The following is a 56103-nucleotide window of genomic DNA, read 5'->3' as shown; positions in this document are numbered from 1 at the left end:
CGCCTGGCGCGTGCGGCGCAAGCAGCACCCGCCCGCACTTCCGGCGGCCACCAACCGGGACGTCAACCTCGACATCGGCAGCCACGTGACCGTCACGCAATGGAACAGCGACCGCACCGCGCGCGTGCCCTACCGGGGTGCGACCTGGACGGTGCGCTATGCCGGCGCCGACGAGCCGCAACCCGGTGAATACGTCATCCGCGCCGTCGAAGGCAACTTCCTGATCATCGAACGTCATACCCACTGAAAACGCCCCATAGGAGAGGCTCATGGAAATCGTCGCGCTCGTCCTGCTCGTCATCGCCATCATATTCATCGTCCGCTCGCTCAAGGTCGTGCCGCAGCAGCACGCCCTCGTGGTCGAGCGCCTGGGCCGCTACCACGGCACGCTTACGCCGGGGCTCAACATCCTGGTGCCCTTCGTCGACCGGGTCGCCTACAAGCACTCGCTGAAGGAAATCCCGCTCGACGTGCCGAGCCAGGTCTGCATCACGAAGGACAACACCCAGCTCACGGTCGACGGCATCCTGTACTTCCAGGTCACCGACCCGATGCGCGCCAGCTACGGCTCGTCGAACTACATCGTCGCCATCACGCAGCTGGCGCAGACCACGCTGCGCTCGGTGATCGGCAAGATGGAGCTCGACAAGACCTTCGAGGAGCGCGATGCGATCAACGCCGCCGTCGTCAACGCCCTCGACGAGGCCGCGCTGAACTGGGGCGTGAAGGTGTTGCGCTACGAGATCAAGGACCTGACCCCGCCGAACGAAATCCTGCGCGCGATGCAGCAGCAGATCACGGCCGAGCGCGAGAAGCGCGCACTGATCGCCGCCTCGGAAGGCCGCAAGCAGGAGCAGATCAACATCGCCACCGGCGAGCGCGAGTCGTTCATCGCCAAGTCCGAAGGCGAGAAGCAGGCCGACATCAACCGTGCCCAGGGCGAAGCCGCCGCCATCATGGCCGTGGCCACTGCATCGGCCGAGGCCATCCGCCGCATCGCGGCGGCGATCCGCGAGCCGGGCGGCGCCGACGCCGTCAACCTGAAGGTGGCCGAGAAGGCGGTCGAAGCCTATTCGCAGCTGGCGCAGAAGAACAACACGATGATCGTGCCGGGCAACATGACGGAAGTGTCCGCACTGATCGGTACTGCGATGACGCTGATGAAGAGCACGCCGCCCGTCTCGCCGCGCTGAATTGTTGTTAGAATGTGCGGCTTCGCTGCGCCGGCCTGCCATGGGCTGGCGCCGCCCCCGGATACCGGAATTCCGGAGAGATGGATGAGTGGTTTAAGTCGCACGCCTGGAAAGCGTGTGTGGGTTAATAGCCCACCGCGGGTTCGAATCCCGCTCTCTCCGCCAGATGCCGATTCAGTGGGATCCCGGGAAATTCACTTTCCTCTGCAAGCTCCGCCAGACGGGGCTTTTTTTGTCTCCGCTCGTCTTTTGCGTTCCGGCTGAAGCCGATCCCGAGTTGACACTTTCCGGGGGGCCTTGTCGCACAGGAAAAGACGCGGTCCCCAGAGGCCTCGAACCAATTTCCGTGCACAGGCCGCCTGCCCGCCAGCCTGGGCGTCTGCTCCGGGTTCTTGTATGTCGACGGCGCTATGCAAGATCTTGGCACGCTCGGTGCAGCCGCAGCGTCGTCAGGGCGATGAACGACAAAGCCGACATCATCGGCACATCGATGCGTGCGGACGGGACCTTCCGCACCTCTTTCTATAGCGATGGACAGATGATTGATTTGTTGGGACGCCTGCCGGCCGAATGGGTGGTGGACCGCGTGGCGGCCATCAACAACAGCAGATACATCGCCGCCGAAGGCTTCAGCCGGTTGACTGGCGAGCGCGGGGCATTGCTGTTGACGCCGGTCCCCGAACCGGAGACGGTCGCGTTGCTGGCCGTTGGTCTGGCGTTCATCGCGCTTCGCGCGAAGCGTCATCAGCGAAAGCAGGGATAGCGCACGCCGGGGCGGAGTCCCGCTTCCCGCATAGCCGTGCCTGCACTCGACCTCGAAGCCGCAACGCCTTGAACATGTCGCGTCGCCGTGATCTGCGATCCGGTGCTTTAGGTGCAATCAGTTGCGTGTCTTCGAACGGCAGGTCAGAACCACAGGATGCACGGCGGTGCAGGGCACGGCAGCCCGGCATTCGAGCTTTCGAAGCCCCTCCCGCTCAATGAAAATCCCGGCTCTCGGTGTTGAGCCTTCCCAGCAACGGCGTCAGGTCCTCCAGTCGTCCGGCAATCAGGTTGCGCACCTCCCCTTCGCTTTGCCAGGCGCCGTACACGGCGAGCAGTCGGGATTGCAATAGCGCCGCACGCTGCCGCTCGCGGATACGCTTCCAGCAGATGACCTGCACCGTGCCGGTTTCATCCTCGAGCGACACGAAGATCGTGCCGTTGGCTGTGTCCGGCTGCTGGCGCAGCGTGACGATGCCGCACGCACGCACCAGCCGCCCGTTGGGCAGGTCCTGCAGTTCCTGCGCGGACATCAACCGGCGCTGGCGCAACAGAGGTCGCAGCAGCGCCAGCGGATGCCTCCGCAAGGTCAGCCCGGTCGACGCATAGTCCCAGACGATCTCCTCGCCCTCGGGCGCCTGGGCCAGCTCCAAGGAGTCCTCGTTGACCGGCGCATCGCGCAACAGCTTCGGCGTCGAGCGCAGCGCCGTCGCCTCCCACACCTGCTGGCGCCGGTGCCCGGCGAGGCTCATCAGCGCATCGCCGCCGGCCAGCCGGGTCATCTCGTGCTGCTCCAACCCGGCGCGACGCGCCAGGTCCTCGGCGCTCTCAAACGGCGCCTTCCGCCTGGCGTCGACGATGCGCTGCGCCGCGTCCTGCCGCAAGCCGCTGATCTGGCGCAGGCCGAGCCGCACCGCCGGCGGATGCGGGAGCCCCTCCAAAGTGCAGTCCCAGTCACTTGCCATCACGTCGACCGGGCGCACCTCGACCCCATGTCGCTTGGCGTCTTGCACCAGCTGGCTGGGCGTGTAGAAGCCAAGCGGCTGGCTGTTGAGCATCGCCGCTAGAAACTCCGCCGGGTGGTGGCACTTGATCCAGCAAGACGCATAGACCAGCAGCGCAAAACTCGCCGCGTGGCTCTCGGGAAAGCCGTATTCCGAGAAGCCATGGATCTGCTGGAAGATCTGCTCGGCGAATTCCTTTGCGTAGCCGCGCGAGGTCATGCCGTCGACAATCTTGGTGTAGTACTTGTCCAGCCCGCCCTTGCGCTTCCACGCCGCCATTGAGCGCCGCAGGCCATCGGCCTCGCCAGGCGTGAAGCCGGCGGCCAGGATCGCGATCTGCATCACCTGCTCCTGGAACACCGGCACGCCCAGCGTGCGCCCCAGCGCTTCCTTGAGCGCTTCGCTCGGGTAGCTCACCGGCTCCCGACCCTGGCGCCGGTTCAGGTAGGGATGCACCATGCCGCCCTGGATGGGGCCCGGCCGCACGATGGCGACCTCGATGACCAAGTCATAGAAGCGGCGCGGCCGCATGCGCGGCAGCATGCCCTGCTGGGCGCGCGACTCGATCTGGAACACACCGACCGTGTCGGCCTTGCAAATCATGTCGTAGGTCGTGCGGTCCTCGGATGGGATGTCCTGCATCTCAAAGCGGTAGCCCTTGCGCCGGCCGACGAACTCCAGCGACTTGCGGATCGCGGTCAGCATGCCGAGCGCCAGCACGTCGACCTTCAGCAGGCCGAGCGCATCGAGATCATCCTTGTCCCACTCGATCACGGTGCGGTCTTCCATCGCCGCGTTCTCGATCGGCACCATGCGCTTCAGCGGCCCCTTGGTCAGCACGAACCCGCCGACATGCTGCGACAGGTGGCGCGGAAAACCGATCAGCTGGTCGGTGAGCCGCAGCAGCTGCTTCACCGCCAGGTCGTCGACCGACAAGCCCGCCTCCTGCAGCCGCTCGGGCATGACCTTGCGGCCATCGAACCACATATGGCCCTTCGCGAGCCGGTCGACCGTCTCCGCATCGAACCCGAGCGCCTTGCCGACATCGCGGATCGCGCTCTTCGGACGGTAGGAGATCACGGTCGCCGTCAGTGCCGCCCGGTCACGGCCGTACTTGTTGTACAGGTACTGGATCACCTCCTCACGCCGCTCGTGCTCGAAGTCGACGTCGATGTCCGGCGGCTCGTTGCGCTCCTTGCTGATGAAACGCTCGAACAGCACGCTCATGCGCGCCGGGTCAACCTCGGTCACGCCCAGGCAGTAGCAGACCACCGAGTTGGCCGCGCTGCCACGGCCCTGGCAGAGGATGTGCTGCGAGCGCGCGAAGTTGACGATGTCGGCCACGGTCAGGAAGTAGTGCTCGTAGTGCAGCTCGGCGATCAGGTCGAGTTCATGCTCGATCTGCACCTGCACCTTGGCCGGCATGCCGTCCGGCCAGCGCCGGCCGGCGCCTTCGTAGGTCAGCCGGCGCAGGTAGGACGACGGCGTCTCGCCATCGGGCACCACCTCGGACGGGTATTGGTAGCGCAGCTCGTCGAGGCTGAATTCGCACAGCCCGGCGATGCGCACCGTCTCGGCCAGCAGCTCGGCCGGATAGGTCATCGAAAGCCGCAGTCTCGTGCGCAGGTGCCGCTCGGCATTGCGTTGCAGGGCCAGCCCGCATTCTGTCAGCGGCTTGCCGATCCGCGTGGCGGTCATCACGTCCTGCAGGGCCTTGCGTGATCGCACGTGCATGTGCACGTCGCCGGTGGCGACCAGCGGGATGGCGGTGAGCTCGCTGACCTCGCGCAGCCGCGACAGCCAGATCTCGTCGTCGAGCTGGCGCAGCAGTTCGACTGCCAGCCAGCAGCGCCCGCTGTAGCCACTCAACATCCAGCGGGCCAACTTGACCAAGTGATCCAGCGGCGTGCCGCGGTGCGGCGCCACCAGGATCAGGCAGTCGTCGAGCTCCGGTGGGGTGATCTGGGCCAGGCTGAGGTGATACGCGCCCTTCTCCGAGGCACGCCGCAGCTTGGTGATGAACTCGCACAGGTTGCCGTAGCCGTTCAGGTTCCGGGCGATCGCGACCAGCGTGAACGGGGCGTCGTCGACGCGGAACTGCGAGCCGATCAGCAGCGGCAGTTGCTGCTCTTTGGCCGCGACATGGGCCCGCACGACGCCGGCCATCGAGCACTCGTCGGTGATCGCCAGCGCGGTGTAGCCGAGCTGCTTCGCGCGCTCGACCAGTTCCTCCGGGCGGCTGGCGCCCTTCAGGAAGGAGAAGTTGGTGACGCAGCGCAGCTCGGCGTACGTGGGCAGGACGGCCGACATGGTGCCTTCCTTACGCGAACACGCCGTGCAGGTACCACGCGGTGTGGTCGTTGGCCAGACGCTCCTGAAACACCCACAGCACCCCGGCGTGCTCGCTCAGCGCGACGAAGTAGTCGCGCTGCACATGGGCGGTGTCGGCGCCGTCGGCCGTGTCGATGCGATGCCACCAGCCGCCTTCGACCCGATGCGGACCGGCGATCAGGTGCAGTACGCCCTGGTACATCGGGCGGTGGTCTTGTGTCGCAAGCTTCAGCGGCTGCGGCAGCACCCAGGTGGGCTGGGGCATGCCGTCGCTCGCAGCACGCTCGCGCGGCGGCTTCCCGGACGCCGGCTGCCAGAACTGCATCCACTCCAGGCGATGGTCTTCGGTCAGCACCGGCCGCAGCACCCGCTCGGGTCCCAGGCGCGCGGCGATACGCTCCAACACCTCGCGCAACGATTCGCCCTGCTGCAATGTGTCGGGCAACAGCGAGGCGCTGGCGGGTTCGAGCGAGCGAACCTCGATGGCTTCGAGTTCGAGGTCGCCGACCGGCGCCAGCAACTCGGTCTTGGCAAGGTGCTCGTTGAGCAGCCGCGACAGGTGCTCGACGTTCCTCGTCGGCTCGCCGGTGCGGACGGTCAGCTCGCCGCCGTCACCGGCCGACCTGGCACGCATCGCATCGTGCGCCCACCGCAACGTGAAGGCGGACGCGCCGCAGTGGCGTGCCGCAAGCCAGCCGCACATCTGCAGCAGCAGGCGGCGGGCGCCGCACATCAGCGCCGGGGCCAACTCGACGCGCGACATGAGCTCGAGCCGGGTCTTGAAGGTTTCAGGCAGCACTTCCCATTGAAGGCCCTCGGGGCGCAGGCCATACGCCTGGTCCAGGGCCGTCAGCAGCTTTTTGTCGAAGCGCCGGCTGACACCGCCGCGCGGCAGCTTGCGGATGTCACCCAGCGTCTTGCAGCCAAGTCGCGCGAGCGTGTCACGGTGTGGCTCGACGGCGGAGAGCACTTCCATCGGCAGGCGGTCCAGGCCTTCCTGTAGCGGGCGCGCAAAACCGTTGTCGACGCCGGCGCGAGCGAAGGCCAACGCGGCCAGGCTGGTCGACGCCGAGCTCACCTGCCCCACCCCCAGTTCGGCGGCTTCGTCGCGCACGCGCTCGCGCAACGCGCGCTTGCCGCCGAACAGGCGCAGGCTGGCGTGAACTTCCATCACGACCGCCGCATCGACGATGGCAACACGGGGGGTGAATTGCAGGGCCCAGGTCGCCAGACCTCGCAGGGTCTCAGGAGTGGACGCGTCGTCGCACGGCGGGTCGGGGAGTAGTGCTGCCCAGTACAACATCAGCAGCCACCTCACGGTCACGGATCCATCGGCTCGGAGTTCTCATCCGAGAGGTCAGTACAGCGTCGAGTCCTCCGGGGATCGAGGGCAGACGGATCTCGCCTTCATGCCGCGCGCCCTTGCGCTTGAGCACCTGCACGGTGAGCTCCCAGTCGAGGTCATAGCCGAGCAGCAGGCGCAGCGGCGCGGGCGAGGCCTCGTGCTGCACGGTGTGTGGGCGGAACAGCACCACCGGGCCGTCGCACGCCTGGGCGCAGACTTGCAGCCGCCTCAGTTGCTCGGGCCGGGCTTGCGGCAGCCACGACAGCAGCGCGCCGCAGGCGTTGGACTTGACCAGTTGTTCGGTGCTCCACAGCCTGTGCGCAGGGCTGTCGGCCTGCACCCAGACCAGGTGACGGTCGTCGATGCCTTCGTGGCGCAAACCAGGAAGGTGGGGGTGCTTGGGCGGGCCGACGACCACGATGGTCTGGCCGGCGTCGACAATGCGCCGCAGCGCCGGACCGAGCAAGCGCCATTCGCAGACGGAAGGCTGCGGCTGCAGCACTTCGGTCAGCGAATGGCAGGGCCAGCCACCACCCGGCAGCTCGTGGTCGAGCGTGTCCCAGCCGGAGCGCACCACGACGCTGACCGGCGTTCCCAGCTCGCTGCCCCGCCACAGCGCTGCTGCCACGTTGCGCGGCAGTTCGCCGGGTGCGACGGGAGCGGCGGAGACAGGGCCTGGCGAGGAGGCGGGCTCCTCAGGCCATTCGGGAACGGGGTGCATGATCGGCTCAACACTGTATGAACATACAGTATCACGCCGTAGGTTCGGTGTCGAGCGGGGGCGGCAACCGCACCGGCGACGGTGCCACTTATTGCCGCTCGGCTCGCAGGAAATCGCTGCAACGACGATCCACGCACGCCTGCCCCGATGCGGGTGTTCCAAGGTGCCGACAACCACCGCCAGCGAGTCCGGACGGCTGTGCCGTCCGTGCAAGCGCCGGGATGGATGGTCAGCGCGGCCTCGGCGGTCGCGTCTGGGAAACGTCAGGGGTGGACGGCGTCGTTCCGGTCGCTACGCCGCTGGCAAGCAGGACAAATTTGCTCGAGCCGCGGCAACGAACCAGAGGGTCGAGGCGGCAGTTAAGTCAATAGGCCCGGAACGCGTCCGGCGATTCACTAGGCGCAGCTCGACAAGACCAAAGTTGGTAATCCTTCGGCCGTTTTAGAGGCAAACCCTGCGAAAGCCTGGGACGCAAAGCTTCCGGCCTAAGGTACAGCAGTACTACGGCAGCGGGGTTGCCGGGAAGGGTCCCGTCGACCCTGTACCGGCCTCCTTCCTTCACGAAGAGGCCGTCGTTGAAATCAATCCCGTCCATGGGCTCGCGTTCCCCTCTTTGAAGTCAAAGGAACGTGGCTTGCTTGAGTCGCGTTATTCCAGGCGGGCTGAGCAACGCCTCCCCGCCCCTTGGTGCACCAGCAGGCAGCTTCGCCTGCCCTCACCCTTCCTCGCTGGCGCTGCCGGTATGCCTGCCGACTGCCAATCAGCTCCGGGAGGGACTCGTCGTTCTCTTGCAGTGGAGTTGCGCATGGAGACTGATCCGGGGCCGGTTCCGTCCATCACGTCCGAAGCTCGCACCGCAATGCGCAGCTTGGTCGATGCCCTGCCGCGCATCGTGTGGTCATTCGATCGATACGGCGCCTGCACCCAGCTCAGCCATACTGCCCGCCGCTACTTCCCGTCGTTGCAGGACTTCTCGCTGGAACTGTGGCGGGAGTTTGTCCATCCCGACGACCTGCGCGAGGTGTTGCAGACGCTCGAACGTGCGACGAAGGCCCTGGAAGACTACCACCTGCGCTATCGAATGGTCAGGTCCGACGGAAGCGAGCGTTGGGTGGTGAGCGTCGGAGCCGCTTGCTTCGACCGAGAAGGCCGGTTTGCCAGCTACACCGGGACCGTCACCGACGTATCAGCAGCGGTGGCGTCCCACGCTTCGCTTGCGGCCAGCGAGGCTCAATACCGCCTGCTCGCGGAAAACGGCGGTGATTTGATCCTGCATGTCGATGCACAGGGACACTATGTCTACGTCTCGCCGGCGGTGACGCAGGTGCTAGGGTACGAACGGCACGAGCTGCTGGGGCAGAACGGCTTCCAGCTCATGCATCCCGAGGACCAGGCGATGATGCAAGCCGAGGCTGAGGCGATGGCGAAAGGAAGGTCGTACGCCAACCGCATGCAGTTCCGTTTCCTGCACAAGCAAGGCCACTACGTCTGGTTGTCCTCCACCGGCCAGGCTGTGCATGATTCTCTCACCGGCGACTTCACCGGACTTGTCGCGATCGCTCGCGACATTTCAGTGGAGAAGGAAAACCACCGCCAACTGCAGGAGCAGGAAGAACGCTATCGCACGCTGTTTTCCTTGCTGGCGGACGCCTATTGGGAATGCGACCAGCAGCTTCGGGTGGTCTTCGCCGGCGGCGGCGCCAACTGGCTCGGCGAGTCGGCCCAGCGATGGATCGGCCTGACAGCTTTGGATTTTGTCGCGGATCCCGTCGAGCCTGGGACACGGCGCTTCATCGAAGCCCTACAGGCGCGTCGCCCCTTTCGAGACCTCATCTGGACCGCCCGCCCCCCGTTCCTCGGTTCGCATCGCAAGATCTCATCGTCGGCCTTGCCCATGTACCGCAACGGAGAATTCGTGGGCTTTCGCGGCATGAGTCGGGACGTCACGGATGAGGAGACGTTGCAGGAGCGGCTGCGCCACCTTGCGGAGGAGAACAAGGACCTCGTCGACAACGCGTTCGACATTGTGTGCATGCTGGATCTCGAGGGCAGGTTTTTGAATGTGAATCCAGCGGCAACCGCTCTGTCCGGCTACAGCCAGGCCGAGTTGCTGAGCCGGTCCTTCTTCGAGCTCCTGCATCCGGAAGACCTGGAGGCCGCGCATGAGGCATTGGAGCGCAGTCGCAGTGAGCAAACGGGCGACAGACGCAATGTTCTGCGGCGCTGGGTGACAAAGCTTGGCGAAGTGCGGCATCTTTCATGGTCTTATCGCTGGGATGCGAAGAAGGGCGTGGTCTACGCAACCGGACGGGACGTGACACACGAGCATCAGATCCAGCAGGAACTGGCCCACGCCCACGCCCGCCTGGAAAGCCTGCTGTCGAGCATCGACGATGCCTTTTTCTCGTTCGACCGCGACTGGCGGTTCACGTTCGTCAACGACCATGCTGCTCAGTGGGTGCCCGAGCACGAAAGGCCCGACCTGCTGGGGCGGCGCTTCATTGCAGAGATCCTGCCCATACTGAAAGGCACCATCTTCGAAGCAAAGTACCAGCATGTCCTGGACACGGGCGAAGCGGTGCAGTTCGAAGGTTGCATTGACGGCCACTGGCTGTGGGTCCGCGCCTATCCGTCCTCGGAGGGCGGCGTATCGGTATTCTTCCATGACATCACGCAGCAGCGTGCAGAGCGCGAGGCCCTGGCGCAGAGCGAGGCCCGCTTCTCCAACCTCATCCACAGCACCTCCGAGGGCTATCTGCGGGTCTCGCATGAGCTGCGCATCGTAGAAGTGAATCCGGCCCTGTGCGCAATGTCCGGCTATGCGAAGGACGAACTTGTCGGGCGTGCCATTGACTTTCTCTTTCCTCGCTGCCCCATCGATTTCGAGCCGGTTCCAACGGAACGAAACGGGAGAACGAACATCAAGCTGGAAGACGTGGTCATCCGCCACCGTGACGGCTCCGACGTGCACATTCTCATGAGTGCCACGCTGGAACGGGACGACCACGGGCGATCGCTGTGGCTGACTGGATTTCTCAGCAACATCACCGAACGGAAGCTCGCCGAGCGCCAGCTCGAGCGGCTCGCCACGCACGACACGCTCACCGGCTTGCCGAACCGCACCATGCTGCAGCACCGGATTGACGCCTTGCTTGCTGAAGGGGCCGAGAAGGACGAGCCGATCGCAGTGATGTTCGTCGACCTTGATCGGTTCAAGGAAATCAACGACTCGATGGGACATGAGGCGGGGGATGAGTTGCTGCGAGTGGTGGCGAAACGCCTGCGTTCCCGCCTGCGCCCGATGGACGTCGTGGCCCGTGTCGGCGGTGATGAGTTTGTGATTGTGTTGCCATGTGCACACGGCCGTGAATCCGCTGCCTTTGTGGCGCAAAAGCTCATCCGAGACGTCTCCGCGCCCGTCCAACTGGCCGGGCAGGAGGTGTTTGTCGGCGCTTCGATCGGCATCAGCATGTACCCGCACGACGGGACGGACAAGAAGCTGCTGTTCCAGAACGCTGACATCGCGATGTACCGAGCGAAAGCTGCCGGGCGCAATGACTACCGCTTCTTCTCGCAGGAGATGCATGACGAGGTACGCGCCAAGCTGGTGCTCGAAACCTCGCTGCGCCGCGCCCTTGAACGCAATGAATTCGAGGTGCACTACCAGCCGCGAGTGGACGTGCACAGTATGAGTGTCACCGGAATGGAAGCGCTCCTGCGATGGAACCACCCGCACATGGGGCGGGTATCTCCGGCACAGTTCATTCCGCTGGCAGAGGAAACGGGGCTCATCGTGCCGATCGGCGAATGGGTGTTGGAACAGGCATGCCGCCAGACACAGCAGTGGGTGCAGGCCCTGGGACAGGAGCTGAAGGTTTCGGTGAACCTGTCGCCACGGCAGCTCCACGATCGCCGGCTGGCGGACAAGGTCCGGCATGTCCTGGAGAAGACGGCATTGCCTCCAGCGTTGCTCGAACTCGAACTCACGGAAGGCGCAGTGATGCAGGATCCTGTTTCTGCTGGGCAGCGCCTGCATGAACTCAAGGCGCTAGGGCTGAGTCTTTCAGTCGATGACTTCGGGACCGGGAATTCTTCTCTCGCGTATTTGCGCCTCTTGCCCATCGACGTGGTCAAGCTCGATCGATCGTTCCTCAACGACACGTCCACAGGCGTGCGCCCGGGTACCGGCTTGGCTCAGGCCATCATCAACCTGGCTCATGCACTCGATCTGCGCGTGGTGGCGGAAGGCGTGGAGACGGAACAGATGCTGCACTTCCTTGGCAGCGCAGGCTGCGACGAGGCACAAGGCTATCTGCTATGTCGCCCCGTTCCTCCCGCTGATTTCGAGCGCTTCGTCCGCACCGACGCGGCGAAGTTGCACAACGCGCAGCCCCCACGATGACTGCGGCGTGACCAAAGAATGTCTTGATGCGGATATCGGCGTCGCCGAGGGCGTGGATTGCCATGGTCCGCGGACACCACCTGAGCTCACGGCACCGCCCGGTTCAAACGCCTCATGCACTGCCGTCCGTTGGAAGCGTCTGCGGCGGCCTCCCACCGCCGCAGACCGTACCCGGCTGGCGCTGCCGAGTTCACTGCTTGCTCGCGTGCGCCGGAAGTCGCCGCTTCAACCGCGCGCAGGCGCCCCCCCGAGGCGATCAAGGAAGGTCAGCATGGCCTTCGGCTCGATGGGCTTGACAAAATGATGGTCGAATCCCGCCTCTTTGGCGCGAACCCGGTCAATGGCCTGCCCATGTCCGGTCAACGCGATCAGTGCCGGGGAAGGCTGTAGCGGAGCGCCGCGCAGCATCCTGGCGAGTTCGTAGCCATTGATGTGCGGCATTCCGATGTCGACGATCACGGCGTCGGGCTGCAGAGCCACTGCCTGCTCCAGCGCCCGCCGCGGATCGGTCTCGGCATGTACGGTGTGACCATGGGTCATGAGCAGCATGGCAAGACTGTGCGCGGCATCTTCATTGTCGTCCACCACAAGCAGCGTCAGTCGACGGATAGCGCCGGCCGCCGCTGCTGCCGCTACACCGGGATCCACTTCGGCGTCGGCATCGGAGAGGCGGGGAAGCCTGACTGCAAACGTGCTTCCGGCCCCTGGACCTGCGCTGTGTACGGTGACCGTGCCGTTGTGCAGCAGGGTCAGCCTTTGCACCAACGCCAGGCCTATGCCCAATCCCCCGGACGCGGCACTCAGTCCTGGCTCGCATCGCAGGAACAAGTCGAAAACCTTCGGCAAGCTGTTCGCAGCGATTCCAATGCCGTTGTCGGTGACCGACACCTGCACGCCCTGATCCTCTGCCTCGATCTGAACGGAAATCTGCCCTCCATCGGGGGTGAACTTCGCGCTGTTGTTCAGCAGGTTGGCAAAGATCTGCGTGAGCCGTTTTCGATCAGCGAGAACCAGCGCAGCGCTGCTCGCGTGTGTCACCGTGAGCCGGTGATGCTTCGATTCAATCAACGCGCGGACTTGCTCGACAGCTTCGCTGACCGCCACGCCGATGGGGAGCGGCTCCAGCTCGAGAGTGATGACCCCCCGGGTGACCCGAGCAATGTCGAGCAAATCATCGATCAGGCCCGTCATGTGAGTCGCCTGGCGCCGGATCATCTCGACGGCCTTTCTCGCGCGCTCGTCGGTCAGGTTGAGAACATGCAAGACATGGGCAGCGTTGCGGATGGGCGCAAGCGGGTTTCGCAGCTCGTGGGCAAGGACCGCCAGGAACTCGTCCTTCTGGCGGCTGTGGCTTCTCAGCTCCTCCTCCAGCAGGTGTCGCTCCGTAATGTCGCGCATGATGACCGCTATACCGATCACATGCCCCTCGTCGTCCCCGATCCGGTCAAAGGCAGCGTCGACGTACTTTGCCTGCCTGTTGCTGCGCGATGCCAATTCGACGCGCGCCTCCCCTGTCAGGTACGCCGTGTGCAACTTGGCATCGAACGCCTCGGGGTCGTCGAACAGGCTACGAAGCGCCAGCCGTGCGGCCTGGGCTTGCCCGATGCCGAAAAGCCGTTCAGCGCCTGCATTCCAGGACACGACCAGCCCTGCAGGGTCAACTGACACGATCGCGTCGTGTGCACTCTGCAGCACACTGGCGAGGTAGCGATCCGAGGCCACAAGACGGCGGTATTCGGACGAGTCCGCTGGCGCGACCGAAGAAAGTCTCAGCCGCATGCGGTCCAGCGTAGTTCGCAACCGCGCTTGCTGCTCGCACAGTGCCAATGCTTGGCGCAGCTGTCGCTGGACCTCGTCATCCCTCGCCGGGGCCATGGACCAACGCCCGCCAGGGGGACCGGCGAATACCGCTTCGCCTCTGGCCTGCGGCTCCTTGACGGGGTCCACGGCAAAGACAAACCGAAGTTCGGGGTGATTGCGCGCAAGCCGTCGGGCTGCTGCAAATGGGCGCTCAACGTCTGGGTCCACAAGGACGACCAGGGCCTGCCCACCCTGTCTAGCGTTGGTGATCCCGGTCTCGACGCCCTCGACGTCGAAGGCATGCTCGGTGCGTGCGTCGCACTGCTGTGCCTGCGCAGCGGCGTGCTTGGCTGATTTGGACGCCGTGGCGTCGGGTCGGCCGCGCAGAACGATGATCAACCGTGTCAAAAGAGAGGTACCCCGAGCGCGCTACGGCCGATCCAGAGCGTCAGCATGTCGGTGGTCGGTGCCATCACATGCCCTGCACGCGCATCACGCAGCAGGCGCGCCAACATGCCGTTTTCTCCATAGGCAGCGCCGCCGCACAAAGTCATCGCCTCATTGGTTGCGGTCACCGCGGTGGTGGCTGCCTCGGCTTTGCTCGCCAAGAGGGCGATCATCGCTTGCGGGTCGCCGAGGTCGCCCAGACGGGCCGCGTGATAAAGCAGCAGACGACACTTCTCGACGGACATCCACAGCTGCCCCACCCGGTGCTGCAGGAGCTCGATGTCGGCAAGTGACTGTCCTGAGTGGACGTGCCGTCGGCCTTTCATGTGCTGCAGAGCCAGATCCAGCGCGGCTTGGGCGATCCCGAGGTAGGTTCCAGCCATTGCCGTAAGAAAGTACGGCGCGACGATCTCGAAGACGTACCACACTTGGTCGCCTTCGTCGCCCAGCAAACGGTCCGCAGGTACCACCGTCGATTCCAGATGCAAGGTCCGCGAGGCGTTGCCTCGCATCCCCAATCCATGCCAAGGGTGTCCCCAGTGCAGGTTAGGCGCGTCGCGGTCGATAACCAGGCAGCTGAACTCTCCCTGCTCCCGCGAACCGCTTGCCTGCGTCGAAATGACATACGAATCGGCGTAGCCTCCGCTCGTGACAAATTGCTTGTGTCCGTCAATGACGTAGTTTTCGCCCTGCCGCTCCAAGGAAGTTCGCGAAAGGAAGAAGCTCGCTCCAGTGCCGGCCTCCGACAGGGCCAGAGTCGTGAAATGTTTGCCCTGCGCGATCGGCGCCAGATAGGCCTGCTCTTGACGTTTTGTGGCTTTCGCGGCGAGAACCGCGGTTGCCACGCAATGCATGCCGAAGCACATAGACGTCGATGAGCACGCTTTCCCTATTGCCTCTGTGATGGCCGCGACCGCAAGCAACCCCTGGCCGTGCCCCCCGGCAGCGCGTGGGACCGTCAATGCTGTCAGCCGGCTCTCGGACAGCGCGGCGAGTGACTGCCGAGGCCACGAGGCGTCCCTGTCGACCTTCTCGGCGCTGGGGGCAATGACATCGACAGCGAGACTTTCGGCCTGCTCGACCAGGCGACGAAGTTCGCTCGAGAAGAATTCGTTCATTTACATAAGTGTCTGCCAAAGCACCCGGTATTTTTCCCGTGTCGCTCGTGCCCCATCCGGGCGCTAAGGTTTTCGCTCAAGTTCCCAGCGCAGTCACTCTGGCGGCGTCCCTAACGGTCGCCGCCGGGTCTTTAGGCTCGAAGGTGTCTACTGAACCTGGGGCGATTTGGCCCTGGCAAGCCGCTTGCTGCGGGACTGGCAGCAGCGTTTCAATGCAGGAACGATGCTGATGGGCGGCTCAGTCACTCCAACAAGGACAGAATCATGAAAGTTCGTACTTTCGCATTTGTTTATGGCGCGGTCTTCCTCATCGTCGCCATCGCCGGCTTTATCCCCGGCATGACGGCACCTCATACGCACCCCGACGTGACAGTGACCGCCGGCATGGGCCTTTTGTTAGGACTGTTCCCGGTCAACGTCCTGCACAACGTCTTCCACGCCGCATTCGGCCTCTGGGGCCTTGTCGCGGGGCGCGGCTTCGACGCCGCCCGGATCTATGCCAAAGCGGTTGGCATCGTCTACACGGCCCTGGCTCTGATGGGCCTGATCCCAGCCCTTCGGCTGCATACGACCTTTGGCCTCGTGCCTCTGTACGGGCACGATGTGTGGCTCCACATCGTGTTGGCTGCGGTCGCGTTGTATTTCGGCTTTCGCCGCGACGCGGACCGCTGAAGGAAGTTTCGGGTACATGGCGCACGCCGCAACGGATCTTGCTCACCGGAAACGAGCATGCTTATTCGTACCGCCGCGCTGAGGGCGGCTGCCGTGTTGATTGTCGCGTCGCAGGCAGATCGGCCGGTGCAAGCTCAAGCAAGCTGCAAACCGCGTTGATTGATCTGCGCTCATCTCCCCGTCGGAAGCAGAGGACACGGGGCCACCCGGCAAACGACGTCCATTCGAAATAAATAACATCGCGGACGCTATGCACTTGGCCAGCGCCGCGCTGCCACGCAACCTTCGCTATAGGTCTGAGCAGCGAGCGCCTGACGGCGACGCGAAAAGTCAGTCGCCAACGGGGCCCGGGCAGCGCCGCTCCCCAGCTGCAGCCGCCGCTCATTCAAGCCGCGGTCGGAATCCCCTGCTGCATCCACCTCACAGCGGCTTCTTCCGGTTCCAGTGCCCGCCACAGCGGGTCGTTGAACAATTCGCACGCGACCTCGTCCAAGTCGCCGATCGCGATCGTCTTCCACCGTTCGTGCAGTCGTTCCGCACACCGAGAAATCCAGTCGACCGGGTCCATCTCTCTGCTCCTTGCATGCCGTTCGATTGAATCCATCATACTGTATGTTTATACAGTATTTTAATCGTCAGTGCTCCAATGCCGTCTCTGGGCAGAATGGGTCTACGGTACCCGGTGGAGGAACGGTTCGATGCATGGAACGACGAAATGCTCAGGACCCAGGCAGTCGGCAACCCCTCTGCCTCTGGGCACACGCTCGGTGCACGCGGCCTAGCCTCTTTACAGAGCCCCGCCAGCCTGGGCTTTTCCGTCTGTCGTCGTCCTTGGCGACAGCAGCCGCACCAGGGCGTCCAGAACGCGCGGCACGTCGATCGGCTTGGTCCAGTAGTCCAGGAACCCGGCCGCCCGTGCCTCCTCGACCTGCTCCCGCATCGCATCGGCGGACACGGCAATGCAGCGCAGCTCGCACGTGTCCGGGTGGCGGCTCAGCCGCCGCAGCAGTTCGATGCCGTCGATGTCGCCAAGGTTCATGTCGATCAGCACCAGCTCCGGCGCCATCTCGCGTGCCAGGCGCTCGCCCTCGGCACCGTTGGACGCCATCAGCAGCGTCCAGCCGGGCAGTTGCCGGAACACGTCCTCCATCAGGATCATGTTGAGCGGCTCGTCCTCGACATAGAGGACTCGGTGCGAAGGCCACGAGGTCGAATCGAACGATGCAGCAGGCGCCACCGTCGCGTCGGCGGACGCCGCTTCCGCGCCCTCGGCGGCAGGCAGCTCGATCACGAAGGTGGACCCGCCACCTGGACGACTTTCGACGTGGAGCTGCCCTCCTATTGCCGCCAGCAGCCGCCGGCTGATCACGAGCCCGAGGCCGCTGCCTTCGACGCGGGTGCGCTCGGCACCGAGGCGATTGAACGGCTGGAAAAGTTGCGCCTGCTGCTGCTCGTCCAGCCCGGGGCCCTGGTCGCGCACGGCAATACGCACCGTGCCATGGCGGGCATCACGGCGAATCTCCAGCGTGACCCGACCGCCGCGCCGGTTGTACTTGATCGCGTTCGACAGCAGGTTCATCAGCACCTGCTCGAGCGCGCGAGGGTCCGCCACTGCCCAGACCGGCTCGCAGGCGACGGGCAACGACGGCAAGGCCACCTCGGCCTCGTCGGCCAGCGGCTGGACGAGGGCAAGACAGTCGGCCACCGCGCTCCACGCGTCGACCCCGATCGGCTGGACCGTGAAATCTTCCTGCTCGATTCGCGTCAGCTCGAGCATGTCGTTGATCAACCCGAGCAAGTGCCGCCCTGCCCGCCTCGCGTTGTCGAGCCGCTTGCGCTGGGCAGGCGACAGCGGCTCGGCCCGGTCGAGCAGCATCAGTTGCGTGAAACCGAGGATGGCGTTCAAGGGCGTGCGCAGTTCGTGGCTCACCCGCGACAAGAACTCGCTCTTGGCGTCATTGGCGCGCTCGGCCGCCTGCTTGTCGCGCTGCAACCGCTCGAACTCCCATTGAGACGTGACGTCCCGACAGGTGCCCACGAGGCCCACCGGCTGCCCTTGACGGTCGTACAGGCCGCGCGCGCCCACCTCCAGGACCACATCGGTGCCATCCGGGCGGCGCAGCCGGTAACGGGTTTCCACCGTGCGTCTGTCGTGCAGTGCGCTGAACAGCTCGTGGCGAGCCTGCTCGCGCTCGCTTGCGTCGACGGCCTGCAACCAATCCTGCAAGGTGTAGCCGACAAGCGGATAGCCGAGCCCGTGGTTGGCACAGGCGCGCCGGTCCATCGACATCAGTCCGGTGGCCAGATCGACTTCCGCGATGCCGATGCCCGCCGCATCGGCGGCCATGTCCCAGCGCTCCTCGGAGCGGCGCAGCGCCAGCTCGATCTCCTTGCGCTCGCTCACGTCGGCGATGAAACCGTGCCACAGGGTGCTGCCGTCGCTTTCTTGCTCCGGCATGGCCCGCACCTCGATCCAGGCGACGGTATCGCCGGCGATGACACGGCATTCGCACTGCCACGGTGTCAGCTCGAGGTAGGCACGAGCGAGACTGTCGACCACGGCCCGGCGGTCGTCCCGGTGGATCTGGCGATAGAGCCGGGCCGAACGGCGTGCATCGAACTCGCGGCGGCCCTCCAGGCGCAGCACCTGCGGCAAGCCGTCGCTCATGTAGGGAAAGTGAAAACGCCCGTTCCGCTCGATGCGCAGCTGAAAGATGACGCCGGGCACATGCGAGGACAACCGCTCGAGAAGATCCTCATGCTGCCGCGACCGCCGTGCGGATTCGACCTGGGCCGTGATGTCGCGCGCCGTGCCGCGATAGCCCAGGAAGCGGCCGCTGCCATCGAACACCGGGACCGCACTGCGCGATACATACAGCAGGCCGCGTGGCGTGCGCTTTTCCGACACCGCACCGCTGAACGCCTGACGACGGGCCAGCAACTGCAACAGGTTGCCTCGCCGTGCCCGGCTGCCGTCGAGGTGCACGAGCACCGCGTCCTCCACCGGCCGGCCGACGAGACCGGACGGCATCAAGCCGGTCACGGCGGAGATCTCGTCCGATACCCAGGTGTAGCGCAGCTGTTCGTCGGTTTCCCACATCCAGTCACCCGACGCGCGGCAGAAATCGCGCAGGCGGGCTTCCTCGGACGACGGCAGTGGTGCTCGCATGGCGTGTGGTCCAGGGCTGTTCACACTACGGAGGGCTGATGCGCTGGGTCCAGGCGACCTTGCGCAAGACGCAAAAGCGCCGCCGGGTGACCTACCCGGCGAGGCTTTGCAACGCCGCTCACGGCCCCTTGGGCCGCAACCCCTATGAGAGCACAGCCCTCGGTCGAGTGAGCGAGCCCCGGGCCATTCTCCGGCGCACCGCGTGGCCCCGGAAGTGCAATGTGTGCAATCCCACAGCGTCTTGCGTGCGTAGTTACCCGGGTTGTACGCACTGCACATCGGGCAGGCAGTTGCGAACGCCTTGGCCGCGCTCCGCGCTCGCCAGGCAGGCAGGCAGGCAGGCAGGCAGTGTCCGGGCAGGCGTACGTCGATGGGCGGCGCCTGCGTCTACCAGCATCTACCGTACCGGGGCTGCGCCCCGGAATGCAAGCCGTCAGAGGCCGAGCGCACTGAGCCCGGCATGATCGTCGGGTCGCCGGCCCGGCGGCCAGAAGAACAGCCGCTGCGAAACGCTGATCGGCATGTCGTTGATGCTGGCATGCCGCTGGGTCATCAGGCCCGTCGCATCGAATTGCCAGTTCTCGTTGCCATAGCTGCGAAACCACTGCCCGGCGTCATCGTGCCATTCGTACGCGAACCGCACCGCAATGCGATCCGGCCCATGGGCCCACAACTCCTTGATCAGCCGGTAGTCCAGTTCGCGCGTCCACTTGCGTTGCAGGAAGGCTTTCACCTGCTCTCGCCCGACTGGAAACTCGGCGCGATTGCGCCAGCGTGTGTCTGCGCTGTAGGCCAGCGCCACGCGCTCCGGATCGCGGGTGTTCCAGGCGTCCTCGGCCAGACGGACCTTGACTCTTGCCGTTTCGTCGGAGAACGGCGGTACCGGGGGGCGGGCTTCCATGCGGTGTCACTCCTTGCTTGATCGATGTAGACAGATCTGTCTACGTTCCTTCAGTCTACGGCATGTAGACAAACCTGTCTACAATGACGGGATGGACCGAGCACCCACCGCCGCCGCCCTCCTGCCCGCACGCGAGCGCATCCTCGCCACGGCACATGATCTCTTCTATCGCCATGGGGTGCGCGCGACCGGCATCGACCGGGTCATTGCAGAGGCCCGCGTCACCAAAGTGACCTTCTATCGCCACTTCCCCAGCAAGAACGACCTGGTGCTGGCCTACCTGGAAGCGCGGCACGAGCATTGGATGCAGTGGTTTCGCGCTGCGCTCGAGAGGCACCGCGCCGTCAGCCCGGGTGCTGCGGCACTGATACCGGCCCTCGGGGAATGGCTGCGCAGTCCTGGATACCGTGGTTGCGGCTTTCTCAACTCGGTGAGCGAGTTGGCCGAGGAGCTGCCGGCCGTCCTCGAGGTCACCCGGCGGCACAAGCGAGAGATGGCAGCCGCGGTCGAGACGCTATTGCCTGCCGGTGCCGGCCGCGCACGGCGCACGCGTGCGCTGTGCATCGCCCTGGACGGTGCCATCGTGCACGCACAATTCGGCGAACCAGTCGACGACGTACTGAGAGGCCTGCAGCTGCTCATGCAGGGCATGCTCACCGAGGGCGAGTGATCCCGTCCCGCTGGCAGGCCGCTGACAGACCCCTCTCGGCGCCCGGGCGCACAATTCGTACATGCTTGTTCCGCATCGTCTGCGCCAGTTGACGCTCGATCCCAGCGACCATCCTCGAGGTCAACCGCACCTCAGCTCGGCCAGCGGCCTTGCTCGCGTCGGCCGCAAGCTCTACATCGCGGCGGACGACGAACACCATCTGGTGCAACTCGATGCCGACGATCCCGTGGCATGCCCTTTGCGGATGGTGCAGTTCGCGCCGGGAGCGCTGCCCGACGATCATGCGCAGCGGAAGAAGGCCAAGCCGGATCTGGAGGTGCTGGTTCACGTTCCGCCCCTCACCGCGCAGCAGAACGGCCTGCTGGCCGCATTCGGCTCGGCCTCCACGCCACGGCGCCAGCGCGCGTTCGTGTTCCCGGTCGACAGACATGGCGAACTTGTCGGGCTGCCACGAACCGTCTCTCTCGAACAGCTTCACGCAGCGCTGCACGGGCGACTGGGGGAACCGAACTTCGAGGCCGCGTTCTTCGATGGTACGCACCTGCATCTCTTCCAGCGAGCACACCGGGGCCACCCTTACAACGCACACATCCGCTACCAAGGGGCGCCGGCCGCTCGTTGGCTTGCCGGCACAGGCACTGTGCCGCCGCCGCTCGACATCGCGACCGTCGATCTCGGGTCCATCGATGGCGTGCCGCTCGGCATCACGGACGCTGCCGCCTGGCCGGCCGGGGGTTGGGTCTTCTCGGCGGTTGCGGAAGACACCTCGAACCCCTACGACGACGGCGCCTGCGTCGGCTCGGTGATCGGATGGTGCGATGCCCGAAACCGCGTGGTGCGATGCGAGCGCTTGAAGGACGCCCCCAAGGTCGAAGGCGTGGTGCTGGCGGACGATGATCGACTCTGGCTGGTGACGGACGCGGATGATCCGGCACGACCTTCCGAGCTGCTGGAGCTGCGGCTGTCGGCTCTGAGCTGAGGCCCCGCTGGTCACGGCTCGCGCGCCAGGCCGGCCAGGGCACGGGCGCAATTCAGCGGGGCAGGCGCACGCGCTGGAACAGTTCCGGGTAGTCGATCACGATGCCGTCATCGTCGACCGGCAGTTCGGCACGGAAACCGCTGCCGTCGAGGTTCTCAAAAAGATAACGCCGCTCGCCCAGTCGCGTGTACGCCTGGGGCTGAACCTGCACCGTCAGGTCGGGCGCGAAGATCCATGCCATGCGGAACTCCCGCCGCTCGCCGAGGGCCATCGGCTCGCGCCGGATCGGAAAGCTGTTCGTGAAAGGCGTCGGCCAGATGTCGATGTCCCGGCACCCCTCCAGTTCGTCCAGCGGGCCTCGTTCATCGCGCCAGTGACCCGCACCGTCGGTCTCGAGGTGCAGCGAGTGCGTGAAAAGCTCGGTCACGACCTTCAGCCCGGCATGGCGCAGCTGCCAGGCATCGTCCCAGCCGAGCCGGTAGGTCAGGCGAAACGGCCCCTGATCCTCGTCGATGGCCAGGACCACGCTGTCAGCCGCACCGGGCGACAGCAGCAGATGCTCGAGCCCCACACCCGGCTGGTCCTGGTTCCAGCTGGGGAGCCAGCAGATCGCTCGGGCTGCTGCATGGGGCATCGCACATCCTTTCCGGGCTTGGCCATCGAAAGCAGTGTGCGGCGAGACGTCGAACCCACGCCCTGCCGAGGGTCTTGGCACGACGTCCGGCACCTGTACGTCGCCGAAGCAGGCCTGTTGCCGACGTCCATCGGGGACAACCCGTCGGTGACGGCGTAGGCGGTGGCGCACGACATCAGCGATGGCATCACCGCCAGAGGCCCGGGGCCCGACGCGAAACGCCTGACGCAGCCACGCACTGCCCTGTGCGTCGACCAGCAGGGCCGCTCTGCCTGATCTGGCGCATTCGCTCAGTCGAGCTGCAGGTAAACGCGCCCCCCCTCGACGCGCACCGGGTAGCTGCGCAATGCGTCCGTGACCGGCTGGCACAGGGGGTTGCCGTTGCGCACGTCGAACTTGCCCTGGTGCAACGGGCATTCGATCTCGTAACCCTCAAGGAAACCGTCGCACAGCCGCGCCTGGCCGTGTGTGCACGTGTTGTCCGTCGCATAGATTTCGTCGCCCACCGCATACAGCGCGACATCGCGACCGGCGGCGACCACACCGATCACGTCGTCCTCCGGGAGTTGGTCGGCAGGCAGCACATCGACCCAGTTTCCGTCGTTCATCGCGGCCTCAGATCGGGTAAATGATGGAATTCGGAATCATTTCGCTGTCGTAGATGCATTCCCGCGACGCGAACTTCAGGCCGCCCGGCGTGCCGACCACCGTGTCGATGTAGCGACCGACGTTGAAGACGGTCGTCGCCTCAGACAGCTTCGTGCGGAAAACGGCGTAGTTGGCTTCGCAGCGCATGCCGTCCGGCCCGATGTCGCGGACGACCGGCGCCCCGACGACGTGACGCTGGTAGTACGGGTCGTGGAACAAGGTTTCCTTGATGCCGTAGACGCGATCCTTCAGCATGCCCTTGCTCGTGAAAGACAGCGTTGCCAGCGGAAAGCCGCGCTCGTGGTTCTCGCGCGGCTGCAGCCGGTAGACGCATCGGTCGGTGAAGAACTCCGGCCAGAGATCCCACTGACCGGAGTCGACCGCGCTGGCGTAGTCGGCATAGAGCTGATTGAGCGCCAGCCAGTCCTTGAAGTCCAGGTTCGCAAGCATCGCTCAAGCCTCCATCACGGCACGCCAATAGCGGTACATGCCTCGTATCAGGGTTTCCGTGATCATGTGGTCGGCGTTCTCGACCTCGTGCCCCCCCAGCTCCGCCAGGGCTCGGTGAAAGGGTTTGGACTCGAATGCTTGCTGGGAAAACTCGATCACCTCGCCGTCGTCGGCCGAGACGAAGCCGGCGGGCCCGAACAGATTGGCCTGGCACAGGCGGCGTCGGGTCATCGCCTCGTCGTCGTCGTCGAAGCCGAAATGTGTCCAGACGAAATCGAAGCTGCCGCGCCCGTTCGGCTGGATGTGGCGCGTCGAGACGCTGTTGACCTGCTGCTGCAGGATCACGCTGGGAAAGATGGTCGTCATCACCGCGGTCGGCCCGTCCCACCAGGGCTCGGCAACGATGTCGAGAAAGCTGGCATCGTTGAGCTGCATGCTTTCCTTGAAGCTCGACACCTGGGTGACCTGTTCGGCCCTGCCGCCGGTGCCTCGCGTGGACACCATCGCGGCATGTCGGTGCTTGTCGTCCATGCGAAGTTGCGACTTGTTGTCCGCACGCCAGAGCCCGAAGGTGACGAACCAGGTGTGCAGCAGGCCCGGGTGGTACGGGTCCTTGATGTTTTCCTGCATCAGCTTCCAGTTGCCCGGAATGCGCTGCCGGTTGTAGCCCAGGATCTTCAACTTGCGCCCGCCGAAGAGGCGGTCGAAGTACCCCAGGATGGTCGGGCCCAGGTAGTCTTCAAACGGCTCCACGTCCGCGTCGAACGACGCGAAGACCACACCGCCGCGCGCAGCCACCTTCAGCTTGGTGAGGCCGTGCTCGCCGGGCTTGAAGTCGGCGGGCATGCCGCCCTGTACCTGACCGTCCTGCTTCACTCCGCGTCGGAACGGCACGCCCTGCAGGTCGCCTTGGAGCGTGTAGCTCCACTGGTGATAGGGACAGACGAACTCCTTGCGGTTGCCGTGCCGTTCCCGGCAGAAGCGCATGCCACGGTGTGCGCAGACGTTTTCGACCACATTGATGCCGCCATCGGCGTCGCGCACCATCAGGACCGAGCGCTCACCGATCGCCGTGCGCTTGAAATCCCCCGGGTTCGGCACCTCGGCCTCCAGCCCCACGTAGCACCAGTGGCCCTTGTAGAAAAAGCGCTCCAGTTCGCGACGGTACAGCGCATCGCTCGTGTAGCTGAGGAACGGGATGCGATGGGTCCCCTCGTTTTCCCAGCGCGGTTCGGTCGGAAAGACGTTCGACGTATGGTCCAAGCTTGCCTCCTTGATCATCGGGATTCGGGCCGAGCTCAGCCTTCGAGCCTCACCTCGATCTCGCCGAGCCCGGCGATCGCGCCGTGCATCACGTCGCCGGGCACCACGGCGCCCACGCCCTCGGGCGTGCCGGTCATGATCAGATCGCCCGGCTCGAGCCCGTCGTACTCGGAGAGGACCGCAATGGCCTCGGCCACCGACCAGATCAGCTGGGCGATATCGGAGGACTGGCGCATCCGACCATTGACCCGCAGCGTGATGGCCGCCGCTGTCGGATGGCCGACGTCCTGCACCCGATGCACCGCGCCGATCGGCGCGGACTGCGCAAACGACTTGCCGAACTCCCAGGGACGGCCCTTGTCGCGGGCTTCGAGCTGAAGGTCGCGGCGTGTCATGTCCAGGCCGACGGCATAGCCGTACACGTGCGCCAATGCCCGCCCGACCGGAATGTTGCGCCCGCCCTGGCCGATGGCGACGACGAGTTCGACCTCGTGGTGGAAGTCATTCGTTCTTGGCGGATACGGCACGCTCACCGGGCGTGCCGCATCGACCACGGCGGTGGCAGGCTTCATGAAGAAGAATGGCGGTTCGCGCTCAGGGTCGATCCCCATCTCGCGCGCATGTGCCGCGTAGTTGCGGCCCACGCAGTAAATGCGATTCACGGGAAAGCGTTGATCCCGCCCGGCGACCGAAAGCGCGGACAGTGCGGGAGCGGGGACACAGAGATTCATGATGGCGGTCTTTCCTGCATGGGCCTCAAAGGCGCTGTTCGCGCCACAGGCCGAGCGCCTGTTGCGCCGGGCGGTCGGAGAAGCTGAACAGCAGACTGTCGCCATCGGCACGCAGCTGCAGGTCGTGCCACGAAGGCACCACGAAAACGTCGTTCTCCTGCAACCGCCAGCTCTGCTCGCCCACCTTCACTTCGCCGTGGCCTTGCAGGCACACGTGCACCGTGCCGTCGGTCGACCGCAGCGGCCTGGTCTCGAAGCCGGCCGGCAACCATTGCGCGCAGGCACCGATCGTCGGCATCGGCGAGGCGCCGGTCGCCGGGTTCACGTAGCGAAGCTTGAAGCCATGGTGGGGATCCGGCACGCCGCCGGAGATCGCCTTGAGCGAGGCGCGGGTACGCTCGAACGGATAGACGAACACACGCGTGGCCTCGGTCGGCTTCGGCGCGTAGTCGATCGGCACCATGTTGGCGCCATAGCGCGCGAGCGCATCGCCCTCGGGTCGCGAAGGCGGCGGCGCCGACTGAGCGTTCTTCTCGGCGAAGCCTGCATCGAAGAATCGCACCATCGGAATGTCCAGCCCGTCGAGCCACACCACGGGCTGGTCGCCGGGGTTGCCGTGATCGTGCCAGGTCCAGGCCGGTGTGACGATGAAGTCGCCTCGGTGCATGGTGGTCCGCTCGCCGTCCACGGCCGTGTACGCGCCCTCTCCATCGAGCACCAGGCGCAGCGCCGACTGCGTGTGTCGGTGGGCCGGCGCCACTTCGCCGGGGAGGATCAGTTGCAACCCGGCGTAGAGGCTCCGGGTGACGCATGACTGCCCTCGAAGGCCCGGGTTCTCCAGGATCAACACGCGCCGCTCGGCCTCTTCGGCGGTCAGGAGTCGGCCGGCTTCCAGCACGTGCCTGCGCAACTCGGCGTAGCGCCATAGCGCCGCCACGGCCGGCGAGCGTGGCTGCGGTGGCACCAGCGCCGACAGCACTTCCCACAGCGGGGCCATGTGGTGCACCCCGATGCGGTCGTAGTAGGCAGCGCGGTCGCCGTCGGCGGCACGGTGTGGGGCAGAGTGCAAAACATGCTCCTTTCAGGCGGGTTGCGCGTAGAACGCGTCAGCGTGGATGTGAGCCGGCTCCACCCCTTTTTTCCGGGCCAGCACGGTCGCCGCCTCGACCATGGGTGGCGATCCGCACAGGTAGGCATGCCAGCCCGCAAGGCTGGCGATGTCCTGCTCGATGGCGTCTGTGACCAGGCCGCGGCGCAGCCCGCTTGAACCATCGGCCGAGGCCACGACGACTTGCAGGCTCAACGCCGGGTGCTGAAGCTGCAGGTCGCGCAGCCAGCCCATTCCGTAAACGTCGGCGGGCGTGCGCACGCCGATGTACAGGTGGACGGGATTGCGCAGGCCTTCGGCCACCACGGCACGCAGGATCGATAGCACCGGCGCCAGGCCCGTGCCCCCCGCCACGCAGAGCATCGGACCGTCGTGCTTGCGGCGCAGATAGGCGGTACCGAGGGGGCCGCTGACCCGGACCCGATCGCCCGGCTTCAATTCGGTGGCGATGTAGGACGACACGCGACCGCCCGGCACCTTGCGGACGTGAAACTCGAGCGTGCCGTCGCCCGCCAGGCCGGCCATCGAGTACGGGCGCGCGTGTTCGGGCGTGAACTGCAGCTGCACGTACTGCCCTGGCGAGTAGCCGATGGGTTTCGCCGGCCTGAGCACCACGCGCTTGACGTCGCGCGTCAAGGTCTCCACCGTCTCCACAGTGGCCTTCACGATGCACGCCGGGTGCACGACGACCTCGTCGGGTTCCGGGATCTCGACCGTGCATGGCTGCGTGACAAACGTCTGGCAGGCCAACACGTAGGAGTCCCCGTCGTCCAGCGGGCGGGCGCGGCCCGGGTCGATCACTTCCCCTTCGACGAGGCGACAGCGGCAGGTGCCGCAGCGGCCGGCCATGCAGCTGTAGGACACCGGGATCTGCGCGCGGCGCAACACATCGAGCAGGTTGCTCCCGGGCTCGACGTCGATCGACCTGCGCAGCGGTTGGATCAGGAGTTCCATGGGCCCGATGATCCGGTCAGCACCGGAATCAGCCAACACGATTCCCGATATAGTTCATATCACTGGTGGTGATGTCGAGGGGAGGCACGAGATCATGGAGCTGCACGAACTGGACCTGAACCTGCTGGTGGTCTTCAACCACCTGCTCGCTGAACGCAGCGTGTCCAGAGTGGCCGAGAAACTCGGCGTCTCGCAGCCTGCTGTCAGCAACTCGCTGGCCAAGCTGCGCAAGCAGTTCGCAGACGAGCTGTTCTTGCGTACGCCCAGGGGCATGGAGCCGACGCCCTTTGCAGACCAGCTCGCCGGATCGGTCGGCTATGCCCTGGCCATGATCCAGAGCGGGATCAATCTGAGGACGAACTTCGACCCGACCACCGCGGAGCGCTCCTTCACGATCGGAATGACCGATGTCGGCGAGATCTATTTCCTGCCGACGCTGATCGAACGCCTGCGCCACGAAGCCCCGGGCGTCACGCTGAGCACGGTGCGCAACACCGCGGTCAACCTGCGCGACGAGCTGGAGTCCGGCAAGGTGGATCTGGCCGTCGGCCTGCTGCCCCAGCTAAAAGCCGGCTTCTTTCAGCGCCGGCTTTTCGCGCAGCCCTATGTCTGCGTGATGCGCCGTGGCCATCGTCTCGCCAAGCGTCGCATCTCCCTGGCGGAGTTTTCCGCAGCCGAGCACCTGATGGTCGTCGCCGCCGGCACCGGGCACGGCAAGGTCGACGAGTTGATGAAACGCGGCGGCGTTGCGCGCAACGTTCGGCTGACCGTCCCGCACTACGTCAGCGTGGGACACATCCTGCAGGGATCCGACATGATCGCAACGGTGCCTGACCGCCTGGCCACCCGACTGCTGGAGCCGTTCGACCTGGTGAAGGTTCCGCACCCGGCGAAGCTGCCGGACGTGTCGATCAACATGTTCTGGCACGCCAAGTACCACCGCTCGCCGGTGAATCGGTGGTTGCGCGACCTGGTGTTCGAGCTGTTCGCCGACACCACCCGCACGAGCGCCCGTCAGAAGCGGGCCGGCGAATAGGGTTCCGGATCGACGATCGGTGTCTCGCCGCTCATCAGCTCTGCAAGCAGCCTGCCACAGACCGGCCCGAGGGTAAAGCCCTGGTGCGCATGGCCGAAGTTGAACCAGAGACCACGATGGCGCGCAGCGGCCCCGATGACGGGTTTCATGTCGACCGTGCAGGGCCGTGCTCCCCGCCACGGCTGCGCCTCCACAGGTTCACCCAGGTCGAGCAGGCTGCGCGTGGACTGCTCGGCCCTGTGCAGTTGGACGGGGGTCGAGGGCGCGTCCAGCGGCGCGAACTCGGCGCCGGTCGTGATGCGGATGCCCCGCTTCATCGGAGCCAGCATCACGCCCTGTTCCATGTCGAGCATCGGCAAGGCAAGCGTCGCTCCCCGACGGTAGTGCCGGTGATAGCCGCGCTTGACGAACAAGGGCAACTTGTAGCCGAGCGCCCGCGTGGCCTGGTCCGACCACGGGCCGAGTGCCAGCACCGCGTGCTCGGCGTCGACGCTGCCGCTGGCGGTATCCACGGCCCACCCGCGGCCCTGCTGGCGCAGGGTCCGAGCGTCGCCGACCAGGACAACACCGCCCTTCTTGACGAACAGCGCTGCGTAGCGTTCGACCAGTTCCGCGGGTTCGCTCACCGACCAGGCGTCTTTCCAATGAATGGCGCCGGCCATCGGTGCCTGCAAGGCGGGCTGGGCCGCCGCGAGCGCCGCCCCGTCCAGCACGGCGCAATCCAACCCTGCCCGGTCCGCCACCCGGAGGGCTTCGGCCGCGGCGGCGTGCCACACTGCCGGTGTTCGGTAGCTCTGCAGCCACCCGTTCCTGCTCACGAGATCCTGTGCGCCGCACTCGTCCATCCACCTGGCGTGCTCGGTCAGACAGTGCGCGATCAGCCGCTCGTAGGCTTCAGCGATCGGCGCATAGGCCGCCGGGGCGGAATGGGCCCAGTACCTCGCCAGGCGCAACGCGATGCCCGGCAGGCCGCCAAGGTGGTAGTGCGCTTCGTTGCCGCGTCCTGACGCGACTCTGAGAATGGCACGCCACTCCCGTGGAAAGCCGTACGGCCTCACCGCCTCGCGCTGGATGATGCCGGCGTTGCCGTACGAGGTTTCCAGGCACCTCGCGTTGCGATCCACGAGCGTGACATGATGGCCCCGCTGCTGAAGCGCAAGCGCCGTGCTGACGCCGACCATGCCGGCACCGAGAACCAGGACATGGGTACTCATCGCGCCCCTCCGGGCCCTGAACGGCTATGCATCGGCCCCCTCATTGGTGTTGACCGCCCCTAGACCGCGCCCAGATGCCCGGCCGCGGCGCCGCCTTCCGCGGCCGGGGCCGGCGGATGGGTGACGATACTGCGCAACTCCGGCCGCGCCTCGCGCAGCCGGGTTGTGTCAGGCCGCGGCCGGGCGAGCCGGGCCTCGCCTGCGAATGCCCGCTCGATGGCCGCGGCTATCGAGAGCAGGCGCGCATCGCCCCGCAAGGGCGCGATGAGCTGCAAGCCGAACGGCATGCCCTGCTCGTCCACCCCGCAGGGCAGCGACAGCGCCGGCACAGTCGCCAGCGTGACCACATAGGTGAGCGACAGCCATTCGTAGTAGTTAGACATGGCACGGCCGTCGACCTGTTCGGCGTAGAGCTGCGTCCACGGGAATGGCGACAGCGGCGTGACCGGTGCCACGATGAGGTCGAAGCGCTCGAAAGCCCGCTGGAATGCACGTGCGATCCGGGTCTGCTCGAGGTGTGCCCACGCCCGGTCCGCCAGCGTCACCGAGGCTGCGATCTCCATGTTGGCACGCACGTTGGGGGCGAGCGCTTCGGGCTCGGTGCGGTACCGCTCGGCAAACGCCGCGACGAAACTCTCTGCGCGCGCGACGTCGAAGGCTCGGTGAGCGTGCTGCAGCGGCAACGTGACCTCCTCGCAGGAGGCGACCTGGCGCGCCACGGCCGCGAGGCGGTCGCGGAAGGTGCGGCGGATGCCGGCGTCTACGGCGCAGACGCCGAAGTCTTCGGTGTAGCCCAGACGCAGGCCGGCCAGGTCGACCTCGCGCAGCGGCCAGAACTCGGCGCCCTCGGCCCGCTGTCCCAGTGGGTCGAGCGGGTGATCGCCGACGCTCGCAGCCATCATGAGCGCCGTATCGGCCACGTCGCGCGCCATCGGGCCCAGCACCGAGATGGACGACCAGCCGAGCGGCCGGTGGTCGTTGGGCACCAACCCCGGAGAAGGACGCAGGCCGACCACGCCACAAAGCGCGGCCGGGATGCGCAGCGAGCCCCCCGTGTCGGAGCCAGTCGCCAGCGGCAGCATGTCGCAGGCCAGTGCCGCAGCCGAGCCGCCGGAGGAACCGCCGGCGTTGAGGCGGGGGTCGAACGGGTTGCCGGTGGCGCCCCAGACCGGATTGCGCGTGTTGGCGCCTGCACCCATGTCCGGCACGTTGGTCTTTGCCGCGACGATCGCGCCCGCCGCGCGCAGCCGTGCCACGAGCGCCGTGTCAGCGCTCGGCACGTTGCCCCGCAGGCGCACGTTGCCGCAGGTGGTAAGTAGTCCTTCCGTGTCCTGGAGGTCCTTCACGCCGAGCGGCAGGCCGTGCAGCAGCGGCAAGGGACCGCCGCGCAGCAGGTGCGCCTCGGCCTCGCGCGCACGCGCCATCGCACGTGCGAAGTCCGTCGCGCACACGGCGTTGACGCCGGGGTTGAGCGCCTCGATGCGTGCAATGCAGTCGTTCAGCAGTTCGACGGGCGAAATTTCGCGCCGCCGTATGCGCTCGCGCAATTCGACGGCCGACAGCGCCGCAAGTTCGTTCGCGCTCATTCGATCGGCAGCTTGGCCTTGTGCACATACGCTCGCAGCAACGGCAGCTCGCGCGAGACGCGTTCGTCGTAGACCGCGCCGGGTTGCCAGGCCACTTCCACCCCAGCCTTCTCGAGCTCTGCGTGGGTGGCAGGGGCGGCGATGGTCTGCTGCAGCGCCTTCGACAGGCGCGCGCGCACGTCGGCAGGCAGGCCGCGTGGCGCCACGACCGCGATCCACGGGACCATCTCGTAGTCGGGGAAGCCCGCCTCGGCCACGGTGGGCACGTCCGGCAGGCCGGAATAACGCTTGCGCGAGGTGACCGCGATCGCCTTGACCTTGCCTGCCGCGATCTGCGGCATCGCGGCCACGTTGGTATCGAACGTCAGGGACACCTGACCGCCGATCAGGTCCGTCATGGCCGGTGCACTGCCCCGATAGGGCACATGCAGCATCTCGGCTCCGGTCATCATGCGGAACAGCTCACCCGCCAGATGCGACGTGGTGCCCGTGCCGAACGAACCGAAAGACAGCGTGCCTGGCTGCTTCTGCGCCAGCGCGACGAGTTCGGCCACCGTGCTGGCCGGCAACGAAGGATGGGCCAGCAACACCAGCGGCGAGCTACCGATCAGGCCCACGCCTTCGAACTGCTGCTGCGGGTCATAGGGCAACGTGCGCTTGAGTGCTGCGTTCACCGTGAACGTGGTGTTGGAGCTGATCAGCAGGGTGTAGCCGTCTGCCGGCGCACGAGCGACAGCGGCGGCCCCGATGGCGGTGCCTGCGCCGGCCTTGTTCTCCACCACGACAGGCTGGCCAAGCCGCTGCGTGAGCCCCTTGGCGAGGATGCGTGCGAGCACGTCGGTGGCGCCGCCCGGCGGATACGGCACGACCAGCGTGACGGGCTTGTCGGGGTATGCCGCCTGTGCGCCGGGACTGGCCCACAGGGCGCAGACGGCCAGGGCCCAGGCCCGCAGCGTGAGGAGGAATCGATGGCTCATGTTGTCTTCCTGCGGTTGGAGGCGGGCGCTGCGGCACAGCGCAGCTCGATCAGACGGGCCAGCTGCGCCAGTTGCGCATCGACCAGTTCCTGTTGCGGGCCGAACAGCCGCGTCATCGCGATGCCCCGCAGCGTGGACAGCACGGTGTCGACGAAGGCCGCCCCGTCACGCTGGCCGGCCAGTTCGGGAAAGGTGCCGAGAAATCGACCGTGCAGCACCTGGCTGAGCTCGGCTCGCTTCGCCGCGAGGCGCTCGCGCAGCGCATCGTCCGAAGCCGAGCCGAAGTAGATCTGCCAAGCCACCAGAAAGCGTTCGGGTTCGTAGACGCGCTTCCACAGGGCCTGCACCGCCCCTTCGGCGCGACGGCGCAGCGACGCAGTGGCCTTCGGCCACGCCAGGGGATCGTCCAGGTCGCCGCGCAGGATGGACTCGGTCACCTGCATCATCAGCTCGGCCTTGGTGCCGAAGTGGTGCTGGAAGGCGCCAGGCGTGACGCCCGCAGCCTTGGCCACCTCGAACACCGAGGCGCCGTGGAAGGCCTTCTCGCGGACCACGCGAATCGCCGCGGCGATGAGCTGGGCACGGGTGGCGTCGCTACGGTCGCGATGAGACCGGCGCAGTGGCGTGGCAGTGGGCATGATTCAAATATACGTTATTGGTGTAATGTTTGTCGCACCGGAAAAACCCTTGCAATCGCCGGGTGGTGCAGCGGCATCCGACGCTGCCCGCAGCCCTTGGCCGGCGCCGCCCGGACGGCCTCGCGCAGCAGTCATCCTCATGATGGCCCCGCCGAAACGCGCCGGTTCGCTACGATGGCCTTGTTTTCCTGGAGCTTCATGGACCCCGCCCTCACCTTCCGCTTCGACAACACCTATGCCCGCGAGCTGCCGGGTCTCTATGTCCGCGGGCAGCCCGTTCCGGTGGCCTCGCCGCACCTGTTGTTCCTCAATCACCAGCTTGCCGGCGAGCTCGGACTGGACGTCGCGGCGCTCGGTCGCGCCGAGGGCGCCGCCGTCTTTGCCGGCAACGCCGTCCCTGCGGGCGCAGAACCGCTCGCGCAGGCCTACGCCGGCCACCAGTTCGGCCGTTACTCCCCCCAGCTGGGTGACGGCCGGGCGCTGCTGCTCGGCGAAGTGATCGACCGGTCCGGCCGACGCCGCGACATGGCACTGAAGGGCTCGGGGCCGACGCCGTTCTCGCGCGGTGGCGACGGCAGGGCGGCGACCGGACCGATGCTGCGCGAGGCGCTGATCGGCGAGGCCATGCATGCGCTCGGCATCCCGACCACGCGCGCCCTCGCCGTTGCAGCGACCGGCGAGCCGGTCTATCGAGAGCAGGCCCTGCCCGGCGCCGTGCTGACTCGGGTGGCCGCCAGCCACCTGCGCGTCGGCACCTTCCAGTTCTTCTCCGCCGACGACGACACCGGGTCGTTGCGCCTGCTGGCCGAATACACGATCGCCCGCCATGACCCCGACCTGATCGGCGAACCCGACCGCTACCTCGGGCTGCTGCGCAAGGTGGCCGAGCGGCAAGCGGCGCTGATGGCGCTATGGATGAACGTCGGTTTCATTCACGGCGTGATGAACACCGACAACATGACGATCTCCGGAGAGACGATCGACTACGGCCCTTGCGCCTTCGTCGAGGCCTACGACCCGCAGGCCGTCTTCAGTTCGATCGACCGAGGCGGACGCTACGCCTTCGGCAACCAACCTCTCATCGCGCGCTGGAACATCGCCCGCCTGGCCGAGGCCTTGCTGCCGCTGATCGCCGAGGACCGCAGCGAGCCGGCGATGGACAAAGCGGTCGCGCAAGCCACCGAGGTGGTCGACGTGTTTCCCGAGCTGTACCGTGCGGCACTGCTGGCGGGCCACCGCGCCAAGCTCGGGCTTCGCCGCGCAACACGCGACGACGATGCCACCGACAGCGTGCTCGCCGAGGATTGGTTGGCGTTGCTGCACCAGCACGGCGTGGACTTCACGCTGGCGTGGCGGCGCCTGGCCGACGCCGCGCAGCACGACGACGACCGGTTACGAGCCCTGTTCGATGACCCGCAGGCGCCCGATGCCTGGCTGGCCCGATGGCGAGCGCGCTGCGCTCTCGAGGATGCCGGTGCCGACCTCGGCGAGGAGCGCGCTGCCGGCATGCGGCGCGTCAACCCCTGGGTGATTCCCCGCAACCACCTGGTCGAGGAGGCACTGGACGCCGCTTCGGCCGCCGACGACATGCGGCCGTTCGATCGCCTGCTGGCGGCCGTACGCATGCCGTACCAAGAGTCGCAGGAACAGGCGCGTTACGCCGAACCGGCACCGGCGTCGGTGACGGCGCGCTATCGAACCTTCTGCGGAACCTGAACCGATCGATACGCACTCGACTGGTGGGACGTCGGGCCCTGATCTGAGGCGTTCGACGAGTACGGGGGCCGGCTCACCGCAGGAGCCCCTGCCGCCTGGGCGCAAGCCGCCGTCGACTGGAAGCCGGCCGCCGCGAACGCGGCCGTTGAAATGGCGATGTGTCGCGCGAGGTCCCAGGACATCGGTCACCTTCCGGAATCGAGATGAGGCGATCATCGAGGACGATGATTAAACGGGGTTTAACGAACAGGGGCTGCCGTGTGTCTGCGCTGCCGCCTCCGCGCACCGCGCCGGGGCGCGCGCGGCAGCGCAGCCATGCCGGAGTGCGTTACCCTGCCGCCTCCATGACTTGACTCCGCCGTCCATGCCCAACCTCGCACAACTGCTCAAGACCGAGATCACCCGCCTGGCCCGCAGGCAGGTGCGGGACGAAACCACCGCCCTCAAGAAGGCCTCGGTCGCTCACCGCAGCGAGATCGCCGAACTGAAGCGGGCGGTGCGCGCGTTGCAGCAGGACGTACGCCGGTTGATGCGCCAGCTCACGGCCGACGCCGCGCCCAACTCCCCCCAGCCCGCCGAGCCCCGGATACGGTTCAGCGGCAAAGGCCTGCTGGGACAGCGCCGCCGTCTGGGCTTGTCCGCAGAGGATTGCGGCCTGCTGCTCGGCGTGTCCACCCAGTCGGTCTACAACTGGGAGACGGGCAAGGCCAGGCCGCGTGAAAAACAAATGCCGGCGATAGCCTCCTTGCGCAAGCTGGGAAAGCAGGAAGCGGCGGCGCAGCTGGCTTCGTCGCGGTAGCCGCTGCAAGCTTGCCGCTTCAGCGCGGTGCCGACTGCGCCGCCGCTGCCGGGGACGACAAGTGTTCGTCGAGAAACGCCTCCAACGCCTGGAGGAACTCCAGGCGGTGCGCATACCGGCTGAGCGCATGGTCCCCGCCTTCCGGCTCGATGTGCCGATGCGCCTTGCCCGCACGCTGCAGCGCCCGAGCCATGGCCTGGCTCTGCTCCACCGGCACGACATGATCCCGTGGACCGCGGATCAACAGCACCGGGACGCGGAGCGCTCGGCATGCAGTGCGGGCGAAGTCGCCCGGCGTGGCTCGCGATCGCGCCAGGCATGACCGATAAGCCGTTCGGACTCTTCTCTCCCACCGACGTAGTCGTCCCGATGGGCGATCAGATCCTGACGCAGGTTCAGGAGGAACGCCGCGTTGCCGCGGCCGCCGGCACTTCCCGCCCTTGCGGCTTGCGCCGCGCCTTCGCCTCGCCGAGCAGCCATTGCGCGACGGCCCGGCATGCCGCGCTCGGCTGGCGGGCCCGATGCTGCAGCAGCCAGAAGCGGCGCCCGCCCAGCATGGGCCCGAACGGCGATCGCAACACGCCTCGCTGGAGTTCGTCGTGGACCAGTGTCGTACTGAGCAAGGCCACGCCCTGGCCGGCAATGGCCGCCTGGATGGCATGCACTTCCTCGCTGAAGCGCAGCCCGCGCGACGTGTCTATCCCTTTCGCGCCAGCCGCGAGCAGCCATTGATTCCAGTCGGGCATGTCCGCGACCGGTCGCCGCCATTCGAAATGAATGAGCGGGCACCGCTGCAGATCGCGCGGCGACTCGAGCTTCAGCAGCGGACTGCATACCGGAGCGAAACGGTCCTCCGCCAGCTCGACGGCATCGTGCCCCGGATACGGGCCGGCACCATAGCGGACCGCCAGGTCCGCCTCGCCCGCCGCCAGGTCGACCGGAGACTCGTCGGCATGCAGTCGCAACTCGATCTCGGGATGCTTCGCATGGAACGCGGGCAGGCACGGCATCAGCCATTGCGTCAGGAACGCGCGGGTCGTCGACAACGTGACGCTCGCCACGCGGCGTGCAGCACTCATCGCCGCCAGCCCCTCGGCCATCCTGTCGAAGCTTTCGGACAGCACCGGCAGCAGACGCAGCGCCGCAGCGGTCGGCACCACCTGCCGGGTGCGTCGCTCGAACAACGCCATGCCCAACAGCTCTTCCAGCGCTTTCACCTGGTGACTGATGGCGGCCGGCGTGACGGCCAGCTCGTCGGCCGCGAGCTTGAAGCTGCGGCGCCTGGCGGCCGCCTCGAAGGCACGCAGTTGAGACAACGGAGGCAGCCGGCGCGACATGGATTACTTTTATTAATGTGACGCCTGACATCTTATCGGTTGTCGGAACGGCTGGTGAAACGCATATTCCTTGGCAGGCACCGCCTCCTTCCGCGTTGCTGCCACTACACCAAGGATGAATGATGCTCACCCTTCTGCACCTCGACGCCAGTGCCCGCCCGGGCCGCTCGGGCGCCCAACCGCATGGTTCTCACACGCGCCGCCTGAGCGCTCGATTCGTCGAGCGCTGGAGCTCGTACCGCCCGACCGATCGCGTGCTGTACCGGGACGTCGGCGCCGCACCGCCCTCACCGGTCAGTGGCCGCTGGATCCACGCGGCCTTCACGCCGGAACCGAAACGCGAAGCCTGGATGCGTGAAGTGCTTGCCGAGAGCGACGCGCTGATCGACGAGTTGCTGGCGGCAGACGTCATCGTCGCCGGCGTGCCGATGTACAACTTCGGCGTCCCCGCCGGCTTCAAGGCCTACATCGACAACATCGTGCGCGTCGGCCGCACCTTCGGCTTCGACCGTTCGCGCGCCGGTGATCCCTACTGGCCCTTGCTGGCCGAGGCCGGAAAACGATTGTTCGTGCTGAGTGCCCGGGGCGATCACGGCTATGGTGCCGGCCAGCGCATCGCGCACATGAACCATGTCGAGCCGGCGATCCGCACGGCCTTCGGCTACATCGGCATCACCGAGATGCACAGCCTGGCCGTCGAGTACGACGAGTTCGCAGACGAGCGTCTGCAAGCCTCCCTGGAGCAGGCCGATGCCGAGGTGGACCACCTCGTCGACCGCCTGCACGCAGCCGGACGCCCGCAGCCGTCTCCGGTGGCGGGTCAACCGAACCGCGGCGCCAGCGTCTTGCTGTAGACCGAAGCGCCGTCGAGGTCGCGCATGTCCACCGTCAGCGCACCGCTGCGCCCATCGAGGTTCACCTCGCCGAAGAACTGCAGTCCGGCATACGGCGACAAGTTGGCTTGACCGGCCGGCGGTGCCTTGAAGAACATCAGTTGCGGCCCGAAGGTGCCGTCCAGCGTGTTCGGGCCGAAGCTGCCCGCATTGAGCGGGCCGGCCACGAACTCCCAGAAGCCGTCGAAGTCGTCGAAGGCGGCACGCTGAGGGTCGTAATAGTGCGCGGCACAGTAGTGCACGTCGGCCGTCAGCCAAACGGTGTTGCGCACTTGCCGACGGCGGATGAAACGCAGCAATTCGGCGACCTCCAGCTCACGTCCCAGCGGCGCGGCGGCGTTGCCGTTGGCGACGGCCTCCCAGCGGGACGCACCGGCCGCGGTGGTGCCGTCGCCGATGTTCAGGCCGATCGGCATGTCGGCGGCGATCACCTTCCACAGCGCACGCGAGCGGTCCAGCCCGTCCTTGAGCCATTCCAGTTGCTCGCGGCCGAGAAAGGCGGTCTGGGCACCCGATACCGGCTGCAGGTTGTCGGTGTTCGGCCCCCGATAGGAGCGCATGTCGATCACGAAGACGTCGAGCAGCGGGCCGTAGGAAAAACGGCGGTAGACCCGTTGGGACTCGCGCGCGTCGAACGGCCGCAACGGTGCATAGTCGAGGAAGGCGCGGGTGCCGCGTGCGGTCAGAAGCGGCACGCTCTTCTCGGTGTAGCGGGTGTCGGCGGACAGGTCCTTCGCATCGGACCAGTTGTTGGTGACTTCGTGGTCGTCCCACTGCCAGATCTGCGGTACCTCGGCGTTGAAGCGGCGCACGTTCTCGTCGAGCAGGTTGTAGCGATAGCGCCCCCGGAACTCGTCCAACGTCTCGGCGACCTTCGACACTTCCGGCGTCACGATGTTCTGCCACGTCTGCCCGTTCTCTGCCTGCACCACGGGCTGGATGGGGCCGTCGGCATAGATGCTGTCGCCGCTGTGGATGAAAAAACGCGGTTCGCGCACCCGCATCGCTTCGTAGATGCGCATGCCGCCGAAGGCCGGGTTGATGCCCCAGCCCTGCCCGGCCGTGTCGCCGCCCCAGACGAAGCGCAGGTCGGCGGCGTGGCGCCCGCCCCGGTGCAGCCCTTCGCTGCCGTGTCGTCCCGCCGGCAGGGTCACCAGGCGGCCGGTGACGGGCTCGGACACCGTGCGCGCACTGTCGAGCGCCTGAAAGCTCACACGCACGAAAACTTCGCGATCCGCGGGCAGGCCGGTCAGATCCTGACGCACCGTGAAGTCGCGGTCTGCCAGCGCATACGGGCCGACGACGCGAGTCGCTTGCCGGAAATGCCGGTCGAGACTCCACTCGACCACCATCCGGGCCGGTCGGTCGCTGCGGCTCCAGACCAGCAGCGAGTCGTGCGACGGATCACCCAGTTGCAGGCCCTGCAACACACGCGGACGGGCACCGTCCGACGCCACGAGCGCGGGTGCGCCCTGGGCCGTCACCCATGACGGCACCGCGGCACCCCCGAGGACGGCGGAACCGAGGTGGAGGAAGCGGCGGCGGCTGGAAGAACGGGAGTTCGGCATGTAGGCGCTCCTGAGGTTGGCGTCTCGCCAGCCTAGGCGGCATGCATGGCGGAACCATGACGGGCACGCGATGTGTTGTAACGCGAGTTGCAGTGCGCACGACAACGCCCCCCTGCGGCACTCCGCGGCTCCAAGGCGGGGCGGCTCGTTCGCGCACCGCCCGGTGAGCACATTCCAGGTGCGCGGCCTTCATGGAGCAGGCAGACGGTGCGCCGCGTCCTCAGTGCCGACGCCAAGAAAAACGGGCGCCCCGTGGGGCGCCCGTTGCATGGCTCGGTGAGAACGAGGCTCAGCGAACGACCGCGAGTTGCTCGCGCTGGCCGCCCTTGTACGTGTACAGGGTCAGCGCGCCGTTCTTCAGGTCGCCCTTGTTGTCGAAGCTGATGGTGCCCGTGACGCCCTTGTAGCCTTCGGTCTTGGCCAGCACCGGCAGGTACTTGGCCGGGTCCGACGAGCCGGCCTTGACCATCGCGTTGACCATCACCATCACCGAGTCGTAGACATACGGAGCGTAGATCTGGACGTCGGTGTTGAACTTCTTCTTGAAGGCAGCGCGGAAATCGTCCATGCCCTTCTTCTCGGCGCCTTCGACACCACCGGCTTCGGCGCAGACCACCTGGCCGTCACCCATCGTGCCGGCTGCCAGCTTCGGCAGTTCGCCGGTGCAGATGCCGTCGCCGCCCATGAACTTGGCTTCGATGCCGAGCGACTTCATCTGGCGCAGCATCGGGCCGGCCACGGCGTCCATGCCGCCGTAGAACACGACGTCGGGCTTCTTGCCCTTGATGGAGGTCAGGATGGCGGTGAAGTCGGTGGCCTTGTCGTTGGTGAATTCACGCGCAACGACCTTGCCGCCGGCTGCCTTGACGCCCTTCTCGAACTCGTCGGCGACGCCCTGGCCGTAGGCGGTGCGGTCATCGATGACGGCGATCGACTTGCCCTTCAGCTGCGTGACGGCGTACTTGCCGAGCGTGCCGCCCAGGTGCACGTCGTCAGCCACCATGCGGAAGGCCGTCTTGAAGCCCTGGCGGGTGTAGCGGGGGTTGGTGGCGGAGGGAGACACCTGCGGAATGCCGGCGTCGTGATAGATCTTGGACGCGGGAATCGTGGTGCCGGAGTTCAGGTGGCCCACCACGCCCTGGACCTTCGAGTCCACCAGCTTCTGTGCGGCAGCCGTGCCCTGCTTCGGGTCGGCCGCGTCGTCTTCGGCGAGCAGCTCGAACTTGACCTTCTTGCCCCCGATCGTCACACCCTTGGCATTCAACTCGTCGATCGCCATGCGGGCGCCGAGCTCGTTGTCCTTGCCGAGGTGGGCGATGCCGCCGCTGGTGGGACCGACGTGGCCGATCTTCACCACGTCCTGGGCCAGGGCCGTACCGGCCAGCGTCAGGACAGCTGCACCCACGATCAGGTTCAGTTTGAATTGCATGAAAAGCCTCCTAGTTGAAAAAGTTGAGACTCGGATTTGATTACTCAACGGCCGGAACAATACTCGAAAAGAAACCGCCTTTCCTGCGGGAATCCTCTAAGGAATCCCGTGACCGGCGGGTCAACCTTCGGGTCGACACCGCGTTAACCCGACAGGCGTGGGGTCCGACAAAGCAAGAGGCAGACCACGGGGTGGCGGCTGCGCCGCCCACCGCACGGCAGCAGCGATCTCAGCGTCCCCGCGTACGGGCCAGCTCCTGTGCCACCGCCCGCGCAATCACTTCGCGCAATGTCGCGGCCAATTCAACCCGGGTATCCCGAATCAATTGATCCGCCATGCGCGCGAGCGCCGGCGTGAGAGTTTCGCGCAGCCGGTATTCGAGCATCAGATCGACCTGACGCTGCAAATCGGCCAGTATGCGGTGGGTGATCTGTTCCTCGCCCTCGGCGGCCAGCAGAAAAGGGGGCGGCTCCTGAATCTCCGGCGCTTCGGGCTGGGGCATCTCGGTCGCCGAGTCCGCATCGCGACGCACCACCTCGGTGAGCGTCGGCACCTGGCGCGGGGGGACGGTCTTGCCAGCGGTCATCGAGACAACCCGTGGGAGGGTTCGCGTGCTGAATCGGCGGCGGCCTTCATGTCACTCCGACCTCGTGCTTCTGGATCGCATAGCCGCGATCGCCGTAGTGCTTCCAGCGCTGCCGGGCGGCCTGCCGGTCGGCAGGGTCGGCCGACACGATCTCGATCAGCCGGTCGAAGCGCTCGAACCCCTCGGGGACGACCTCACCCAGGTTCACGAGCACCGCGTGATGCGGCACGTCGGCCGCGTCGGCGGCCAACCACACCTTGGTGTGTTTCGAGATCGCAGAGCCGGCAAGCCGGGCCGACGCATGGGGAATGAACTCCAGCGGCTCGAAGCTCCACAGCGCGCGGTCCAGTTCGCCGAGCAGGCGCACCGGTGCAACCACCCCGACCTCGGCCTCGCTGCGATAGGCCTTGCGCAGCAGCCGGCAGGCGTAGGACAGCTTGTCCGGCACATTGAAGTGGAAAGCAATCTCCGTCACCGGCCCGCAACTCCTTCAGCGCGCCTGGCGCAGCAGGTAATGCGTCAGCAAGGGCACCGGCCGGCCGGTCGCGCCCTTGGCCGCACCGCTCTTCCACGCCGTGCCGGCGATGTCGAGGTGGGCCCAACGGTACTTGGCGGTGAACTTGCGCAGGAACATCGCCGCCGTGATGGCGCCGCCGGCACGGCCGCCGACGTTGCCCATGTCGGCGAAGTTGCTCTTCAGCGCCTCTTCGTACTCCTCGTCCAGCGGCATGCGCCAGCAAGGGTCCAGTGCCTGCTGGCCGCTGGTCGACAGTGCCTCGGCGAGCTCGTCGTCGGCGGTGAACAGGCCAGAGCGATGGTGCCCGAGCGCGATCACGCAGGCGCCGGTCAGCGTGGCGATGTCGATCACCGCGGCAGGCTTGAAACGCTCCGCATAGGTCAGCGCGTCGCAGAGGATCAGGCGGCCTTCGGCATCGGTGTTGAGGATCTCGATCGTCTGTCCCGACAGGCTGGTGACGACGTCACCCGGCTTCACGGCCCGGCCGTCCGGCATGTTCTCGCACGCAGGAATCAGGCCGACCAGGTTGAGGCGGGGTTTCAGCTGCGCGATGGCCCGGAAGGTGCCGAGCACGCTCGCGGCCCCCCCCATGTCGAACTTCATCTCGTCCATCTCGGCCGACGGCTTGATCGAGATGCCGCCGGTGTCGAACGTGATGCCCTTGCCGACCAGCACCGTCGGTGCCTGCGTCTTGGCGGCGCCTTCGTAGCGAAGCACGATGAAGCGCAGCGGCTCCTCGGAACCCTGCGCGACCGCCAGGAAGGCGCCCATGCCCAGCTTTTCCACGGCCTTGCGGTCGAGCACCTCGACGCGCAGGCCGTGCTCCTTGCCGAGCTGCCTGGCCTGCTCGGCCAGGAAGGTGGGCGTCGCATGGTTGCCGGGGCGGTTGGCGCACTCGCGCGCCAGTGTCACGCCGGCGGCGATCGCCTGCCCACGCGCCAGCCCCTGTTGCAGCGGCTTGGCATCGGCCTTGTCGCCGAGCAGCGTGAGCCGGGCCAGCGCTGCCGGCTTGGGGGCGGTCGGCTTGGTGTGCCGGTAGACGTAGAGCGCGTCGCTCACGCCGGCCACCAACGCTTCGGCATGCTCGGGCATGAGCCCTTCAGGTGCCGCCGAGGCCACCGCCACATGCTTGGCGCCACTGTTCTTCAGCGCCGCCACGGCATGGACGATGGCGGCCTTGAACGCCTTGGGCGTCGCATCCGCGGCCGCCGCCAGGATCACGCGCGGCGTACGCAAGCCCTGAGCCCGGTGCAGGTAGAGCGTGCGGCCGGACTTGAGCTGGAAGTCGCCCTGCGCGACGGCTTCTTTCAGCAGGGTGCCGAGCACGCCATCGACGCGCTGTTGCTTCACTTCGCCCGCCAGCACCACGATCAGGGCGTCGGCGGCAAAGTCGGCAAGGCCTGAGGGGGCAAGGGATTGAAATCTGAAGTCCATAATGTCGCGTTCACTTGAATTCATCGATGTTATTCGATTCCTCCGTCCGTCGAGAGCTCGCACGCAGTTTCGGTGCCACGCTGGTGGTCTTGCTGACCATCGTGCTGACCATGATGCTGATCCGCACGCTGGGCCAGGCGGCCAGCGGCTCGGTGGCGCCGCAGCACGTGGTGCTGCTGATGGGCTACACGGTGCTGGGTTACCTGCCGACCATCCTGAGTCTTTCGCTGTTCGTCGCCATCGTGAGCTGCCTGTCTCGCATGTACCGCGACAGCGAGATGACGATCTGGTTCGCCAGCGGCGTGCCGCTCGGGCGCTTCCTGCGCCCGGTGTTGCGGCTGTCGGTGCCGGTGGTCGCCATCATCGCGCTGCTCGCGCTGTTTGTCTGGCCATGGGCCAACCAGCGCACCGCCGACCTGCGCGACCTCTACGAGCGGCGCTCCGACCTGTCGCGCGTCGCCCCCGGGCAGTTCCAATCGTCGAGCGACGGCCGCCGCGTGTTCTTCGTCGAGCGCAACACCGACGAAGGCCGCACCGGCCGCAACGTGTTCGTGCTGATCCGCGGCGACGACCGCGAGGCCGTCACGTCGGCCAGCACCGGCCGCATCGAAACTCGGGGCGAGGACCGCTTCCTCGTGCTCGACCGCGGGCAGCGGGTGGACCGCAACTTTGAGACCAACGAGAAGAACATCGCGCAGTTCGAGACCTATCGCATCCTCGCCGGCGAGAAGGCGCAGGTGCGCAACGAGAACCTGCCCCCCAAGGCCCGCACGACCCTGGAACTGTGGCTCGACCCGACCGCGCGCCACCTCGGCGAGCTGGTCTGGCGCATCGGCCTGCCGCTGACGGCCGCCAACCTGCTGTTGCTCGGTGTCGGCCTGTCTGCCTCGAACCCGCGCCGCGGCGGCAGCTGGAACCTGCTGTTCGCGCTGTTGACCTTCGTGGTCTATTTCAACCTGCTGAACCTCACGCAAGGCTGGGTCTCCGGCGGCAAGCTCGCCCCGCTGACCGCTCTGCTGGTGGTGCATGGTGGCGCCGCGGTCGTCGCGTGGCTGGTGCTGCGTTGGCGCGAGCGGGGCCTGGCCGACCTGTTCCGCTTCGGCCGCAGCAGCCGCCACGCCCCTGCCTGAAGACCGCATGAAGACTGTCCGCCGCCTGATCTACACCGACGTGCTGAGCGCCGTGGCCTTCGTCACGGTGGCCTTTCTGTCGCTGTTCTTCTTCATCGACTTCATCGACGAGCTCGAAAAGGTCGGCCGCAAGGGCTACCCGCTCGCGGCGGCGCTCACCTATTGCCTGCTGCAGCTGCCCGGCCGCTTGTACGAGCTGATCCCGATCGCGGTGCTGATCGGCACCATCTACGCGATGGCGCGGCTGGCGCAGTCGTCGGAGTTCACCATCCTGCGCACCAGCGGGCTCGGCCCCGGCGCGGCGCTCACGCTGCTGATGGGGCTGGGCATCGGTTTTGCGGCGTTGACCTTCGTCGTCGGCGACTACCTCGCGCCCTGGACCGACCAGCACGCCCAGGCCGTGCGCGGCAAGGCGCGCGGCAGCACCGCCTTCGGCCGCTCCAGCGCCTGGCTGAAGGACCATCGCGCGACGGCCGAGGGCGAGCGCAGCTACTCGATCCAGTTGACCGCGGCTTCGGCCGGCGGCGACCTGCGCGACGTGCACATCTACGAATTCGATGGCGACGGCCGGCTGGTATCGTGGCTCAGCGCGCCGCGAGGAACGATCCGCAAAGGCCCGGTGTGGCGCCTCGAACAGGCGCGCCGCAGCCACTGGCAGGCTGTGGACGCCCCCAACGCCCGCCCGGGCGAACTGGAGCTGGTCGATGAGGAGTACGCCATCTACGACTGGCCGAGCTCGCTGTCGCCGTCGGTCGTCGCGGCGGCCGTGCAGCCACCCAACACGATGTCGGCGGTCGACCTGTACCGCTACGCCTCGCACCTGTCCGAGAACGAGCAGTCGGCGCAGCGCTACGAGATCCAGTTCTGGCGCAAGGCGCTGTACCCGCTGGCCTGTCTGGTGATGGTCGCGTTGGCGCTGCCTTTCGCCTACCTGCATGGCCGCTCAGGCGGCATCAGCCTGAAGGTGTTCGGCGGCATCATGCTGGGCATCAGTTTCGTGCTGCTGAACAACGTCGCCAGCCACATCGGCCTGTTGCAGAACTGGACGCCGTGGATGGCCGCGGCGGCGCCGAGCACCATCTACCTGCTGCTGTCGCTGCTGGCCTTCAACTGGCTGGTACGCAACCGGTGAGCGCGATGTGCAGGCCCGGCATCCTGCTGTTCGCCCACGGCGCGCGCGACCCGCAGTGGGCGCGCCCTTTCGATGCCACCGCACAGCGCCTGCGCGGGCTGGCACCCGATGCGGTCGTCGAGCTGGCGTTCCTGGAGTTCATGTCGCCGGACCTGCAAGAAGCAGGGGCGAGGTTGGCAGCGGCCGGTTGCACCCACGTGAGCGTGGTGCCACTGTTTCTGGGCGCCGGCGGTCATGTGCGCAAGGACCTGCCCGCCCTGCTCGCCGAACTGGCTGGCCGCCACCCGCACGTGCAGTGGCTGCTGCAGCCGGCCGTCGGCGAGACCGAACGGCTCATCGAGGCGATGGCACAAAGCGCGCTGGCCCTCAGCCGCACCTCCACATAGCTCGGTGACATAATTTCGGCCATCCTCAGATCAGGCCGAAATAATGAACTTGCACCAGTTCCGCTTCGTCCAGGAGGCGGTGCGCCGCAACCTGAACCTCACGGAGACGGCCAAAGCCCTGTTCACCTCCCAGCCCGGCATCTCGAAGGCCATCCTGGAGCTGGAGGAAGAACTGGGCGTCGACATCTTCGCGCGCCACGGCAAGCGGCTGAAGCGCGTGACCGAGCCCGGCGAACAGGTGCTGAAGTCGATCGAGATCATCATGCGCGAGGTGCACAACCTGAAGCGCATCGGCGAAGAGTTCTCGAAGCAGGACGCCGGCACGCTGTCGATCGCGACCACGCACACGCAAGCCCGCTATGTGCTGCCGGCGCCGGTGGCCCAGTTGCGCAAGCGCTTCCCGAAGGTCAACATCAGCCTGCATCAAGGCACGCCCGAGCAGGTGGCACAGATGGTGATCGAGGAGGCCGCCGAGATCGGCCTGGCGACCGAGTCGCTGGCGCAGTTCGACGAACTGGTGACGATGCCTTGCTACGAGTGGCAGCACATGGCCGTGCTGCCGGCCGCCCACCCGCTCGCGCGGGTCGAGCGGCTGTCGCTGGAGCAACTGGCCGGCGAGCCGTTGATCTCCTACCACCCCTCCTTCACCGGCCGTACGAAGATCGACCAGGCCTTCGCCTTGAAGCGGCTGAAGCCGAACATCGTGCTGGAGGCGATCGACTCCGATGTCATCAAGACCTACGTGCGCCTGGGCCTCGGCGTCGGCATCGTCGCCGAGATGGCCGTGCGCGAGGACCCAGCCTTCGCCCCCGGCGGCGAGCTGGTGTGGCGCCCGACCGGCCACCTGTTCGGCCAGAACGTCGCACGCATCGCCTTCAAGCGCGGCGCTTACCTGCGCAACTTCGTCTATGCCTTCGCCGAGTCGCTGTCGGACCGTCTCAACCGCAACCTGATCGTGCGTGCGATGGGGAGCGACGGGCAGCACTATGAGCTTTGATCCACCCCCTACGCGCTGCGCGCGCCCCCTCGAGGGGGCGGCTCCGGCGGCCCGGCAGAGCCGTATCCGCGGAGCCACTCGGACCGACCGCTCGCCTATCGATGCAGTGAATTGATGACCATGCAAGTACATTCCCCCCGCACGCCGGACGTCGGCACCAAGCTGCCCCGGGTGGGCACCACCATCTTCACGGTCATGTCCGCGCTGGCGCAGGAGCATGACGCCGTCAACCTGGGGCAGGGTTTTCCGGACTTCGACTGCGACCCGAAGCTGGTCGACTGCGTGGCCGAGGCGATGCGCGCGGGCCACAACCAGTACCCGCCGATGCCCGGTGTGCCGGCGCTGCGTGATGCGATCGCCCGCAAGATCGGGGCGCTGTATGACCATCGGTATGACCCGGGGCTGGAGATCACCGTCACGGCCGGGGCCACGCAGGGCATTCTGACGGCCATCCTGGCGGTGGTCCGCCCCGGCGACGAAGTCATCGTGCTGGAGCCCTGCTACGACAGCTACGAGCCGAACATCGAGCTGGCCGGCGGCAAGGCGGTGTTCGTGCCGCTCGGGCGCGACGGCGAGCCGGGCAGCTTCCGCCCCGACTTCGAGCGCATCGCCGCGGCCATCACGCCGCGCACCCGCGCTCTGCTCGTCAACACGCCGCACAACCCGAGCGCCAGCGTCTGGACCCGCGAGGACATGCACGCGCTGGCCGAGCTGCTGCGGCCGACCGACATCGTCGTGATCGCCGATGAGGTGTACGAACACATGGTCTACGACGGGCAGGCGCACGAGAGCGTGGCGCGCCACCCCGAGCTGGCTGCGCGCAGCTTCATCGTCTCGAGCTTCGGCAAGACCTACCATGTGACCGGCTGGAAGGTCGGGTACGTGGCGGCGCCGGCGCCGCTCAGCGCCGAGTTCCGCAAGGTGCACCAGTTCAATGTGTTCACCGTCAACACGCCGGTGCAGCATGCGCTGGCCCGGTACATGGCCGACCCGGCGCCGTATCTCGAGCTGCCGGCTTTCTACCAGCACAAGCGAGACCTCTTCCGTGACGGCCTGGGCCGCACTCGCTTCCGGCTACTGCCGAGCGAGGGCAGCTATTTCCAGTGCGTGGACTACAGCGCCATCAGCGACCGCAGCGAGGTCGAGTTCTGCCGCTGGCTGACCACCGAGATCGGCGTCGCGGCGATCCCGCTGTCGGTGTTCTACGCCGGCGGACGCGAGCAGCGCGTGGTGCGCTTCTGTTTCGCGAAGAAGGACGAGACACTGCGTTCGGCCCTGCAGCGCCTGGCGCAGCTCTGACACCTCAGGCAGGCCGCTTGTCGCTCGGCAGTTCCAGGTGTATCGGCTCGAAGTCGATGCTGCTCGACGGTGCCCCTGGAGGGGCGGTCTCCGGCGGCTCGAGTTCGAGATCGACGCCGTGCCCCGCGATGGGCCCCCGGTACGGGTGCACCGGCGTCGTCGCCATCAGCGGCTCCAGCATCGAGTGCGGGAAATCCTCTTCGTCGTCTTCCAGCGGCAGCAGCACGTCGACATCGGCGTCCGGTACGCCGTGCACGCGGTCGCGTGCCACCGAGTACAGCATCAGCAGCTCGCGATAAGCCGGCAGATCGAAGGTCTGCGACGAAGCGTCCCGGCGCAGCAGCGAGGCCTGCAGCACCTCGAGCGCACGCGAAGGGTTCTCCCACAGCGCCTGCAGGCGCGAGATCACGGTGGGGTATTCCTCCAGGGAGCGCCCGTCCGATGGCGCGTCCTCCCAGGCGGGCGCGTAGGCATTGAAGCGCTCGTTGAACTCGGCGCGGATCTCGTCGTAGGCCAGTCGTTCGCCACGCCGTTGGTAGATCTCGAGCAGCTTCAAGTAGGGCAAGGGGCTGCCGTCGGGATGCCCGGACACGTGACTGCGCAGCAGCTCGATGGCCGACTCCTCCTGCCCGAGCGCGACGAAAAACTCGGCCTGCTGCTCCAGGTCGATCAGCTCCTCGACCGATACCTTGTTCGCACCACCGACCTCCTCGCCAGGCTGAGACGGCCGGAACGGCCGCTCGTGCGCGATCGTCGACGCGAGCTGTGCCGCTGCCGCCGCATCGGCGGCCGCCTGCTGCCGGCGCACCGCGGTCGACGCGGCAACGGCCAGCTTGGCATCGGGCGACGTGTTCTCGGCCTCGGCCGGCGGCGCGACGGCGCGTGCTCGCGCCGGCTCAGGCGCCGGGACCAGCTCACCGCGCCGGCTCTCGCTGGTCAGCGCCGATGGCGCCCACCAGGTGCGGCGGCCGGACTGCTGGCGCAGCACCCAGGCCAGCGCCGCGGCCAGCATCACGCAGACCAGCACCAGCAGGTAGACCAGCGGGTTGGCGTAGCGGTTCTCCTCGGCGCGGCGCAGCTGCGCCTGCAGGCGGTCGAGGCTTTCCCGCGTGCGCACCGATTCGGCACGCATTTCCAGCAGGCTGCGTTCGAGCGCCTGCAGCCGCTCGCGGTCACGGATGCGCTCGTCCGGCGAAGCGCTCATCGCTTGCCAGGCCGCCGCAGCAGCCTCCCGCTCTGCGGGCGTCTGCGCCTGAGGCGTCGACAGCTCCTGCGACAGCCTCAGCGTCGGCGTGCTCAGCTCCGCATCGAACGTGTCGAGTTGCAGCCGAGGCCCGCGGCGTGGCGCTTCGGCGGTGGGCCGGGGCGCTGGCGGCGTGGTGCGCTTCGGTGCGGATGCCGGCGCCGGGGCCATGGCGGGCCGGCGGGCCTCGGGTGCCGGCGCAGGCGGGCGTGCTGCGGCGCGCGGCCGAGGCGGGCGCGAAGGTGCGCGCTCGGCCGCCGGCTCCGCGGCGGGAGACACCGTCGGCTGCGTGCGTGCAGATCTGGGTGCCGGTGTGGGTGTGGGCGGCGCCGCGGTCGTGCGCTCCGGCGCTTGAGCCACCACCACGGGCGTGTGCACCACGGGCGGGTCGGCGAACACCGTGTAGGTACGCGACATGCTGGCGCTGCAACCGGCCTTCACGGCCACGGTGACCACCGGCTCTTCGACCGGCACGTCGGTCGTCACGCGGATCGCGCCGCCGTTCGGCTCGACCGCCGCGTGCACGACCGAGGCGCGCAAGCGCTGGTCGCCGAAGCTGACCTCGGCGCTGACGCATGCGGCAGAAAAGTCATCGCCCGGCTCGACGCGTATGGGCACGATCAGGTTCAGCGGCCGGCCCAACACGGCGGGCTCCCGCAAACCGCCGAATCCCAGCGCGAGAACGTTGAACGACGCGCCCAGCAAGACGACAGCAGTGGTCAGCCGGGAGTTCGTTCTTTTCATGCCGCTATAGTGACAATTTGTATCCTGGGACTCTAGCATGCTCAGGCAGGCTGCCTGGCGGCCACGCGGCCGGCGCGCCACAACGTTCTGCATGCGCTCATGCACAATTCTCGGACTGCGTACTTGCATGCCGCAAGCCCGCTCCATCAACGCGCCACGCGCATTTCGCCATGTCAGCAGAACTGAGAACCGAACGCCAGGACCGCACGCTCGTCCTCACCCTGGCCGACCGCGACACGCGCAACGCATTGTCCGAACAGATCACCGCGGCCGGTGTCGAGGCCTTGAGTGTCGCGGAATCCTCCGAGGAAGTGCGCTGTGTGATCATCACCGGAGCTGAAGGCAATTTCTGTTCCGGGGGCAACCTGCAGCAGCTGTCCGAGAACAGCCGTCTGGGGCCCGAGGTGCAGACACAGCGGCTCGACCGCTTCCATCGCCTGATCGAAGCCATCCGCACTTTCCCGAAACCCGTCATCGCGGCAGTCGAAGGCGCCGCCGCGGGCGGCGGCTGTTCGCTGGCGCTCGCATGCGACCTGGTCGTCGCGTCGCGCGACGCACGCTTCTCGCTGGCCTACAACCGCATCGGCCTGTCGCCGGACGGCGGCGCCACCTGGCAGCTGATGCAGGCCTTGCCGCGTGCGCTGGTCACGCAGCTGATCTGGCTGAGCGAGCCGGTGACGGCTGAGCAGCTGCACGTTCATGGTCTTGTCAATCGAGTGACAGACAAAGGGCAGGCGCTGGCGCAAGCTCTGGACATCGCACAGCGGCTTGCCGACCTCGCCCCCAACGCGCTGGCCAGCAGCAAGGAACTGCTCAACCAGTGGCCCAGCCGCAGCCTGCCCCAACAACTGGACGCCGAGCGTGACAGCTTTGTCGACAACCTGCTGCATCCGAATGCTGCCGAAGGCATTACCGCCTTCTTCGAGAAGCGCCCTGCGCGTTACCGCTGAACGTCGCAGCTTCAGGGGGACGCCATGAGCGCCCAGGGTGAACCCTCTCCTCCCCGCTGGCCGCAGCGCCGCCGCATCTACCTGATGCGTCACGGCTCGGTCGACTACTTTCTGCCCGACGGCACGCCGGTGCCGCCCGACACGGTGCCGCTGAACGACCTCGGCCGCGAGCAGGCCGACGCCGCCGGCGAGTTGTTCGCGGTGGCCGGCGTGCGCTTCGACCGCGTGGTCGTCAGTGGCCTGCCGCGCACGGTCGAGACCGCCGAGCGCGTGCTCGCCGCGGCGGCGCAGGCGCTCGCACTGCAGGTCGACCCGCGGCTGCAGGAGATCCGCCCCGGGCGGCTTGCCGACATCCCGCGTGACGCCATGCGCCAGGCCTTCCTCGGCGCATTCCAGGGTTTTGCCGACGAGTCGGCCCGCTTCCTGGGCGGCGAGTCGGTCGGCGAGATGCTCGACCGCATCCTGCCGCCGTTTCAGGAACTGCTCGCAGACGACGGCTGGCAGCAGGCGCTGCTGGTGCTGCATGGCGGCGTGAACCGCGGGCTGCTGTCCTACCTGCTGGCCGGGCAGCGCTGCTTCCTGGGCCGCATGGAGCAGGCGCCGGCTTGCATCAACGTGGTCGACATCGGCGCCGACGACTCGGTCGTGCGGGCGGTCAACCTCGCCCCCACGCAGTGGCTGCACGAGCGCGAGCGTTACACGACGATGGAGAAGCTGCTGGCGCAGTACCTGCGTCTCGAAGGCAGTTCCCCGAAGAGCTGAAGGCTGGCCTCAGTTGCGGTAGCTCGGATCCGTGCGATCCAGCCGCCGCAGCAGGCCCGGCCAGGTCAGCGCGCCGCCGCCCTGGCCCCGCGTCACCTGCTTCGCCTGCTGCCCGGCCGACTCGATGATGCGCGGGTCGACCGCAATGAGTTCGCCGCCGCCCGCGAGCGCGCGGACCTGGATGGTGCAGACGGTCTCGAACAGGTACATCGACAGGAATGCCTCGGCCACCGACGGCCCCAGCGTCAGCAGACCATGGTTGCGCAGCATCAGGAAGTTGCGGTCACCCAGGTCCTGCACCAGCCGCGGCTTCTCCTCGTCGCGCAGCGCCACGCCTTCGTAGTCGTGATAGGCCAGGCTCGACAGCACGAAGATGGATTGCTGCGACAAGGGCAGCACCCCCTGCTTCTGCGCCGACACCGCGATGCCGTTCAACGTATGCGTGTGCAGCACGCAGTGCGCGTCGTGCCGCGCTCCATGGATCGCGCTGTGGATCGTGAACCCGGCCGGGTTCACGTTGAACGGTGTATCGTCCAGCTTGTTGCCCTGCAGGTCGATCTTCACCAGGCTGGACGCCGTGATCTCGTCGAACAGCAGGCCGTAGGGATTGATCAGGAACTGGTCCTCGGTGCCCGGCACGCGTGCCGTGATGTGCGTGAACACGAGATCGTCCCAGCGAAACCAGGCCACCAGGCGATAAGCGGCCGCCAGGTCGACCCGCACCTGCCATTCGGCATCGCTCACGCTGCCTTGGCGGCTGGGAATGTTCAGAGCGGAAGCAGTCGGTGGCATGTGAGTCTCCTGTGTCGTGTACGGTGTGGTCAACGATGGAAAATACCCCTCGCCACGAGACGAGCCCTGTCACTTCAGCGACAAAACATGAATACCCCCATTCTTACAATCGCCGAACGCAACACGATCGAATCCGGCCCGTGGTTCTCCAAGCTCTCGCCTGCGCTGCGTTCTGCCATCCTCTCGAGAGCCGCGGTACGCCGCGTGGCCGACGGCGCGATGCTGTCGTCGCGCGGCCAGCCGGCCGACGAATGGATCGGTGTGGCCAAGGGGGCGGTGCGGGTGAGTTCGGTGTCGTTGTCAGGCAAGCAGATCACGCTGACCTACGTCGAGCCCGGCACCTGGTTCGGCGACATCGCGCTCTTCGACGGGCTGCCGCGCACGCACGACGCCAATGCGCACGGAGAAACCACACTGCTGGTGGTGCGCAAGCCCGACTTCAAGGAGCTGCTGCAACAGCACGTCGAGCTCTACGAGGCGCTGCTGCGGCTGAACTGCCGGCGCCTGCGGCTGATGTTCAACATCGTCGAAGACCTCAACACGCTGCCGCTGGCCGCGCGCCTCGCGAAACAGCTGCTGCTGCTGGCGCGCAGCTATGGCGTGCAGCAGGGCGAGGAGGTCCGCATCGGCTTGCAGCTCGCGCAGGAAGACCTGGCTCAGTTGCTCGGCGCGTCGCGCCAGCGGGTCAACCAGGAACTCAAGTCCTTCGAGCGCGATGGTGCGGTGCGCATCGAGCCGACGCGGCTCGTCGTGCTGTCGAAGGACAAGCTGATGGCCATCGCCGAGGGGTAGCGCCCCTCCCCGGCGGCGGCCCGGCATCGCAACAGCAACGATAGGAAGCCCTGAATGGACGCCTACACCGGTACCCGCCCCGTCTCCGAGCAGCACGCGTTCGACGTGCAAGCGCTCACGACCTATCTCGAACAGAATCTGGAGGGCTTCGCCGGGCCGCTATCGGTCGAGCTGTTCAAGGGCGGGCAGTCCAACCCCACCTACAAGCTGACCACGCCGCAGCGCAGCTACGTGATGCGGGCCAAGCCCGGCCCGGTGGCGAAGCTGCTGCCGTCGGCCCACGCGATCGAGCGCGAGTTCAAGGTGATGCAGGCGCTGCACGGCACCGACGTGCCGGTGGCGCGGATGCACCTGCTGTGCGAAGACGAATCCATCATCGGCCGCGCGTTCTACATCATGGAGTTCGTCGAGGGGCGCGTGCTGTGGGACCAGTCGCTGCCCGGGCTGTCGCGCGAGCAGCGCGGCGCGATCTACGACGAGATGAACCGCGTGATCGCGGCACTGCATAGCGTCGACTTCGCAGCACGCGGCCTGGCCGATTACGGCAAGCCGGGCAATTTCTTCGAGCGGCAGATCGGCCGCTGGACCAAGCAGTATCAGGCCTCCATCACCGAGCCCATCGAGGCGATGGACCGGCTGATCGAATGGCTGCCGGAGCACATCCCCGCCAGCGCCCGCGACGACAGCCAGGTGTCGGTGGTGCACGGTGACTACCGTCTCGACAACCTGATCTTCCACCCCACCGAGCCGCGCGTGCTGGCGGTGCTCGACTGGGAGCTGTCCACGCTGGGCCACCCGCTCGGCGACTTCAGCTATCACTGCATGGCCTGGCATATCCCGCCGGGCTCGTTCCGCGGCATCGGCGGCCTGAACATCGAGGAACTCGGCATTCCGGACGAGCGGGAGTATGTGCGCCGCTACTGCCAGCGCACCGGCCGGGGCGACCCCGATGCCGTGATGGCCGATTGGAACTTCTACCTGGCCTACAACCTGTTCCGCCTGGCCGGCATCCTGCAAGGTATCGCCAAGCGCGTCGTCGACGGCACGGCGTCGAGCGCCCAGGCAAAGCAGGCTGCGGCGGGCGCAAAGCCGCTCGCCGAGATGGCGTGGCGCTTTGCACAGCGCATGGGTTGAGCAAGCGCAACACCCGGGCGCAAGGCCGGCACGGCGGCACCTAGGTGACAGCGCGGCGAGCACGATTGCCCGATGCTGTGACAGACACGATGCCGCGTCGTGCTGACCGGCTGGCTTGAGGCACCCACACTCACGGAGACGCTCATGGACTTCGACTACTCCCCGAAAACCAAGGCCCTGCAGGAACGCCTGCGCGCCTTCATGGACACGCACATCTACCCGAACGAAGGCCGTTTCGAGGCGGAGCTCGAAGAGAACACCCGTGCGGGCCGCCGCTGGACGCCTTTGCAATTGCTGGAGGAACTCAAGCCCAAGGCCCGCGCGGCCGGCCTGTGGAACCTGTTCCTGCCGGAAAGCGAACTCGGCGCGGGCCTTCTGAATCAGGAGTACGCGCCGCTGGCCGAGATCATGGGCCGCGTGCCTTGGTCGAGCGAGGTGTTCAACTGCTCGGCCCCCGACACCGGCAACATGGAGGTGCTGGTGCGCTACGGCACGCCCGAGCACAAGCAGCAGTGGTTGCAGCCGCTGCTCGAAGGCAAGATCCGCAGCGCCTTCGCGATGACGGAGCCGGAGGTCGCCTCTTCGGACGCCACCAACATCTGCGCCCGCATCGAACGTCAGGGCGACGAGTACGTCATCAATGGCCGCAAGTGGTGGACCTCCGGTGCCGGTGACCCGCGTTGCAAGATCATGATTTTCATGGGCAAGACCGACCCCGACGCGCCGCGGCATCAACAGCAGTCGATGATCCTGGTGCCGACGGAAACCCCGGGCGTCAAGGTCCTGCGTCCGCTGCAGGTGTTCGGCTACGACGACGCGCCGCACGGCCACATGGAGGTGCTGTTCGAGAACGTGCGCGTGCCGGCTTCCAACATGCTGCTCGGCGAGGGCCGCGGCTTCGAGATCGCGCAGGGCCGGCTGGGGCCGGGCCGCATCCACCACTGCATGCGCTTGATCGGCCTGGCCGAGCGCTCGCTCGAACTGATGTGCAAGCGCGCCTCGTCCCGCGTGGCGTTCGGCAAGCCGGTGGCCGCGCAGACGGTCACGCAGGAACGCATCGCCGAGGCCCGTTGCATGATCGAGCAGGCCCGCTTGCTGACACTGAAGGCGGCCTGGATGATGGACGTGGCCGGCAACAAGACCGCCAAGGCCGAGATCGCGATGATCAAGGTGGTGGCGCCGAGCATGGCCTGCCAGGTCATCGACTGGGCCATGCAGGTGCACGGCGGCGGCGGGGTGTGCCAGGACTTCCCGCTGGCGCACTACTACGCCGCGGCCCGCACGCTGCGTTTTGCCGACGGGCCGGACGAAGTGCACCGCAATGCCATCGCGAAGATGGAGCTGGGCAAGCACGCGGCGTAGTGGTTGCCGCGATCGAACGACAAAAGGGCCTGCGGCGAAGCAGGCCCTTTTTGCTTTGCCGTCTTACCGGCGCTTGCCGCCCTCGTCGGGCGCAGGATCGACCGGCAACTCGATGTGAGAATCGGCCGCCCACGCATGGGAGGTCGTGCTGACCCAGGAGCCGTCGTCGTCCTCGGCCCACTGCGCCAAAGTTTCCCGGGCGCGAGTTGCTGCCAAGCGAAACAGGCTCAACACCTCTTCGAGCAGATGCACGCTCAGCATCGGCGTGCCCAGCCTCAGGTAGAGCCGGCCGCGCAGGGTCATCAGGACGAACGGGACGCCTTCGGTGCCGGCGCCGAACTCCAGCAG

The 56103-nt window shown here is 66.8% G+C and carries 50 protein-coding genes, 1 tRNA gene and 1 riboswitch (2 of these 52 cut by a window edge); of the genes, 22 read left to right on the top strand and 29 right to left on the bottom strand.

The window, feature by feature from the left end:
* The 4 genes from M8A51_RS10990 to M8A51_RS10975 form a co-directional block, all read left to right on the top strand.
* Window positions 1-247, top strand: partial view of an NfeD family protein gene (locus M8A51_RS10990; RefSeq protein WP_251778312.1) — the 3' portion only. Its footprint begins 191 nt before the window's first position; only the last 247 of its 438 coding nucleotides appear in the window; the start codon falls outside the window, past its left edge; the stop codon is at window positions 245-247.
* A 22-nt stretch (window positions 248-269) separates the two neighbouring features.
* Complete coding sequence (locus M8A51_RS10985; RefSeq protein WP_251778310.1) at window positions 270-1193, top strand: SPFH domain-containing protein; 924 nt, start codon at window positions 270-272, stop codon at window positions 1191-1193.
* A 74-nt stretch (window positions 1194-1267) separates the two neighbouring features.
* Window positions 1268-1358: transfer RNA gene (locus M8A51_RS10980), tRNA-Ser, on the top strand.
* Between the two features lie 292 nt (window positions 1359-1650).
* On the top strand, window positions 1651-1956 hold the full coding sequence (locus M8A51_RS10975; protein ID WP_251778308.1) for a PEP-CTERM sorting domain-containing protein: 306 nt from the start codon (window positions 1651-1653) through the stop codon (window positions 1954-1956).
* Between the two features lie 214 nt (window positions 1957-2170).
* On the opposite strand, the gene M8A51_RS10970 is transcribed toward M8A51_RS10975, so the two are convergent.
* The 3 genes from M8A51_RS10970 to imuA all read right to left on the bottom strand — a co-directional run bounded on the left by M8A51_RS10970 (window position 2171) and on the right by imuA (window position 7356).
* Window positions 2171-5269 (bottom strand): error-prone DNA polymerase, encoded by a 3099-nt coding sequence (locus M8A51_RS10970; RefSeq protein WP_251778306.1) that lies wholly within the window; start codon window positions 5267-5269, stop codon window positions 2171-2173.
* 10 nt (window positions 5270-5279) lie between these two features.
* Window positions 5280-6461 (bottom strand): Y-family DNA polymerase, encoded by a 1182-nt coding sequence (locus M8A51_RS10965; RefSeq protein ID WP_251778304.1) that lies wholly within the window; start codon window positions 6459-6461, stop codon window positions 5280-5282.
* Between the two features lie 73 nt (window positions 6462-6534).
* Window positions 6535-7356 carry a translesion DNA synthesis-associated protein ImuA gene (imuA, locus tag M8A51_RS10960; RefSeq protein ID WP_251778302.1) on the bottom strand — a complete coding sequence of 274 codons (822 nt, stop codon included), beginning with the start codon at window positions 7354-7356 and terminating at the stop codon, window positions 6535-6537.
* A gap of 436 nt (window positions 7357-7792) precedes the next feature.
* Window positions 7793-7879, top strand: a riboswitch (cyclic di-GMP riboswitch).
* 282 nt (window positions 7880-8161) lie between these two features.
* On the opposite strand from imuA, the gene M8A51_RS10955 reads away from it, so the two are divergent.
* Window positions 8162-11758, top strand: coding sequence for a PAS domain S-box protein (locus tag M8A51_RS10955; RefSeq protein ID WP_251778300.1), 3597 nt, complete (start codon window positions 8162-8164; stop codon window positions 11756-11758).
* Between the two features lie 225 nt (window positions 11759-11983).
* Here the strand turns inward: M8A51_RS10955 and M8A51_RS10950 are convergent, their stop codons facing one another.
* Both M8A51_RS10950 and M8A51_RS10945 read right to left on the bottom strand, forming a co-directional pair.
* Window positions 11984-13957 carry a hybrid sensor histidine kinase/response regulator gene (locus M8A51_RS10950; protein ID WP_251778298.1) on the bottom strand — a complete coding sequence of 658 codons (1974 nt, stop codon included), beginning with the start codon at window positions 13955-13957 and terminating at the stop codon, window positions 11984-11986.
* 5 nt (window positions 13958-13962) lie between these two features.
* Window positions 13963-15123: an acyl-CoA dehydrogenase family protein gene (locus M8A51_RS10945; protein ID WP_251778297.1), complete on the bottom strand. Its 1161-nt coding sequence runs from the start codon at window positions 15121-15123 to the stop codon at window positions 13963-13965.
* 264 nt (window positions 15124-15387) lie between these two features.
* On the opposite strand from M8A51_RS10945, the gene M8A51_RS10940 reads away from it, so the two are divergent.
* The gene (locus M8A51_RS10940) at window positions 15388-15795 is read left to right on the top strand and encodes a DUF4383 domain-containing protein (RefSeq protein ID WP_251778295.1); all 408 of its coding nucleotides are present in this window, start codon (window positions 15388-15390) and stop codon (window positions 15793-15795) included.
* Window positions 15796-16180: 385 nt separating this feature from the next.
* Here M8A51_RS10940 and M8A51_RS10935 read toward each other — a convergent pair whose 3' ends face one another.
* The 3 genes from M8A51_RS10935 to M8A51_RS10925 form a co-directional block, all read right to left on the bottom strand.
* Window positions 16181-16363 carry a hypothetical protein gene (locus tag M8A51_RS10935; protein WP_251778293.1) on the bottom strand — a complete coding sequence of 61 codons (183 nt, stop codon included), beginning with the start codon at window positions 16361-16363 and terminating at the stop codon, window positions 16181-16183.
* 219 nt (window positions 16364-16582) lie between these two features.
* Complete coding sequence (locus M8A51_RS10930) at window positions 16583-18964, bottom strand: ATP-binding protein (protein ID WP_251778291.1); 2382 nt, start codon at window positions 18962-18964, stop codon at window positions 16583-16585.
* A 433-nt stretch (window positions 18965-19397) separates the two neighbouring features.
* Window positions 19398-19865, bottom strand: coding sequence for a nuclear transport factor 2 family protein (locus M8A51_RS10925; RefSeq protein WP_251778289.1), 468 nt, complete (start codon window positions 19863-19865; stop codon window positions 19398-19400).
* A 91-nt stretch (window positions 19866-19956) separates the two neighbouring features.
* Between M8A51_RS10925 and M8A51_RS10920 the strand changes: the two genes are divergently transcribed.
* Both M8A51_RS10920 and M8A51_RS10915 read left to right on the top strand, forming a co-directional pair.
* A complete protein-coding gene (locus M8A51_RS10920) occupies window positions 19957-20535 on the top strand; it encodes a TetR/AcrR family transcriptional regulator (RefSeq protein WP_251778288.1) in 579 nt (192 codons plus the stop codon).
* 88 nt (window positions 20536-20623) lie between these two features.
* Window positions 20624-21514 (top strand): DUF6929 family protein, encoded by an 891-nt coding sequence (locus M8A51_RS10915; RefSeq protein ID WP_251778286.1) that lies wholly within the window; start codon window positions 20624-20626, stop codon window positions 21512-21514.
* Between the two features lie 52 nt (window positions 21515-21566).
* Here M8A51_RS10915 and M8A51_RS10910 read toward each other — a convergent pair whose 3' ends face one another.
* From M8A51_RS10910 to M8A51_RS10880, 7 genes are all read right to left on the bottom strand, one after another.
* The gene (locus tag M8A51_RS10910; protein WP_251778285.1) at window positions 21567-22148 is read right to left on the bottom strand and encodes a putative glycolipid-binding domain-containing protein; all 582 of its coding nucleotides are present in this window, start codon (window positions 22146-22148) and stop codon (window positions 21567-21569) included.
* Between the two features lie 290 nt (window positions 22149-22438).
* Window positions 22439-22756 carry a non-heme iron oxygenase ferredoxin subunit gene (locus M8A51_RS10905; RefSeq protein WP_251778283.1) on the bottom strand — a complete coding sequence of 106 codons (318 nt, stop codon included), beginning with the start codon at window positions 22754-22756 and terminating at the stop codon, window positions 22439-22441.
* Window positions 22757-22763: 7 nt separating this feature from the next.
* Complete coding sequence (locus tag M8A51_RS10900; protein WP_251778281.1) at window positions 22764-23246, bottom strand: aromatic-ring-hydroxylating dioxygenase subunit beta; 483 nt, start codon at window positions 23244-23246, stop codon at window positions 22764-22766.
* A 3-nt stretch (window positions 23247-23249) separates the two neighbouring features.
* On the bottom strand, window positions 23250-24509 hold the full coding sequence (locus M8A51_RS10895; protein ID WP_251778279.1) for an aromatic ring-hydroxylating dioxygenase subunit alpha: 1260 nt from the start codon (window positions 24507-24509) through the stop codon (window positions 23250-23252).
* Between the two features lie 35 nt (window positions 24510-24544).
* On the bottom strand, window positions 24545-25240 hold the full coding sequence (locus M8A51_RS10890; protein ID WP_251778277.1) for a fumarylacetoacetate hydrolase family protein: 696 nt from the start codon (window positions 25238-25240) through the stop codon (window positions 24545-24547).
* Window positions 25241-25265: 25 nt separating this feature from the next.
* On the bottom strand, window positions 25266-26237 hold the full coding sequence (gene gtdA / locus M8A51_RS10885) for a gentisate 1,2-dioxygenase (RefSeq protein ID WP_251778457.1): 972 nt from the start codon (window positions 26235-26237) through the stop codon (window positions 25266-25268).
* A gap of 84 nt (window positions 26238-26321) precedes the next feature.
* Window positions 26322-27302, bottom strand: coding sequence for a 2Fe-2S iron-sulfur cluster-binding protein (locus tag M8A51_RS10880; RefSeq protein ID WP_251778275.1), 981 nt, complete (start codon window positions 27300-27302; stop codon window positions 26322-26324).
* A gap of 94 nt (window positions 27303-27396) precedes the next feature.
* On the opposite strand from M8A51_RS10880, the gene M8A51_RS10875 reads away from it, so the two are divergent.
* The gene (locus M8A51_RS10875) at window positions 27397-28338 is read left to right on the top strand and encodes a LysR family transcriptional regulator (protein WP_251778455.1); all 942 of its coding nucleotides are present in this window, start codon (window positions 27397-27399) and stop codon (window positions 28336-28338) included.
* On the opposite strand, the gene M8A51_RS10870 is transcribed toward M8A51_RS10875, so the two are convergent.
* The 4 genes from M8A51_RS10870 to M8A51_RS10855 are packed head-to-tail and all read right to left on the bottom strand — an operon-like array spanning window position 28317 to window position 32753.
* Complete coding sequence (locus M8A51_RS10870; RefSeq protein ID WP_251778273.1) at window positions 28317-29552, bottom strand: NAD(P)/FAD-dependent oxidoreductase; 1236 nt, start codon at window positions 29550-29552, stop codon at window positions 28317-28319. The genes M8A51_RS10875 and M8A51_RS10870 overlap by 22 nt on opposite strands.
* Before the next feature lie 59 nt (window positions 29553-29611).
* Window positions 29612-31138, bottom strand: coding sequence for an amidase (locus M8A51_RS10865; protein ID WP_251778271.1), 1527 nt, complete (start codon window positions 31136-31138; stop codon window positions 29612-29614).
* Window positions 31135-32115: a Bug family tripartite tricarboxylate transporter substrate binding protein gene (locus tag M8A51_RS10860; protein WP_251778269.1), complete on the bottom strand. Its 981-nt coding sequence runs from the start codon at window positions 32113-32115 to the stop codon at window positions 31135-31137. The genes M8A51_RS10865 and M8A51_RS10860 overlap by 4 nt, the downstream gene beginning before the upstream one ends.
* Complete coding sequence (locus tag M8A51_RS10855) at window positions 32112-32753, bottom strand: TetR/AcrR family transcriptional regulator (protein WP_251778267.1); 642 nt, start codon at window positions 32751-32753, stop codon at window positions 32112-32114. The genes M8A51_RS10860 and M8A51_RS10855 overlap by 4 nt, the downstream gene beginning before the upstream one ends.
* 198 nt (window positions 32754-32951) lie before the next feature.
* Between M8A51_RS10855 and M8A51_RS10850 the strand changes: the two genes are divergently transcribed.
* The gene (locus M8A51_RS10850) at window positions 32952-34469 is read left to right on the top strand and encodes a protein adenylyltransferase SelO (RefSeq protein ID WP_251778265.1); all 1518 of its coding nucleotides are present in this window, start codon (window positions 32952-32954) and stop codon (window positions 34467-34469) included.
* Window positions 34470-34833: 364 nt separating this feature from the next.
* Window positions 34834-35268, top strand: coding sequence for a helix-turn-helix domain-containing protein (locus M8A51_RS10845; RefSeq protein ID WP_251778263.1), 435 nt, complete (start codon window positions 34834-34836; stop codon window positions 35266-35268).
* Between the two features lie 19 nt (window positions 35269-35287).
* Here M8A51_RS10845 and M8A51_RS10840 read toward each other — a convergent pair whose 3' ends face one another.
* Both M8A51_RS10840 and M8A51_RS10835 read right to left on the bottom strand, forming a co-directional pair.
* The gene (locus tag M8A51_RS10840; protein WP_407062218.1) at window positions 35288-35518 is read right to left on the bottom strand and encodes an alpha/beta hydrolase family protein; all 231 of its coding nucleotides are present in this window, start codon (window positions 35516-35518) and stop codon (window positions 35288-35290) included.
* Between the two features lie 145 nt (window positions 35519-35663).
* Window positions 35664-36605, bottom strand: a complete 942-nt coding sequence (locus tag M8A51_RS10835; RefSeq protein WP_251778260.1) for a LysR substrate-binding domain-containing protein — start codon at window positions 36603-36605, stop codon at window positions 35664-35666.
* Window positions 36606-36724: 119 nt separating this feature from the next.
* Between M8A51_RS10835 and M8A51_RS10830 the strand changes: the two genes are divergently transcribed.
* Window positions 36725-37459 carry an FMN-dependent NADH-azoreductase gene (locus M8A51_RS10830; RefSeq protein WP_251778258.1) on the top strand — a complete coding sequence of 245 codons (735 nt, stop codon included), beginning with the start codon at window positions 36725-36727 and terminating at the stop codon, window positions 37457-37459.
* On the opposite strand, the gene M8A51_RS10825 is transcribed toward M8A51_RS10830, so the two are convergent.
* The 5 genes from M8A51_RS10825 to M8A51_RS10805 all read right to left on the bottom strand — a co-directional run bounded on the left by M8A51_RS10825 (window position 37426) and on the right by M8A51_RS10805 (window position 43032).
* Window positions 37426-39066, bottom strand: a complete 1641-nt coding sequence (locus tag M8A51_RS10825; RefSeq protein WP_251778256.1) for an alkaline phosphatase D family protein — start codon at window positions 39064-39066, stop codon at window positions 37426-37428. The two genes, M8A51_RS10830 and M8A51_RS10825, sit on opposite strands and share 34 nt — an antisense overlap.
* Window positions 39067-39355: 289 nt before the next feature.
* Complete coding sequence (locus M8A51_RS10820; protein ID WP_251778255.1) at window positions 39356-40495, bottom strand: branched-chain amino acid ABC transporter substrate-binding protein; 1140 nt, start codon at window positions 40493-40495, stop codon at window positions 39356-39358.
* Between the two features lie 229 nt (window positions 40496-40724).
* Window positions 40725-41081: a hypothetical protein gene (locus M8A51_RS10815; RefSeq protein WP_251778253.1), complete on the bottom strand. Its 357-nt coding sequence runs from the start codon at window positions 41079-41081 to the stop codon at window positions 40725-40727.
* A gap of 46 nt (window positions 41082-41127) precedes the next feature.
* Window positions 41128-41556: a DNA polymerase III subunit chi gene (locus M8A51_RS10810; protein WP_251778251.1), complete on the bottom strand. Its 429-nt coding sequence runs from the start codon at window positions 41554-41556 to the stop codon at window positions 41128-41130.
* Between the two features lie 15 nt (window positions 41557-41571).
* Complete coding sequence (locus M8A51_RS10805; RefSeq protein WP_251778249.1) at window positions 41572-43032, bottom strand: leucyl aminopeptidase; 1461 nt, start codon at window positions 43030-43032, stop codon at window positions 41572-41574.
* A 26-nt stretch (window positions 43033-43058) separates the two neighbouring features.
* Here M8A51_RS10805 and lptF point away from each other — a divergent pair, with 26 nt between their 5' ends.
* The 5 genes from lptF to M8A51_RS10780 all read left to right on the top strand — a co-directional run bounded on the left by lptF (window position 43059) and on the right by M8A51_RS10780 (window position 47976).
* Window positions 43059-44162, top strand: coding sequence for an LPS export ABC transporter permease LptF (lptF, locus tag M8A51_RS10800; protein WP_251778247.1), 1104 nt, complete (start codon window positions 43059-43061; stop codon window positions 44160-44162).
* 7 nt (window positions 44163-44169) lie between these two features.
* Complete coding sequence (gene lptG, locus M8A51_RS10795) at window positions 44170-45294, top strand: LPS export ABC transporter permease LptG (protein WP_251778245.1); 1125 nt, start codon at window positions 44170-44172, stop codon at window positions 45292-45294.
* A gap of 5 nt (window positions 45295-45299) precedes the next feature.
* The gene (locus M8A51_RS10790; RefSeq protein ID WP_251778451.1) at window positions 45300-45680 is read left to right on the top strand and encodes a sirohydrochlorin chelatase; all 381 of its coding nucleotides are present in this window, start codon (window positions 45300-45302) and stop codon (window positions 45678-45680) included.
* 43 nt (window positions 45681-45723) lie between these two features.
* A complete protein-coding gene (locus tag M8A51_RS10785) occupies window positions 45724-46677 on the top strand; it encodes a CysB family HTH-type transcriptional regulator (protein ID WP_251778243.1) in 954 nt (317 codons plus the stop codon).
* Between the two features lie 120 nt (window positions 46678-46797).
* Entirely contained in the window at window positions 46798-47976 is a 1179-nt protein-coding gene (locus M8A51_RS10780) for a pyridoxal phosphate-dependent aminotransferase (protein WP_407062223.1), read from the top strand.
* A gap of 4 nt (window positions 47977-47980) precedes the next feature.
* On the opposite strand, the gene M8A51_RS10775 is transcribed toward M8A51_RS10780, so the two are convergent.
* A complete protein-coding gene (locus tag M8A51_RS10775) occupies window positions 47981-49963 on the bottom strand; it encodes a hypothetical protein (RefSeq protein WP_251778240.1) in 1983 nt (660 codons plus the stop codon).
* Window positions 49964-50133: 170 nt separating this feature from the next.
* On the opposite strand from M8A51_RS10775, the gene M8A51_RS10770 reads away from it, so the two are divergent.
* Window positions 50134-50913, top strand: a complete 780-nt coding sequence (locus M8A51_RS10770) for an oxepin-CoA hydrolase, alternative type (RefSeq protein WP_251778239.1) — start codon at window positions 50134-50136, stop codon at window positions 50911-50913.
* 24 nt (window positions 50914-50937) lie between these two features.
* Window positions 50938-51675 carry a histidine phosphatase family protein gene (locus M8A51_RS10765; protein ID WP_251778236.1) on the top strand — a complete coding sequence of 246 codons (738 nt, stop codon included), beginning with the start codon at window positions 50938-50940 and terminating at the stop codon, window positions 51673-51675.
* Window positions 51676-51684: 9 nt separating this feature from the next.
* Here M8A51_RS10765 and M8A51_RS10760 read toward each other — a convergent pair whose 3' ends face one another.
* Window positions 51685-52467, bottom strand: a complete 783-nt coding sequence (locus M8A51_RS10760) for a class II aldolase/adducin family protein (protein WP_251778235.1) — start codon at window positions 52465-52467, stop codon at window positions 51685-51687.
* A gap of 87 nt (window positions 52468-52554) precedes the next feature.
* Here M8A51_RS10760 and M8A51_RS10755 point away from each other — a divergent pair, with 87 nt between their 5' ends.
* The 3 genes from M8A51_RS10755 (at window position 52555) to M8A51_RS10745 (ending at window position 55755) form a co-directional block, all read left to right on the top strand.
* Window positions 52555-53259 (top strand): Crp/Fnr family transcriptional regulator, encoded by a 705-nt coding sequence (locus M8A51_RS10755; RefSeq protein WP_251778233.1) that lies wholly within the window; start codon window positions 52555-52557, stop codon window positions 53257-53259.
* Between the two features lie 54 nt (window positions 53260-53313).
* Window positions 53314-54393 carry a phosphotransferase family protein gene (locus M8A51_RS10750; RefSeq protein ID WP_251778231.1) on the top strand — a complete coding sequence of 360 codons (1080 nt, stop codon included), beginning with the start codon at window positions 53314-53316 and terminating at the stop codon, window positions 54391-54393.
* A gap of 144 nt (window positions 54394-54537) precedes the next feature.
* Window positions 54538-55755 carry an acyl-CoA dehydrogenase family protein gene (locus M8A51_RS10745; protein ID WP_251778230.1) on the top strand — a complete coding sequence of 406 codons (1218 nt, stop codon included), beginning with the start codon at window positions 54538-54540 and terminating at the stop codon, window positions 55753-55755.
* Between the two features lie 63 nt (window positions 55756-55818).
* Here M8A51_RS10745 and M8A51_RS10740 read toward each other — a convergent pair whose 3' ends face one another.
* Window positions 55819-56103, bottom strand: the 3' end of a protein-coding gene (locus M8A51_RS10740) for a hypothetical protein (RefSeq protein WP_251778228.1). It continues 483 nt past the right edge of the window; only the last 285 of its 768 coding nucleotides appear in the window; its start codon lies beyond the right edge, outside the window; it ends in the stop codon at window positions 55819-55821.

Origin of the sequence: Caldimonas mangrovi (assembly GCF_023721835.1) — a bacterium.
Lineage (GTDB): Bacteria > Pseudomonadota > Gammaproteobacteria > Burkholderiales > Burkholderiaceae_C > Caldimonas > Caldimonas mangrovi.
Note: the sequence above shows the minus strand (reverse complement) of the source record. Positions and strands in the feature narration are given on the sequence as shown.

What these genes read in the sequence shown, in the direction of transcription:
- M8A51_RS10985 (WP_251778310.1), top strand. Translation starts at nt 270, where the DNA reads ATGGAAATCGTCGCGCTCGTCCTGCTCGTCATCGCCATCATATTCATC.
- M8A51_RS10975 (WP_251778308.1), top strand. Translation starts at nt 1,651, where the DNA reads ATGAACGACAAAGCCGACATCATCGGCACATCGATGCGTGCGGACGGG.
- M8A51_RS10970 (WP_251778306.1), bottom strand. Translation starts at nt 5,269, where the DNA reads ATGTCGGCCGTCCTGCCCACGTACGCCGAGCTGCGCTGCGTCACCAAC.
- M8A51_RS10965 (WP_251778304.1), bottom strand. Translation starts at nt 6,461, where the DNA reads ATGGAAGTTCACGCCAGCCTGCGCCTGTTCGGCGGCAAGCGCGCGTTG.
- imuA (WP_251778302.1), bottom strand. Translation starts at nt 7,356, where the DNA reads ATGCACCCCGTTCCCGAATGGCCTGAGGAGCCCGCCTCCTCGCCAGGC.
- M8A51_RS10955 (WP_251778300.1), top strand. Translation starts at nt 8,162, where the DNA reads ATGGAGACTGATCCGGGGCCGGTTCCGTCCATCACGTCCGAAGCTCGC.
- M8A51_RS10945 (WP_251778297.1), bottom strand. Translation starts at nt 15,123, where the DNA reads ATGAACGAATTCTTCTCGAGCGAACTTCGTCGCCTGGTCGAGCAGGCC.
- M8A51_RS10940 (WP_251778295.1), top strand. Translation starts at nt 15,388, where the DNA reads ATGAAAGTTCGTACTTTCGCATTTGTTTATGGCGCGGTCTTCCTCATC.
- M8A51_RS10935 (WP_251778293.1), bottom strand. Translation starts at nt 16,363, where the DNA reads ATGGACCCGGTCGACTGGATTTCTCGGTGTGCGGAACGACTGCACGAA.
- M8A51_RS10930 (WP_251778291.1), bottom strand. Translation starts at nt 18,964, where the DNA reads ATGCGAGCACCACTGCCGTCGTCCGAGGAAGCCCGCCTGCGCGATTTC.
- M8A51_RS10925 (WP_251778289.1), bottom strand. Translation starts at nt 19,865, where the DNA reads ATGGAAGCCCGCCCCCCGGTACCGCCGTTCTCCGACGAAACGGCAAGA.
- M8A51_RS10920 (WP_251778288.1), top strand. Translation starts at nt 19,957, where the DNA reads ATGGACCGAGCACCCACCGCCGCCGCCCTCCTGCCCGCACGCGAGCGC.
- M8A51_RS10910 (WP_251778285.1), bottom strand. Translation starts at nt 22,148, where the DNA reads ATGCCCCATGCAGCAGCCCGAGCGATCTGCTGGCTCCCCAGCTGGAAC.
- M8A51_RS10905 (WP_251778283.1), bottom strand. Translation starts at nt 22,756, where the DNA reads ATGAACGACGGAAACTGGGTCGATGTGCTGCCTGCCGACCAACTCCCG.
- M8A51_RS10900 (WP_251778281.1), bottom strand. Translation starts at nt 23,246, where the DNA reads ATGCTTGCGAACCTGGACTTCAAGGACTGGCTGGCGCTCAATCAGCTC.
- M8A51_RS10890 (WP_251778277.1), bottom strand. Translation starts at nt 25,240, where the DNA reads ATGAATCTCTGTGTCCCCGCTCCCGCACTGTCCGCGCTTTCGGTCGCC.
- gtdA (WP_251778457.1), bottom strand. Translation starts at nt 26,237, where the DNA reads ATGGCCCCGCTGTGGGAAGTGCTGTCGGCGCTGGTGCCACCGCAGCCA.
- M8A51_RS10880 (WP_251778275.1), bottom strand. Translation starts at nt 27,302, where the DNA reads ATGGAACTCCTGATCCAACCGCTGCGCAGGTCGATCGACGTCGAGCCC.
- M8A51_RS10875 (WP_251778455.1), top strand. Translation starts at nt 27,397, where the DNA reads ATGGAGCTGCACGAACTGGACCTGAACCTGCTGGTGGTCTTCAACCAC.
- M8A51_RS10870 (WP_251778273.1), bottom strand. Translation starts at nt 29,552, where the DNA reads ATGAGTACCCATGTCCTGGTTCTCGGTGCCGGCATGGTCGGCGTCAGC.
- M8A51_RS10865 (WP_251778271.1), bottom strand. Translation starts at nt 31,138, where the DNA reads ATGAGCGCGAACGAACTTGCGGCGCTGTCGGCCGTCGAATTGCGCGAG.
- M8A51_RS10860 (WP_251778269.1), bottom strand. Translation starts at nt 32,115, where the DNA reads ATGAGCCATCGATTCCTCCTCACGCTGCGGGCCTGGGCCCTGGCCGTC.
- M8A51_RS10855 (WP_251778267.1), bottom strand. Translation starts at nt 32,753, where the DNA reads ATGCCCACTGCCACGCCACTGCGCCGGTCTCATCGCGACCGTAGCGAC.
- M8A51_RS10850 (WP_251778265.1), top strand. Translation starts at nt 32,952, where the DNA reads ATGGACCCCGCCCTCACCTTCCGCTTCGACAACACCTATGCCCGCGAG.
- M8A51_RS10845 (WP_251778263.1), top strand. Translation starts at nt 34,834, where the DNA reads ATGCCCAACCTCGCACAACTGCTCAAGACCGAGATCACCCGCCTGGCC.
- M8A51_RS10835 (WP_251778260.1), bottom strand. Translation starts at nt 36,605, where the DNA reads ATGTCGCGCCGGCTGCCTCCGTTGTCTCAACTGCGTGCCTTCGAGGCG.
- M8A51_RS10830 (WP_251778258.1), top strand. Translation starts at nt 36,725, where the DNA reads ATGATGCTCACCCTTCTGCACCTCGACGCCAGTGCCCGCCCGGGCCGC.
- M8A51_RS10825 (WP_251778256.1), bottom strand. Translation starts at nt 39,066, where the DNA reads ATGCCGAACTCCCGTTCTTCCAGCCGCCGCCGCTTCCTCCACCTCGGT.
- M8A51_RS10820 (WP_251778255.1), bottom strand. Translation starts at nt 40,495, where the DNA reads ATGCAATTCAAACTGAACCTGATCGTGGGTGCAGCTGTCCTGACGCTG.
- M8A51_RS10815 (WP_251778253.1), bottom strand. Translation starts at nt 41,081, where the DNA reads ATGACCGCTGGCAAGACCGTCCCCCCGCGCCAGGTGCCGACGCTCACC.
- M8A51_RS10805 (WP_251778249.1), bottom strand. Translation starts at nt 43,032, where the DNA reads ATGGACTTCAGATTTCAATCCCTTGCCCCCTCAGGCCTTGCCGACTTT.
- lptF (WP_251778247.1), top strand. Translation starts at nt 43,059, where the DNA reads ATGTTATTCGATTCCTCCGTCCGTCGAGAGCTCGCACGCAGTTTCGGT.
- lptG (WP_251778245.1), top strand. Translation starts at nt 44,170, where the DNA reads ATGAAGACTGTCCGCCGCCTGATCTACACCGACGTGCTGAGCGCCGTG.
- M8A51_RS10790 (WP_251778451.1), top strand. Translation starts at nt 45,300, where the DNA reads ATGTGCAGGCCCGGCATCCTGCTGTTCGCCCACGGCGCGCGCGACCCG.
- M8A51_RS10785 (WP_251778243.1), top strand. Translation starts at nt 45,724, where the DNA reads ATGAACTTGCACCAGTTCCGCTTCGTCCAGGAGGCGGTGCGCCGCAAC.
- M8A51_RS10780 (WP_407062223.1), top strand. Translation starts at nt 46,798, where the DNA reads ATGCAAGTACATTCCCCCCGCACGCCGGACGTCGGCACCAAGCTGCCC.
- M8A51_RS10775 (WP_251778240.1), bottom strand. Translation starts at nt 49,963, where the DNA reads ATGAAAAGAACGAACTCCCGGCTGACCACTGCTGTCGTCTTGCTGGGC.
- M8A51_RS10770 (WP_251778239.1), top strand. Translation starts at nt 50,134, where the DNA reads ATGTCAGCAGAACTGAGAACCGAACGCCAGGACCGCACGCTCGTCCTC.
- M8A51_RS10765 (WP_251778236.1), top strand. Translation starts at nt 50,938, where the DNA reads ATGAGCGCCCAGGGTGAACCCTCTCCTCCCCGCTGGCCGCAGCGCCGC.
- M8A51_RS10760 (WP_251778235.1), bottom strand. Translation starts at nt 52,467, where the DNA reads ATGCCACCGACTGCTTCCGCTCTGAACATTCCCAGCCGCCAAGGCAGC.
- M8A51_RS10755 (WP_251778233.1), top strand. Translation starts at nt 52,555, where the DNA reads ATGAATACCCCCATTCTTACAATCGCCGAACGCAACACGATCGAATCC.
- M8A51_RS10750 (WP_251778231.1), top strand. Translation starts at nt 53,314, where the DNA reads ATGGACGCCTACACCGGTACCCGCCCCGTCTCCGAGCAGCACGCGTTC.
- M8A51_RS10745 (WP_251778230.1), top strand. Translation starts at nt 54,538, where the DNA reads ATGGACTTCGACTACTCCCCGAAAACCAAGGCCCTGCAGGAACGCCTG.